Source organism: Oceanibaculum indicum P24 (assembly GCF_000299935.1).
Classification (GTDB): Bacteria; Pseudomonadota; Alphaproteobacteria; order Oceanibaculales; family Oceanibaculaceae; genus Oceanibaculum; species Oceanibaculum indicum.
This window is the reverse complement of record NZ_AMRL01000009.1, coordinates 57,672-113,201: the sequence shown is the minus strand read 5'-3', so window position 1 is coordinate 113,201 and position 55,530 is coordinate 57,672. Positions and strand designations below refer to the sequence as shown.

General features: G+C 66.6%; 56 protein-coding genes (2 of these 56 running past the window's edge). 33 read left to right on the top strand and 23 right to left on the bottom strand.

What is annotated here, in order from left to right:
- Positions 1 to 706: the 5' portion of a DNA polymerase IV gene (locus P24_RS09355; RefSeq protein WP_008944469.1), read on the bottom strand. Its footprint begins 563 nt before the window's first position; 706 of the gene's 1,269 nt are visible here — the first part of the coding sequence; it begins with the start codon at positions 704 to 706; the stop codon falls past the left edge of the window.
- Positions 703 to 1,620 carry an ROK family protein gene (locus tag P24_RS09350; protein ID WP_008944468.1) on the bottom strand — a complete coding sequence of 306 codons (918 nt, stop codon included), beginning with the start codon at positions 1,618 to 1,620 and terminating at the stop codon, positions 703 to 705. The genes P24_RS09355 and P24_RS09350 overlap by 4 nt, the downstream gene beginning before the upstream one ends.
- A 153-nt stretch (positions 1,621 to 1,773) precedes the next feature.
- On the opposite strand from P24_RS09350, the gene P24_RS09345 reads away from it, so the two are divergent.
- Together P24_RS09345 and P24_RS09340 are read left to right on the top strand one after the other, a co-directional pair.
- Entirely contained in the window at positions 1,774 to 2,139 is a 366-nt protein-coding gene (locus P24_RS09345; RefSeq protein WP_008944467.1) for a response regulator, read from the top strand.
- 6 nt (positions 2,140 to 2,145) lie between these two features.
- Entirely contained in the window at positions 2,146 to 3,576 is a 1,431-nt protein-coding gene (locus P24_RS09340; protein WP_008944466.1) for a PleD family two-component system response regulator, read from the top strand.
- A 10-nt stretch (positions 3,577 to 3,586) separates the two neighbouring features.
- On the opposite strand, the gene P24_RS09335 is transcribed toward P24_RS09340, so the two are convergent.
- Positions 3,587 to 5,488 carry a propionyl-CoA synthetase gene (locus P24_RS09335; protein ID WP_008944465.1) on the bottom strand — a complete coding sequence of 634 codons (1,902 nt, stop codon included), beginning with the start codon at positions 5,486 to 5,488 and terminating at the stop codon, positions 3,587 to 3,589.
- 174 nt (positions 5,489 to 5,662) lie between these two features.
- Here P24_RS09335 and P24_RS09330 point away from each other — a divergent pair, with 174 nt between their 5' ends.
- Positions 5,663 to 6,676: a metal-dependent hydrolase gene (locus P24_RS09330; protein WP_008944464.1), complete on the top strand. Its 1,014-nt coding sequence runs from the start codon at positions 5,663 to 5,665 to the stop codon at positions 6,674 to 6,676.
- Positions 6,677 to 6,870: 194 nt separating this feature from the next.
- Here P24_RS09330 and P24_RS09325 read toward each other — a convergent pair whose 3' ends face one another.
- A complete protein-coding gene (locus tag P24_RS09325) occupies positions 6,871 to 8,007 on the bottom strand; it encodes a PQQ-dependent sugar dehydrogenase (RefSeq protein ID WP_008944463.1) in 1,137 nt (378 codons plus the stop codon).
- 166 nt (positions 8,008 to 8,173) lie between these two features.
- On the opposite strand from P24_RS09325, the gene P24_RS09320 reads away from it, so the two are divergent.
- Positions 8,174 to 9,229 (top strand): TauD/TfdA family dioxygenase, encoded by a 1,056-nt coding sequence (locus P24_RS09320; RefSeq protein ID WP_008944462.1) that lies wholly within the window; start codon positions 8,174 to 8,176, stop codon positions 9,227 to 9,229.
- Complete coding sequence (locus tag P24_RS09315; protein ID WP_008944461.1) at positions 9,229 to 10,179, top strand: glucokinase; 951 nt, start codon at positions 9,229 to 9,231, stop codon at positions 10,177 to 10,179. Before P24_RS09320 ends, P24_RS09315 begins: the two co-directional genes overlap by 1 nt.
- Here P24_RS09315 and pstB read toward each other — a convergent pair.
- The 4 genes from pstB to P24_RS09295 all read right to left on the bottom strand — a co-directional run bounded on the left by pstB (position 10,155) and on the right by P24_RS09295 (position 16,525).
- Complete coding sequence (gene pstB / locus P24_RS09310; protein ID WP_008944460.1) at positions 10,155 to 10,991, bottom strand: phosphate ABC transporter ATP-binding protein PstB; 837 nt, start codon at positions 10,989 to 10,991, stop codon at positions 10,155 to 10,157. The genes P24_RS09315 and pstB overlap by 25 nt on opposite strands.
- A 31-nt stretch (positions 10,992 to 11,022) precedes the next feature.
- A complete protein-coding gene (pstA, locus tag P24_RS09305; RefSeq protein ID WP_008944459.1) occupies positions 11,023 to 12,759 on the bottom strand; it encodes a phosphate ABC transporter permease PstA in 1,737 nt (578 codons plus the stop codon).
- A 25-nt stretch (positions 12,760 to 12,784) separates the two neighbouring features.
- Positions 12,785 to 15,418, bottom strand: a complete 2,634-nt coding sequence (locus P24_RS09300) for an ABC transporter permease subunit (RefSeq protein ID WP_008944458.1) — start codon at positions 15,416 to 15,418, stop codon at positions 12,785 to 12,787.
- Positions 15,419 to 15,556: 138 nt separating this feature from the next.
- Positions 15,557 to 16,525, bottom strand: a complete 969-nt coding sequence (locus P24_RS09295; protein ID WP_008944457.1) for a PstS family phosphate ABC transporter substrate-binding protein — start codon at positions 16,523 to 16,525, stop codon at positions 15,557 to 15,559.
- Between the two features lie 238 nt (positions 16,526 to 16,763).
- On the opposite strand from P24_RS09295, the gene queE reads away from it, so the two are divergent.
- The 5 genes from queE (at position 16,764) to P24_RS09270 (ending at position 19,866) form a co-directional block, all read left to right on the top strand.
- Positions 16,764 to 17,396: a 7-carboxy-7-deazaguanine synthase gene (queE, locus tag P24_RS09290; protein ID WP_008944456.1), complete on the top strand. Its 633-nt coding sequence runs from the start codon at positions 16,764 to 16,766 to the stop codon at positions 17,394 to 17,396.
- Positions 17,396 to 17,764: a 6-pyruvoyl trahydropterin synthase family protein gene (locus tag P24_RS09285; protein ID WP_008944455.1), complete on the top strand. Its 369-nt coding sequence runs from the start codon at positions 17,396 to 17,398 to the stop codon at positions 17,762 to 17,764. Before queE ends, P24_RS09285 begins: the two co-directional genes overlap by 1 nt.
- Positions 17,761 to 18,459 (top strand): 7-cyano-7-deazaguanine synthase QueC, encoded by a 699-nt coding sequence (gene queC / locus P24_RS09280; protein WP_008944454.1) that lies wholly within the window; start codon positions 17,761 to 17,763, stop codon positions 18,457 to 18,459. The genes P24_RS09285 and queC overlap by 4 nt, the downstream gene beginning before the upstream one ends.
- A 72-nt stretch (positions 18,460 to 18,531) precedes the next feature.
- Positions 18,532 to 19,158: a TetR/AcrR family transcriptional regulator gene (locus P24_RS09275; protein WP_008944453.1), complete on the top strand. Its 627-nt coding sequence runs from the start codon at positions 18,532 to 18,534 to the stop codon at positions 19,156 to 19,158.
- A 66-nt stretch (positions 19,159 to 19,224) separates the two neighbouring features.
- Complete coding sequence (locus tag P24_RS09270; RefSeq protein ID WP_008944452.1) at positions 19,225 to 19,866, top strand: LysE family translocator; 642 nt, start codon at positions 19,225 to 19,227, stop codon at positions 19,864 to 19,866.
- A 9-nt stretch (positions 19,867 to 19,875) separates the two neighbouring features.
- Here P24_RS09270 and P24_RS09265 read toward each other — a convergent pair whose 3' ends face one another.
- Positions 19,876 to 20,958 (bottom strand): TauD/TfdA family dioxygenase, encoded by a 1,083-nt coding sequence (locus P24_RS09265; protein WP_008944451.1) that lies wholly within the window; start codon positions 20,956 to 20,958, stop codon positions 19,876 to 19,878.
- Between the two features lie 122 nt (positions 20,959 to 21,080).
- Between P24_RS09265 and P24_RS09260 the strand changes: the two genes are divergently transcribed.
- Positions 21,081 to 21,977, top strand: a complete 897-nt coding sequence (locus P24_RS09260) for a LysR family transcriptional regulator (RefSeq protein ID WP_156816242.1) — start codon at positions 21,081 to 21,083, stop codon at positions 21,975 to 21,977.
- Positions 21,978 to 21,998: 21 nt separating this feature from the next.
- Here the strand turns inward: P24_RS09260 and P24_RS09255 are convergent, their stop codons facing one another.
- A complete protein-coding gene (locus P24_RS09255) occupies positions 21,999 to 23,720 on the bottom strand; it encodes a cation:proton antiporter (RefSeq protein ID WP_008944449.1) in 1,722 nt (573 codons plus the stop codon).
- Between the two features lie 128 nt (positions 23,721 to 23,848).
- Between P24_RS09255 and P24_RS09250 the strand changes: the two genes are divergently transcribed.
- Positions 23,849 to 24,709: a universal stress protein gene (locus P24_RS09250; RefSeq protein ID WP_008944448.1), complete on the top strand. Its 861-nt coding sequence runs from the start codon at positions 23,849 to 23,851 to the stop codon at positions 24,707 to 24,709.
- Positions 24,710 to 24,781: 72 nt separating this feature from the next.
- On the opposite strand, the gene P24_RS09245 is transcribed toward P24_RS09250, so the two are convergent.
- Positions 24,782 to 25,204, bottom strand: coding sequence for an organic hydroperoxide resistance protein (locus P24_RS09245; protein WP_008944447.1), 423 nt, complete (start codon positions 25,202 to 25,204; stop codon positions 24,782 to 24,784).
- 198 nt (positions 25,205 to 25,402) lie between these two features.
- On the opposite strand from P24_RS09245, the gene P24_RS09240 reads away from it, so the two are divergent.
- The 9 genes from P24_RS09240 to P24_RS20015 all read left to right on the top strand — a co-directional run bounded on the left by P24_RS09240 (position 25,403) and on the right by P24_RS20015 (position 33,675).
- On the top strand, positions 25,403 to 25,882 hold the full coding sequence (locus tag P24_RS09240) for a MarR family winged helix-turn-helix transcriptional regulator (RefSeq protein WP_192813241.1): 480 nt from the start codon (positions 25,403 to 25,405) through the stop codon (positions 25,880 to 25,882).
- On the top strand, positions 25,879 to 26,265 hold the full coding sequence (locus P24_RS09235; RefSeq protein ID WP_008944445.1) for a DUF488 domain-containing protein: 387 nt from the start codon (positions 25,879 to 25,881) through the stop codon (positions 26,263 to 26,265). Before P24_RS09240 ends, P24_RS09235 begins: the two co-directional genes overlap by 4 nt.
- A 113-nt stretch (positions 26,266 to 26,378) precedes the next feature.
- Positions 26,379 to 26,966 carry a nitroreductase family protein gene (locus P24_RS09230; RefSeq protein WP_008944444.1) on the top strand — a complete coding sequence of 196 codons (588 nt, stop codon included), beginning with the start codon at positions 26,379 to 26,381 and terminating at the stop codon, positions 26,964 to 26,966.
- A 146-nt stretch (positions 26,967 to 27,112) separates the two neighbouring features.
- Positions 27,113 to 28,150: a magnesium chelatase ATPase subunit I gene (gene bchI / locus P24_RS09225; protein ID WP_008944443.1), complete on the top strand. Its 1,038-nt coding sequence runs from the start codon at positions 27,113 to 27,115 to the stop codon at positions 28,148 to 28,150.
- Positions 28,143 to 29,936, top strand: a complete 1,794-nt coding sequence (locus P24_RS20485; protein ID WP_008944442.1) for a VWA domain-containing protein — start codon at positions 28,143 to 28,145, stop codon at positions 29,934 to 29,936. Before bchI ends, P24_RS20485 begins: the two co-directional genes overlap by 8 nt.
- Complete coding sequence (gene bchO, locus P24_RS09215; RefSeq protein WP_008944441.1) at positions 29,933 to 30,838, top strand: alpha/beta fold hydrolase BchO; 906 nt, start codon at positions 29,933 to 29,935, stop codon at positions 30,836 to 30,838. Before P24_RS20485 ends, bchO begins: the two co-directional genes overlap by 4 nt.
- Positions 30,835 to 32,370: a phytoene desaturase gene (locus P24_RS09210; RefSeq protein WP_008944440.1), complete on the top strand. Its 1,536-nt coding sequence runs from the start codon at positions 30,835 to 30,837 to the stop codon at positions 32,368 to 32,370. The genes bchO and P24_RS09210 overlap by 4 nt, the downstream gene beginning before the upstream one ends.
- Entirely contained in the window at positions 32,367 to 33,533 is a 1,167-nt protein-coding gene (locus P24_RS09205; protein ID WP_008944439.1) for a phytoene/squalene synthase family protein, read from the top strand. Before P24_RS09210 ends, P24_RS09205 begins: the two co-directional genes overlap by 4 nt.
- Complete coding sequence (locus tag P24_RS20015) at positions 33,526 to 33,675, top strand: hypothetical protein (protein WP_156816240.1); 150 nt, start codon at positions 33,526 to 33,528, stop codon at positions 33,673 to 33,675. Before P24_RS09205 ends, P24_RS20015 begins: the two co-directional genes overlap by 8 nt.
- On the opposite strand, the gene P24_RS09200 is transcribed toward P24_RS20015, so the two are convergent.
- Both P24_RS09200 and crtD read right to left on the bottom strand, forming a co-directional pair.
- Positions 33,672 to 34,556 carry a carotenoid 1,2-hydratase gene (locus P24_RS09200; RefSeq protein WP_008944438.1) on the bottom strand — a complete coding sequence of 295 codons (885 nt, stop codon included), beginning with the start codon at positions 34,554 to 34,556 and terminating at the stop codon, positions 33,672 to 33,674. The two genes, P24_RS20015 and P24_RS09200, sit on opposite strands and share 4 nt — an antisense overlap.
- A complete protein-coding gene (crtD, locus tag P24_RS09195; protein WP_008944437.1) occupies positions 34,553 to 36,103 on the bottom strand; it encodes a 1-hydroxycarotenoid 3,4-desaturase CrtD in 1,551 nt (516 codons plus the stop codon). Before crtD ends, P24_RS09200 begins: the two co-directional genes overlap by 4 nt.
- A 99-nt stretch (positions 36,104 to 36,202) precedes the next feature.
- Between crtD and P24_RS09190 the strand changes: the two genes are divergently transcribed.
- The 12 genes from P24_RS09190 (at position 36,203) to pufC (ending at position 47,248) form a co-directional block, all read left to right on the top strand.
- A complete protein-coding gene (locus P24_RS09190; protein WP_008944436.1) occupies positions 36,203 to 37,072 on the top strand; it encodes a polyprenyl synthetase family protein in 870 nt (289 codons plus the stop codon).
- Positions 37,073 to 37,079: 7 nt separating this feature from the next.
- Positions 37,080 to 38,246: a methyltransferase gene (locus P24_RS09185; protein WP_008944435.1), complete on the top strand. Its 1,167-nt coding sequence runs from the start codon at positions 37,080 to 37,082 to the stop codon at positions 38,244 to 38,246.
- 105 nt (positions 38,247 to 38,351) lie between these two features.
- Positions 38,352 to 39,290 (top strand): chlorophyll synthesis pathway protein BchC, encoded by a 939-nt coding sequence (gene bchC / locus P24_RS09180; RefSeq protein ID WP_008944434.1) that lies wholly within the window; start codon positions 38,352 to 38,354, stop codon positions 39,288 to 39,290.
- On the top strand, positions 39,287 to 40,294 hold the full coding sequence (locus tag P24_RS09175; protein ID WP_008944433.1) for a chlorophyllide a reductase iron protein subunit X: 1,008 nt from the start codon (positions 39,287 to 39,289) through the stop codon (positions 40,292 to 40,294). The genes bchC and P24_RS09175 overlap by 4 nt, the downstream gene beginning before the upstream one ends.
- A 15-nt stretch (positions 40,295 to 40,309) precedes the next feature.
- Positions 40,310 to 41,860 carry a chlorophyllide a reductase subunit Y gene (bchY, locus tag P24_RS09170; RefSeq protein WP_008944432.1) on the top strand — a complete coding sequence of 517 codons (1,551 nt, stop codon included), beginning with the start codon at positions 40,310 to 40,312 and terminating at the stop codon, positions 41,858 to 41,860.
- Entirely contained in the window at positions 41,854 to 43,305 is a 1,452-nt protein-coding gene (bchZ, locus tag P24_RS09165) for a chlorophyllide a reductase subunit Z (protein WP_008944431.1), read from the top strand. Before bchY ends, bchZ begins: the two co-directional genes overlap by 7 nt.
- 76 nt (positions 43,306 to 43,381) lie before the next feature.
- Positions 43,382 to 43,588 (top strand): hypothetical protein, encoded by a 207-nt coding sequence (locus P24_RS20010; RefSeq protein ID WP_156816239.1) that lies wholly within the window; start codon positions 43,382 to 43,384, stop codon positions 43,586 to 43,588.
- 118 nt (positions 43,589 to 43,706) lie between these two features.
- On the top strand, positions 43,707 to 43,928 hold the full coding sequence (gene pufB / locus P24_RS09160; RefSeq protein WP_008944430.1) for a light-harvesting antenna LH1, beta subunit: 222 nt from the start codon (positions 43,707 to 43,709) through the stop codon (positions 43,926 to 43,928).
- 11 nt (positions 43,929 to 43,939) lie between these two features.
- Positions 43,940 to 44,137: a light-harvesting antenna LH1, alpha subunit gene (gene pufA / locus P24_RS09155; RefSeq protein WP_040707164.1), complete on the top strand. Its 198-nt coding sequence runs from the start codon at positions 43,940 to 43,942 to the stop codon at positions 44,135 to 44,137.
- A 111-nt stretch (positions 44,138 to 44,248) separates the two neighbouring features.
- Positions 44,249 to 45,094 (top strand): photosynthetic reaction center subunit L, encoded by an 846-nt coding sequence (gene pufL, locus P24_RS09150; RefSeq protein ID WP_008944428.1) that lies wholly within the window; start codon positions 44,249 to 44,251, stop codon positions 45,092 to 45,094.
- Positions 45,095 to 45,113: 19 nt separating this feature from the next.
- Positions 45,114 to 46,076 (top strand): photosynthetic reaction center subunit M, encoded by a 963-nt coding sequence (gene pufM, locus P24_RS09145; protein WP_040707193.1) that lies wholly within the window; start codon positions 45,114 to 45,116, stop codon positions 46,074 to 46,076.
- 11 nt (positions 46,077 to 46,087) lie between these two features.
- Positions 46,088 to 47,248 carry a photosynthetic reaction center cytochrome PufC gene (gene pufC, locus P24_RS09140; protein ID WP_008944426.1) on the top strand — a complete coding sequence of 387 codons (1,161 nt, stop codon included), beginning with the start codon at positions 46,088 to 46,090 and terminating at the stop codon, positions 47,246 to 47,248.
- Between the two features lie 94 nt (positions 47,249 to 47,342).
- Here pufC and idi read toward each other — a convergent pair whose 3' ends face one another.
- The 10 genes in view from idi to bchM are tightly spaced (at most 35 nt apart) and all read right to left on the bottom strand, a layout consistent with a single transcriptional unit that may run on beyond the window.
- Positions 47,343 to 47,891: an isopentenyl-diphosphate delta-isomerase gene (gene idi / locus P24_RS09135; RefSeq protein ID WP_008944425.1), complete on the bottom strand. Its 549-nt coding sequence runs from the start codon at positions 47,889 to 47,891 to the stop codon at positions 47,343 to 47,345.
- 31 nt (positions 47,892 to 47,922) lie between these two features.
- Positions 47,923 to 49,140 (bottom strand): 5-aminolevulinate synthase, encoded by a 1,218-nt coding sequence (gene hemA / locus P24_RS09130; protein ID WP_008944424.1) that lies wholly within the window; start codon positions 49,138 to 49,140, stop codon positions 47,923 to 47,925.
- A 13-nt stretch (positions 49,141 to 49,153) separates the two neighbouring features.
- Positions 49,154 to 50,038, bottom strand: coding sequence for a putative photosynthetic complex assembly protein PuhE (gene puhE / locus P24_RS09125; RefSeq protein WP_008944423.1), 885 nt, complete (start codon positions 50,036 to 50,038; stop codon positions 49,154 to 49,156).
- Positions 50,039 to 50,047: 9 nt separating this feature from the next.
- A complete protein-coding gene (gene acsF / locus P24_RS09120) occupies positions 50,048 to 51,157 on the bottom strand; it encodes a magnesium-protoporphyrin IX monomethyl ester (oxidative) cyclase (RefSeq protein WP_202802377.1) in 1,110 nt (369 codons plus the stop codon).
- A complete protein-coding gene (locus tag P24_RS09115) occupies positions 51,154 to 51,450 on the bottom strand; it encodes a hypothetical protein (protein WP_008944421.1) in 297 nt (98 codons plus the stop codon). Before P24_RS09115 ends, acsF begins: the two co-directional genes overlap by 4 nt.
- A complete protein-coding gene (gene puhC, locus P24_RS09110) occupies positions 51,447 to 51,941 on the bottom strand; it encodes a photosynthetic complex assembly protein PuhC (RefSeq protein WP_008944420.1) in 495 nt (164 codons plus the stop codon). The genes P24_RS09115 and puhC overlap by 4 nt, the downstream gene beginning before the upstream one ends.
- 9 nt (positions 51,942 to 51,950) lie before the next feature.
- Positions 51,951 to 52,625: a photosynthetic complex putative assembly protein PuhB gene (gene puhB / locus P24_RS09105; protein ID WP_008944419.1), complete on the bottom strand. Its 675-nt coding sequence runs from the start codon at positions 52,623 to 52,625 to the stop codon at positions 51,951 to 51,953.
- Complete coding sequence (gene puhA / locus P24_RS09100) at positions 52,622 to 53,398, bottom strand: photosynthetic reaction center subunit H (protein ID WP_008944418.1); 777 nt, start codon at positions 53,396 to 53,398, stop codon at positions 52,622 to 52,624. The genes puhB and puhA overlap by 4 nt, the downstream gene beginning before the upstream one ends.
- A gap of 35 nt (positions 53,399 to 53,433) precedes the next feature.
- Positions 53,434 to 54,873 carry a BCD family MFS transporter gene (locus tag P24_RS09095; RefSeq protein ID WP_008944417.1) on the bottom strand — a complete coding sequence of 480 codons (1,440 nt, stop codon included), beginning with the start codon at positions 54,871 to 54,873 and terminating at the stop codon, positions 53,434 to 53,436.
- Positions 54,873 to 55,530, bottom strand: the 3' portion of a protein-coding gene (gene bchM, locus P24_RS09090; protein ID WP_008944416.1) for a magnesium protoporphyrin IX methyltransferase. It continues 65 nt past the right edge of the window; only the last 658 of its 723 coding nucleotides appear in the window; the start codon falls outside the window, past its right edge — the gene reads right to left on this strand; the stop codon is at positions 54,873 to 54,875. Before bchM ends, P24_RS09095 begins: the two co-directional genes overlap by 1 nt.

Genomic DNA, 55,530 nt, shown 5'->3' with positions numbered 1-55,530 from the left:
CGATATGGGTGATGCCATCCTTCACCAGCCGCGCCTGCAGGCTCTGCCCGACACCCCAGATCAGCGAGACCGGCTGGCGGGCCAGGAAGTCCCGCGCCTCGGTCTTGCCGACGATGGCGAAGCCGCGCGGCTTGTCGAGGTCGGAGGCGATCTTCGCCAGGAACTTGTTATAGCTGAGGCCGATGGAGACGGTGATGCCGATCTCCCGCTCGATGCGCCGCACCAGCAGGACCAGCGTGTGCGCCGGGCTGCCCTTGTGCAGCTTCTCCGTCCCCGACAAATCGAGGAATGCCTCGTCGATTGACAGCGGCTGCACCAGCGGCGTGGTGTCCAGCATCAGCGCGCGGACCTGCCGCCCGACGGCGCTGTACTTCTCCATGTTCGGCTTGATGACCACGGCGTCGGGGCACAGTTTCAGCGCCTTGAACATCGGCATGGCCGAGCGACAGCCATAGATGCGGGCGATGTAGCAGGCCGCCGAGACGACGCCGCGCTTGCCGCCGCCGATCAGCACCGGCCGGTCCCGCAAGCTGGGATCGTCGCGCTTTTCCACGCTGGCATAGAAGGCGTCACAATCCAGATGCGCGATGGACAGCGTGTCCAGTTCGGCATGGCGGATCAGCCGCGGCGAGCCGCAGGCGGGGCAGCGCGGCGCCGCCCAACTCTCCGGCAGTACATGGCCGCACTCCCGGCACAGCCCTGTCATCTGCGGTCGTTCCGTTCCGGGGGCCACAGCCAGGCCGCGCCGCGCACGCCGCCGGCATCGCCATGCACCGGCGACAGCAGGCGGGTCGCCACATGGTCGGAGAAGATGTACCGCCCCCACAGGCGCGGCACCGCCTCATAGAGGCGCGGCAGGCCCGACAGGCCGCCACCCAGCACGATCACCTCAGGGTCCAGGATATTGACCAGATGCGCCAGCGCGCGGGCCAGCCGGTCCTCATAGCGGCGCATGGTCGCTTCCGCCGCTGCATCGCCCCCCGCTGCCGCCGCCACGACATCCTCCGCGCTCATCGCGGTGCCGGTGGCGCGCTGGTGATCGGCGGCGAGGCCCGGCCCGGACAGGAAGGTCTCGATACAGCCATGACGACCGCAATAGCAGGCTGGCCCCGGCCTTTCGGTATCTTCGGGCCAGGGCAGCGGATTATGCCCCCATTCGCCGGAGATCGCGTTCGCCCCGGTCAGCACCCGGCCATTCACGACGATGCCGCCGCCGACCCCGGTGCCAAGGATAACGCCGAACATGATCGCGGCACCGGCGGCGGACCCGTCCACCGCCTCCGACAGGGCAAAGCAGTTGGCATCGTTGGCCAACCGCACCGGGCGGCCCAGTGCCACCTCCAGATCGCGGTCGAAGGGCCGGCCGATCAGCCAGGTCGAGTTGGCGTTCTTCACCAGCCCGCTGGCCGGGGAGATCGCGCCCGGAACGCCGATGCCGACGGTGCCACCCCGGCCCAGCCTGGCCTCCATGCCGGCCACCAGATCGCGGATGGCGGCGATGGTCGCGTCATAATCGCCGCGCGGTGTCGCGATACGCTCGCGCGCCAGCACCGCGCCATCCGCCTCGTCCAGGGCCGCGATCTCGATTTTCGTGCCGCCCAGATCGATCCCGATCCGCATCGCCCTATTTCCCTATCCACCGCATAGCGTCTTTTTTCGTCAGAAAAGCTTGATGGTCTTACGTAAAATCTACTGTAAGCTGACCTTCGCGTTCATAAATATCCGTCTCTTCGAAGGGGACAGGGCGTCGGGTCGCGCATGACTGGGGGGACAATGGCGAAGACCGTGCTGATCGTCGAGGACAACGAGCTGAACATGAAACTGTTTCATGATCTGCTCGAGGCACACGGCTATAATATCCTGCAGACCAGGGACGGCATGGAAGCGCTGAAAATCGCCCGTGACAAGCGCCCCGACCTGATCCTGATGGATATCCAGCTGCCGGAGGTATCCGGGCTGGAAGTCACAAAATGGATCAAGGAGGATGACCGGCTGAAGGCGATCCCGGTGATCGCGGTCACCGCCTTCGCCATGAAGGGCGATGAGGAAAAGATTCGCGAGGGCGGCTGCGAGGCCTACATCGCCAAGCCTATTTCGGTGCAGAACTTTCTTGAGACCGTCCAGAAATTCTTGAACTGACGTGCTATGCCCGGCCGTGTCCTAGTTGTCGATGATGTCGCACCGAATATCCGCCTGCTGGAAGCCAAGCTGTCGGCGGAATATTTCGACGTCATCAGTGCGACCAACGGCAGCGACGCGCTGCGCCTCGCCGCGGGCGATTCCCCTGACCTGATCCTGCTGGACGTGATGATGCCGGGCATGGACGGGTTCGAGACCTGCCGCCGGCTGAAGGCGGAAGCCACCACCCACCACATCCCGGTCGTCATGGTGACCGCCCTGTCCGATGCCAGCGACCGCGTGCGCGGGCTGGAGGCGGGCGCCGACGATTTCCTGACCAAGCCGGTGAACGACATCGCGCTGTTCGCGCGCGTGCGCTCGCTGATCCGGCTGAAGACGATGACCGACGAGCTGCGCCTGCGCGAGGAAACCTCGCACCAGCTGGGTCTGATGCTGGGCGCAGGCTCCGAAGCCGTCGATGTGCGGCGCGCCTCGGTGCTGATCGTGGAGGACAACTCCATCGACATCGCCAACATCAAGGAAGTGCTGCAGATCGATTCCGACAATATCGAGACGGCGGCCACCGCCGCCGCCGGTCTGGAAGCGGTGCGCAATGGCTGCCACGATCTGGTCATCACCAGCCTCGCCCTGAATGGCGACGATGCCTTGCGGTTCTGCTCGCAGCTGCGCGCGCAGGAGAAGAGCCGCCAGCTGCCCATCCTGCTGGTCGCCGAGGAAGACGAGATGCAGCGCATCGCCAAGGCGATGGATATCGGCGTGAACGATTATCTGCTGAAGCCGATCGACCGTAACGAGCTGCTGGCGCGCGTGCGCACGCAGATCCGCCGGCGGCGCTATCAGGACCGGCTGCGCGAGAACTACCAGCAGAGCCTGTCGCTGGCGCTGACCGACAGTCTGACCGGCCTCTATAACCGGCGCTATCTCTACAGCCATCTGAAGGGGCTGACCGCACGCAGCGGCGACAGCCACAAGGACATGTCGATCCTGCTGATGGATATCGACTATTTCAAGCAGGTGAACGACCAGCATGGCCACAGCGCGGGCGATGCCGTGCTGCGCGAACTGGCCGACCGGATCATGAAGAATGTGCGCAATTTCGACCTTGTCGCCCGGCTGGGCGGCGAGGAGTTCGTCATCGTCATGCCGGACGCCGACCGCGCGATTGCCGAACGCGTTGCCGAACGGCTGCGCAGCCGCATCGCCGGCGAGACCTTCCACGCGCCGGAAGGCAATGTGGACATCCCGATCACCGTCAGCATCGGCATCGCCAGCAAGCAGGATGACGAGGAATGGGCGCAGGTCGATCCGACCGAACTGCTGCGCCGGGCCGATATGGCGCTCTATGCCGCGAAGAATTCCGGGCGCAATGCCGTGCGGCTCTACGACCCGTCGATGACGATGCCCGGCGGGCAGGAACGGCCGCTCAGCGCGGAGTGAGCGCCGCCACTCATTCCTTCTGCGGATAGCCGGCATCGTTCAGCCGGCCGCCGATTTCCGACAGGATCGCCGGATCGTCGATGGTCGCCGGCATGCGATAGCTCTCGCCATCGGCGATCTTCTGCATGGTGCCGCGCAATATCTTGCCGGACCGGGTCTTGGGAAGGCGGTCCACCACCAGCGCGGTCTTGAAGGCGGCGACCGGGCCGATAGCCTCGCGCACCATCTGCACCACCTCGCGCGCGATCTCCTCATGCGGGCGGCTGACACCGGCCTTCAGAACCATCATGCCCAGCGGCAGCTGACCCTTCAGCGCGTCGGCGACGCCGATCACAGCGCATTCCGCCACGTCGGGATGGCGCGCCAGCACCTCCTCCATCGCGCCGGTGGACAGGCGATGGCCGGCGACATTGATGATGTCGTCGGTGCGGCTCATCACGAAGACATAGCCATCCTCGTCGATATAGCCGGCATCGCCGGTCTTGTAGTGGCCGGGATAGTCCGACATGTAGGATTTCTCGAACCCGGCATCATTGTGCCAGAGCGTCTGCAGGCTACCCGGCGGCAGCGGCAGCTTCATCACCAGCGCGCCGATCTCGCCGCGTTTCACCGGCTGCGCATGGGCATCCACCACCTGCACGTTCCAGCCAGGCACCGGCTTGGTGGCGCTGCCCGGCTTCACCGGAAACCGCTCGATACCCATGCAGTTCGCACAGATCGGCCAGCCGGTCTCGGTCTGCCACCAATGGTCGATGACCGGCACCCCCAGCTTCTCCTCCGCCCATTCCAGCGTGTTCGGGTCGCAGCGCTCCCCGGCCAGGAACAGGGTGCGGAACTCCGACAGATCGTGCTGGCCGATCAGACTGCCCTCCGGGTCTTCCTTTCGGATCGCGCGGAAGGCGGTGGGGGCGGTGAACAGCGCCACCGCGCCATGCTTGGCGATTACCCGCCAGAACGCCGCCGCGTCGGGCGTGCCGACCGGCTTGCCCTCGTACAGGATGGTGGTGAGGCCATGCAGCAGCGGCGCATAGACGATGTAGGAATGACCAACCACCCAGCCGACATCGGAGGCGGTCCACCACACCTCGCCCGGTTTCATGGCGTAGATATTCTCCATCGACCAGCGCAGCGCCACCATGTGGCCGCCAGTGTCGCGCACCACGCCCTTGGGGATGCCGGTGGTGCCGGAAGTGTAGAGGATGTAGGACGGGTCGGTCGCCTTCACCGGCACGCAATCGGCGGGCTTGGCGGCGGCGACAGCTTCCTGCCAGTCAGTGTCCCGGCCGGGCTTCAGTGCCGCTTTCTCCATCGACCGCTGCAGGATGATGCAGGCGTCGGGCTTGTGGCTCGCCTTGTCGATGGCGGCGTCCAGCAACGGCTTGTAGGGGATGACCTTCTGCCCTTCGATGCCGCAGGAGGCTGAGACGATCAGCTTCGGCCTGGCATCGTCGATGCGGGTCGCCAGCTCGTTCGCCGCGAAGCCGCCGAACACCACGGAATGAATGGCCCCCAGCCGCACGCAGGCCAGCATGGCGACCACCGCCTCCGGCACCATCGGCATGTAGATGACCACCCGATCGCCCTTGACTACACCTTTCGCGGCCAGCGCACCGGCGAACAGCGCCACCCGGTCGCGCAGCTGCCGGTAGGTCAGCCGCAATTCCGTGTTGGTGACCGGGCTTTCATAGAGCAGGGCGGCCTGGTCGCCCCGGCCCGCCGCGACATGGCGGTCCAGCGCATTATAGGCGATGTTTGTCTCGCCCCCGACGAACCAGCGGGTGAAAGGCGGCCGGTCATGGTCCAGCACGCGGTCCCACCGCCGGAACCAGTGAATATGCTCCGCCGCCTCGCCCCAGAATGCGTCAGGGTCCGCGAGGGACCGGCGATGGATATCGTCATAGCGCCCAGACATGTCGTCCGCCTTTTTTTGTGGCGTTTTCCTCCCGCCCGCATCAGCAGGCCCGGATATATTGCGTAACGCGGCGGAGACAGGCAAGGCGGCTGCTTGTCCAAGAGTGGCCCGCCCTTGCCATTCGGGGTGCGCCGCACATTTATGGCAAGTCGTCTCCTTCATCCCGGATACAGCATGGACAGCGTCACCCAGTTCGCCCTTGGCGCCACCATCGGCGCGGTTGCCCTCGCCCCCCGCATCGGCGCGCGCCGGGCGATCCTTGTCGGCGGCCTGTTGGGCACCCTGCCCGACCTCGATGTCCTCCTGCCCTCGGCCGACCCGATCGACGCCTTCGTGACGCATCGCGGCTTCAGCCATTCGCTGTTCGTGCTGACCGCGCTGTCGCCACTGCTGGCGGAAGGGCTGCGCCGCCTGGATTCCCGGCTGAAGGACTCGCGTCTGGCCTGTTATCTGGGGGTCTGGCTGATCCTGGTGACACATGCGCTGCTGGATGCCTTCACCACCTATGGTACGCGCATCTTCTGGCCGGTCTCCGACGTGCCGGTCAGTATCTCCTCCATCTTCATCATCGACCCGCTCTATACGCTGCCGCTGCTGGTGGCGATGATCGCCGGGCTGATTGCCGGCGGCTGGGGGGCAAGGTTGCGCCGCACCGCCACCACAGCGCTGATCCTCAGCACTGCCTATCTGGGCTGGACCCTTGCCGCCCAGGGCATCGCCGAGACCAAGGTGAAGCAGGCGCTGGCCGAAGCCGGACAGGGCTATGAGCGGCTGACGATGATCCCGATGCCCTTCAACAGCCTGCTGTGGCGCGGGCTGGCCATCGATGGCGACCGCTATGTGAATGTCTATCGCTCGATCTTCGATGAGCAAGCGGCGGCACCGCTGCATGTCCACCCGCGCGGCATGGCGCTGGAAGCAGACCTGCCGGACCGCACGCCGGTCGAGAAGGTCGCCGCCTTCAGCCGCGGCTATTACGCGCTCAGCGCCAAAGGCCACGACGTGCTGCTGACCGATCTGCGCATGGGGGTGGAGCCAAACTACGTCTTCACCTTCAAGATCGCGGAGCGCAACAGCCCGGTCACCGGCATGGTGCCGGCAAAGCAGCTGGAACGGGTGAACGACGCCTCGCAGCTTTCCTGGCTGTGGCGGCGTATCCTCGACGAAAGCGCGGTACGGACGGAGTAGAGGAACCCTCTCCCCTTGCGGGAGAGGGTGGTGAGCGTCAGCGAACCGGGTGAGGGGTAGCTTACTCTGTGGGATTCCCCCTCACCCAGCTTCGCCTAATCTCGGCTGATGCCCCGATAAGGCTGCGCAACCCTCTCCCGCAGGGGGGAGAGGGAAATACAGGGGCATCGGGGGTACAAAGAAAAGCGGCGCTGCTACCGCGCCGGCCTGATCCTCAGCAACCGGCCCTCGTCGGAATCGGTCAGCGCATAGAGATGGCCGTCCGGCCCCATGCGGACATCGCGGAAGCGCGCGCCAAGCGCGCCCAGCAGCTTTTCCTGGCTGGTCACGCGCTCGCCCTCGATCTCCAGCCGGGCGAGATGCTGCCCGGCCAGCGCGCCGACGAACAGATTGCCCTCCCAGGCTGGTATCGCACCCTGATGATAGAAGGCCATGCCGCTGGGGGCGATGGACGGGTCCCAGTAATGGATAGGCTGTTCCATGCCGGGCTTCGTCGTTCCCTCGCCGATCTTCGCGCCGGAATAGTGCACGCCATAGCTGATGACCGGCCAGCCGTAATTCTTGCCGGCTTCCGGCAGGTTGATCTCGTCGCCGCCGCGCGCGCCATGCTCGTGCAGCCACAGCCGGCCGGTCACCGGATGCACGGTCATGCCCTGCGGGTTGCGGTGGCCGTAGGAGAAGATTTCCGGCAGGGCGCCCGCCTGGCCAACGAAAGGATTATCCGCCGGCACGCTGCCATCCGGATTGATGCGGATGACCTTGCCCAGATGATTGTCGAGCCCCTGCGCCATGTCGCGGTTGCCGAAACGCTCGCCCGTCGTGGCATAGAGCGTACCATCCGTCCCGAAGGCGAGGCGGGAGCCGAAATGCAGCCGGCTGCTGATCTTCGGCTTCTGGCTGAAGATGACCTCCAGCCCCTCAATACGCCGCCCGTCGGGTGACAGCCGGCCGCGCGCCACTGCCGTACCGTTGGCGCCGCCCTCCCCCGGTTCGGCAAAGCTCATATAGATCAGCCGGCTGGTCTCGAAATCCGGCCCCAGGATCACGTCGAGCAGCCCGCCCTGCCCGCTGGCAAAGACTTCCGGCGTGCCTTCCAGCGGTGCGGAGACCGCCCCGCCGCGCCCGATCAGGCGCAGCCGGCCCGGCCGTTCCGTCACCAGCATGCGCCCGTCCGGCAGGAAGGCCAGCGACCATGGATTCTCCAGCCCGCGCGCCACGGTCTCGACGAGGATATCCGCCTTCTGCGTGGAGAAACGCTGCGCCTGCTGGGCATCGGCGGGGAGTGCCAGCAACAGGACGGCGCAGAAAACGGCGTATTGGGGCAGGCGCATCGTCTCTCCTTGAACCATGTCCCCGTCTCTGGGGTGCCTTTCTGAGGTGGGGGCACATTCCCACCGGTCAACCCGCCGGCCTGACGCTGTCCTATGCGTTGACCCCTGCCAAGCGGCGGGGAATACTGCGCGAAAATCAGAACACGCGACCGAGGACGCCTTCCCGATGACAGCCCCCCTGCCGCCTGAAATGACCGGCCCCTCCGCCTGGTACGGACCCGACATGCTGGCCCGCGAGCAGGAGTGGATTCTGCCGCTGTCCCCCGCCCATGTCGCCGAGGTGGAGCAGGCCGCCAGGGCCGCCCTCGCGCAAGGCATCGATATTGCGCGGATAGGCAAGGCGGACTTCCCGCTGCCGACACTGGGGCCGGTGCTGGCGGAAGCGCTGGAGGAATTGCTGACCGGACGCGGCTTCGTGCTGTTCCGCGGCCTGCCGGTCGATGACTGGCCCATCGAGCTGTCCGCCGCCGCCTTCGTCGGCATCGGCCGGCATCTGGGCAATCCCAAGTCGCAGAACGGCAAGGGCCATATCCTGGGCCATGTGCGCGATCTGGGCCTCGCCTCCAACGATCCGAATGTGCGCATCTACCAGACCCGCGAGCGCCAGACCTTCCATACCGATTCCTGCGATGTGGTCGGGCTGCTCTGCCTCAAGGCGGCAAAGTCCGGCGGCCATTCGGCGCTGGTCAGCTCGATGACGATCTATAACGAGATCCACCGTCGCCGGCCCGACCTGCTGCCGCACCTGCTGCGCCCCGTCGCCACCGACCGGCGCGGCGAGGTCTCCCCCGGCCAGAAACCCTTTTTCGAGATTCCGGTGTTCAGCGTGCATGACGGGCTGATCTCCGTCATCTATCAGCGGCAATACATCAATTCGGCGCAGCGCTTCGAGGATGCGCCCCGCCTGTCACCGGAGACGGTGGAGGCGCTGGACCTGTTCGACGCGCTGGCCGACGATCCCGCCCTCAACTTCACCATGGTGCTTCGCCCCGGCGACCTGCAGTTCGTGCACAACCACACCATCCTGCATGACCGCACCGGCTTCGAGGATTGGGAGGAGGACACCAAAAAGCGCCACCTGCTGCGGCTGTGGCTGGCGCCGGAAAGTGCGCGCGCCCTGCCCCCGGCCTATGCCCAGCGCTACGGCAGCGTGACGCCGGGCGAGCGCGGCGGCATCATCCTGCCCGAAACACGGCTGCACGCGCCGCTGACTCCGATCTGATGCGGAGCGGAACCGCGCTGCTGGCCGATATCGGCGGCACCAACACGCGCTTTGCCCTGCTGGATCAGGATGGCCGAATCGGCACGCCTGACGTGTTCCCGACTGCCGCCCACGACACGCTGGAAGCGGCGATCCAGCACTGGATGGACCGCACCGGCCATCGCCCGGACGCGCTGGCGCTGGCTGTCGCCGGGCCGGTGACCGGCGACGAGGTGGCGCTGACCAACCATCCCTGGCGCTTCTCCGCCTCCGGCCTTGCCGCACGTTTCGGCTTCGCGCCGGTGTGCGTGATGAATGACGTGGCCGCCATCGCCCGCGCCCTGCCCGACCTGCCGGAGAGCGCGTTCCTGCCGCTGAAGCCAGGTACCGCCAACCCCGCTGCTGCGCGGCTGGTGGTTGCTCCCGGAACAGGGTTAGGGGTCGCGGCGCTGATCCCCGCTGGCAGCAGCTTCCATGTCGCCTCCAGCGAAGGCGGCCATGTGACGCTGGCCGCCCGCGACGTGGCGGAGGCGGCGCTGCTGGAAAAGCTGCGCCCGGACAGCGGGCATCTGTCGGCGGAGGATGTGTTGGCGGCCCCTGGCCTCGCCCGGCTGTATCGGGCTCTCTCGGGGCGGGAGGCGACGCCGGAGGAGGTCACGGCGGCGGCACTGGGCTGCGGAGATCCGCAGGCGAAGGCCGCAGCGTCCGCCCATTCGGCGATGCTGGGCGGCATCGCCGGCGACCTTGCCATGAGCTTCGATGCGCGTGGCGGCGTGGTGATCGCGGGCGATTTACCGGGCCGCATGGGCCCGGCCTTCGACCGCGATGCCTTCATCCGGCGCTTCACCGACAAGGGCCCGTTCGCCGCCTATCTGGAGGCGATCCCGGTCAGCCTGCTGGACGCCGCCTACCCGGCCTTCACCGGGCTGGCGGCGGCCCTGCGCGATCAGCCGAACCGGCCGGTCACATAGTCGCGGGTCTGCGGCACCTTCGGCGCGGTGAAAATGGTCTCGGTCTTGCCGTACTCGATCAGCCGGCCGAGATACATGAAGGCGGTGTTGTCGGAGACGCGGCCGGCCTGCTGCATATTGTGGGTCACGATGATGATCGTATAGTGGCCGCGCAGCTCGTCGATCAGCTCCTCGATCTTCGCCGTGGCGATGGGATCAAGCGCCGAACAGGGCTCGTCCATCAGCAGCACTTCCGGGTCGGAGGCGATGGCGCGCGCGATGCACAGGCGTTGCTGCTGGCCGCCGGACATGCCAAGCGCCGATTCCTTCAGCCGGTCCTTCACCTCGTCCCAAAGGGCGGAGCCGCGCAGCGCGCGCTCACAGGTCTCGTCCAGGATGCGGCGGTCGGTGATGCCGTCCACGCGCAGCGGATAGACCACATTGTCGTAAATCGACATGGCGAAGGGGTTCGGCTTCTGGAACACCATGCCCATGCGCTTGCGCAACGCGATGACATCGACGCCCGGCCCGTAGATATCCTGCCCGTTGATGGTGATCTGGCCGTCGATCGACAAGCCGTCGATCAGGTCGTTCATCCGGTTCAGCGAGCGCAGCAGGGTGGACTTGCCGCAGCCGGACGGGCCGATCAGCGCCGTCACCAGCCCGCGCTGGAAGGTCAGGTTGATGTCGTACAGGGCCTGGGAAGAGCCGTACCACAGTTTGAAATCACTCACGTCGATCACCGAGCCTTCCGGCGAGGTGACGAAGTGATAGGTCGTCTCCTGCGGCGGGGCCGGGCGGGCGGACGGTTCGAGCATGGCGCTGTCGGTCATGGGATCTAGACTCCGGGGCGGCGGTTAGCGATCAGAACTGGCTGCCGACAAACTTCTTCTTCAGCCGGTTGCGGATATAGATCGCCGAGGAATTCATCAGGACGATCAGGGCCAGCAGCAGCAGCGTGGTGACGAACACCATCGGCTTGCCGGCTTCGGAATTGCGCGACTGGAAACCCACGTCGAAGATGTGGAAGCCCAGATGCATGAAGCTGCGTTCCAGATGGATATAGGGGAAGAACCCGTCAACCGGCAGCTCCGGCGCAAGCTTCACCACACCCACCAGCATCAGCGGCGCCACCTCGCCGGCGCCGCGCGCCATGGCCAGGATCAGGCCGGTCATCACACCTGGCATCGCGCGGGGCAGGACGATCCACTTGATGGTCTGCCACTTCGAGGCACCGCAAGCCAGCGAGCCTTCCCGCATCGAACGCGGCACGGCGGCCAGCGCCTCCTCCGAGGCGACGATGACCACCGGCACGGTCAGCAGCGCCAGCGTCAGCGCCGACCACAGGATGCCGCCGGTGCCGAAGGTCGGGCTGGGCAGCCGCTCCGGGAAGAACAGCGCATCGATGCCGCCGCCCACCGTGTAGGCGAAGAAGCCGACGCCGAACACGCCATAGACGATGGAAGGCACGCCGGCCAGGTTGTTCACCGAGATGCGGACGATGGCGACCAGACGGCCCTGCTTGGCGTATTCGCGCAGGTAGAGCGCGGTGATGACACCGAACGGGGCGACCACGATGACCATCATCAGCGTCATCACGACCGTACCGAAGATTGCCGGCAGGATGCCGCCCTCGGTATTGGCCTCGCGCGGGTCTTCGCTCAGGAACTCGCCCCAGCGCGACAGGTACACGCCCCATTTCTCAAAATAGGACAGGTCGTTGGCAGCATAGAAGCGCACGATCTGCGACAGCTGCATCTCCTTGGTCTGGCCATCGACTGCGGCCAGGGTGATGCGGTACTGCGCATCCTCCGCCTTGATGGCAGAAGCGGTTTCGGCCAGTGCCCGGTATTCGACCTGCAGTTCGGCGGCGCGTGCCTCGGCTTCCGCCTTCGCCTCGCGCACTTCCGGGCTGTCCGGGCCATAGCGCAGCTCCGCCCGGCGGACATCGAGCCGAAGCTCGTTCAGGTAATGATTGATGGCGCCGATCTCGTCGCGCTCGATCTCGCGGATACGTTCGAAGCGGTCGCGCGCCGCCTCCTGTTCGTCATGCAGCAGCGAAAGATCGATCCCCGGCCCTTCCAGCTTGCGGCCGGCCAGATCGACCGCCGCGATGGTGCCGACGAAAGCGCCCCATTCCTGGCGCTCGAAGAAGAAGAAATTCTCCGGATAGGAGACATCGGCCTTCTGGGTTTCCGGCACCCAGCGGAAATCCTCGCCGAACAGGTCGTAATTGCCGATCCGGTACATGGTGCGGCTGACGAAGCCGTCATCGGCGGCAACCTCGGCACGCTGAGCGGGGGTAAGCGCCTGCAGGAAGGCGGCATCGGGGCGGAACACCTCCGACCGGAAGGGCTCGCCCGCAACCTTGGCGCCATCATTCAGCGTAACCACGGCCACCGGCTTCGGCCAGAAGGTAGTGACACCATTCCAGAAGATCAGCGTGAGGAACCCGGCAATCAGGATGATACCCAGCGCCAGCGCGCCGCCAAGCCCCCACAGGAAGGGCTCGCCGACGGCCGAGATATCGGCCGAGTATTTGCGCACCGAACGCGGCTTCGCGGCAGTCCGGCTCATGTCTTTTTCGGCGGTCGCGGTCATTCCCGGTTCCCCTGATATATCCGGATCAAAGCTGGAAGGCGCGCTTGCGGAAGCGCTGGCGGATCACTTCCGCCACGGTATTGATGACGAAGGTCATGGCGAACAGCGTCAGCGCCGCCAGGAACAGCATGCGGTAGAGCGTGCTGCCCTGCACCGCCTCGGGCAGTTCCACCGCGATGTTGGCGGACAGCGTGCGCAGGCCGTTGAAGACGTTCCAGTCCAGGATCGGCGTGTTGCCCGCCGCCATGACCACGATCATGGTCTCGCCGACGGCGCGCCCCATGCCGATCATTACCGCCGCGAACACGCCGGACATGGCGGTCGGCAGCACCACCCACATCGCCGTCTGCCAAGGTGTGGCACCGGCGGCCAGACTGGCCGCGCGCAGCGAGGACGGCACCGCGTTCAGCGCATCTTCCGCCAGGGTGTAGATGTTCGGGATGACCGCGAAACCCATCACGAAGCCGACCACCAGCGCATTGCGCTGCACGTAAGTATCGACCACACCGCCGCGCGGGTCATAGCCGATGGCGGTCAGCGACGCTGCCAGGATGTAGCTGACGATGCCGGCGGCAACCAGCATGGCGAGCCAGCGGCCGAGATCGACCAGCGAGGCCCGGTTCTGCGGCATGTCGCGCAGCGCAAGCCGGTAGGTCGTGCCCACCGTGCGGCCGAAGACATAGCTGACGCCCAGGAAGGACAGCGGCAGCAGCACCAGGAACAGGAAGGGCAGGCCGGTGCCGATATCGCCGTTGGTCCAGGCTTTCAGGTCGCCATAGAAGAACACATTCTCGAACAGCGGGCCGGCGGCATAGGCGATGTAGCAGCCAAGGCCGATGACCACGAACATCATCGCGAACTTCGGGATACCATCCAGCCGCAGCTTCATCTGCGACGGCAGTGCCTGCCACAAATAGGCCGCCAGCATCAGCGACAGCGGCAGCGCGCCGAAGGCCAGCAGCACCGCCGCGATCCAGGTCTCGACGATGGGCGCCAGCAGCAGTGCGGCGATGAAGCCCAGCACCACGGTCGGCAGCGATTCCATCATCTCCATCACCGGCTTCACGGTTCCGCGGATGCGGCTATGCACGAATTCCGAGGTGTAGATGGCACCCAGCAGCGCGATCGGGATGGCGAACAGCAGCGAATAGACGGTGGCCTTGATGGTGCCGAAGATCAGCGGCGTCAGCGAGAATTTCGGCTCGAACACGTCAGTGCCGGAGGAGGACTGCCAGGTGTAGCTCGGCCCGTCATAACCCTCGTACCAGACCTTGCCGAAGATGGTGCGCGAGGTCACTTCCGGGTGCGGCACCTGGAAGGTCCAGTAATTTATCTGCCCCGTGCGGTCGGCGATCAGGATGGCGTCGTTGCGCGGCGCCAGCAGCATCTGCGTGTCTTCGTCCGTTAGCGCATCACGCTCCAGCTTCAGCAGGGTCTGCTCGCTGGTGTTGTGGCGCAGCCAGACGTTGCCGTCGAGGTCCATGGTCACCAGCGACTTGTTGCGCTGGCTGGCGGCGAAGTTGACCACGGGCGCGGTGTGCGGCTCCAGCTCGCGGATCAGGGTCAGCCTGTACCCGTCCTTGGTACCGGCATTCTCCGGCTGCAGCCGGTAGAAGATGCGCACGGAACCCTCCGAACCGCCGGCGACCAGCCCCTGTTCGCCATTCAGGAAGCCCAGCACCGTAAGGCGCTCGGCGCCCGGGAACGCCTTCATCGTCTCGGCCAGGATCGGCGCAGCGAAATCGCGCGTGTCGTAGCGGTAGATAGTGCCGTTCTCGTCGGCGACATAGACCTGGTCGGCACGGCTGGTCATCAGCAGCTCGGTCACCCGGATGCCGCCCGGCAGGTCCGGCAGGGTGGAGGTCAGGACACGCGTCCTGGCCTGCCGGGTGAGCAGGTTCACCGTGGTTTCCGTGCGGCTGACGCGGGCCACGCCGTCGCCATCCACAGTCACGAAGGACCGGGTCGGCCGTTCCGCCGTGCCGCCGATGCGATAATCGATGGCGCGGATCGGACGCCCGGCCTCCGAAATCGCCTGCGGTTCGTCCAGCTTCGTTTCCAGCGAGACGCGGCGGAGCTGGTTGCCCGGAATGCGGGAATAGACGGCAGTGCCGTCTGTCAGGTCGCGGTCGTTCAGCTTGTTTGCCGCCGTCGGCAGCGCATCGCCCGGCAGGATCTCGATCTTCGGCTGGATCACACCGAACTGCACCGTGCCATCCTCGAAACCGAATGCCAAATTGTAACCGTCCGCGGTGGAGCCCATCGCGGTGATCTGCCGGCCGCCGAAATCCAGCTCGACGCTGTCCAGCGGCGTGCCGGTATCGAGATGGAAGCTGGAAATCCGCCCGTCATCGGCAATGCGGATGCCGATGGTCTGGTACTCGTCGGTGCTGATCCAGGCGACAGGCTTTGCCGGCGTGATCTGGTAGGTGCGCGTGTCGCGCACATCGCCGCCAAGGAACAGCGGCACCACCACCTGGGCCAGGAACACCATGATGCCGAACACGGCAACAATCACCATCAGGCCACCGATAGTGATGCCCCAATCGGCGATCTTGTCGGTGATGAGGACGGAAGCGCTGGTCGCCTTGCGGCGCCGGACCGTGCCGATGGCAGTCTTGCCGGTTCCGGTGGAAGCGTCGTTGGCGTCGCTGGCCATGATAACCCTCAGCCCGATTTCAGAACGACGCCCGCCAGAGCAGCGCGACGCCGGAGCGTAGGAAGAAAGGGATAAAAGAATACAGGATCAAGCAAAAGAGATGCGGGCGGCGCCGAACGCCGCCCGCACCGTAGCCGATTACATCAGGCCGAAGCTCTTCAGGTCCTCGGCGGCGAGGCCCTGGTTAACCGGGAAGAAGCCGTCCTTCACGACCGCTTCCTGACCCTGCTTGGAGTAGATGTAGCGGATGAACTCGCCACGGACCGGGTCAAGCGCCTGGTTCGGGTTCTTGTTCACGTAGATGTAGAGGAAACGCGCGATCGGGAAGTTACCCGAATAGGCGTTCTCGGCGGTCGGGCCGTAGCACTTGCCGTCGGCACCCTTGATCTCGATGAACTTCACGTCGGCGGTCTTGTAGCCGACGCCGGAGTAGCCGATGCCGCCCTTGTCGGAGGCAACGCCCTGCACCACGGTGGAGGAACCCGGCTGCTCCTTCACGCTGTCCTTGTAGTCGCCGTCGAACAGCGCGACTTCCTTGAAGTAGCCATAGGTGCCCGAAGCCGAGTTACGGCCATAGAGCGAGATCGGCATGCTGGCCCACTCACCGGTGGCGCCAACCTGGCCCCAGGTGGTGATGTCGGCGCTCTCGCCGCCCTTGCGGGTCTTGGAGAAGATCGCATCGATCTGCTGCATGGACAGGCAGTTGACCGGATTGTCCTTGTGCGCATAGACGGCCAGCGCATCGACCGCCGAGCGGATCGGGGTCGGCTTGTAGCCGTACTTCTTCTCGAAATCGTCGATTTCCTTCGACTTCATCGGGCGCGACATCGGGCCGAACTGCGCGGTGCCGGCGATCAGCGCAGGCGGCGCGGTCGAGGAGCCCTTGCCCTCGATCTCGATCTTCACGTTCGGGTACTGCGCCAGGAAGCCTTCGGCCCACAGCGTCATCAGGTTGTTCAGCGTGTCGGAACCGATCGACTTCAGGCTGCCCGAAACGCCGCTGGTCGGCTTGTAGGACGGCAGGTTCGGATCGACCCCCTGCGCAATGGCGCTGGTCGAAACCAGCAGGCCGGCGGCAACGGCCAGCGCGGCAGAAAACTTCTTCATGTTATAGGCTCCATCTTCCTGAGTGGCATCGCGGCTTCGGGCAAAAACGTAGGGCGCCGCATTGACCCCCTGCGCGCCAAAACCCAAGCCCGAAACCGTTCTGGTCGCCCCCGTGTCTTAGCCTATTTGCGTTGCGGTTTTGTGACACGGCGGTGACATTGCGCGGACTCTCTCCCAACAAATCGGTAGAATCATCTAGCCTTGCCGGAAACGCCGCCACACGGCAGAAAGTGGCTCCATGACCTATTCGGTGAAAGAGCTGTTCAAGACCCTGCAGGGCGAAGGCGCACAGGCCGGCCGCGCCGCCGTGTTCTGCCGCTTTGCCGGCTGCAATCTATGGACCGGGCGCGAGGAGGATCGCGCCGGCGCGGTGTGCCGGTTCTGCGACACCGATTTCGTCGGCACCGATGGCGAAGGCGGCGGCAAATTCCGCGATGCCGATGCCCTGGCCGAGGCCATCGCCGCCTGCTGGGGCACTGGGACAGCACGCCGCTATGTCGTGTTCACCGGCGGCGAGCCGCTGCTGCAGCTTGACAAAGCGCTGGTGGATGCGGTTCATGCGCGCGGTTTCGAGATCGCCATCGAGACCAACGGCACGCTGGAACCGCCGCCCGGCATCGACTGGATCTGCGTCAGCCCGAAGGAAGGCGCCGACTGGGTGCTGCGTCGGGGCGACGAGCTGAAGCTGGTCTATCCGCAGCCTGGGCTTGGCCCGGACGGCATGACCGCCCTGTCCTTCCGGCATTTCTGGCTGCAGCCGATGGACGGGCCGGCGCGGGCGGAGAATACGGCGGCGGCGGTGGCCTATTGCCTCGACCACCCGGACTGGCGGCTGAGCGTGCAGACCCACAAGATGATCGGTATCCCGTGATGTTCGAGTTGAGCAAGGAATTCAGGTTCGATGCGGCGCACACGCTGAACCGCGCCATCGAGGCCGAGTCCAGCCGGCGCATCCACGGCCATTCCTACCGCGCCCAGGTGACGGTGCGCGGCACGCCCGATCCGGAAACCGGCATGATCGTCGATCTGGGCATGCTGTCGCGCCTGATGGAGGATGCACGGCAGGCGCTCGACCATCATTTCCTCGACGAGGTGGAGGGGCTGGGCCCGGCCACGATGGAGAATCTCAGCGCCTGGATCTGGCGGCGGCTCGACGGCCAGGTACCGGGCCTCGCCTGCGTGACCGTGCTGCGCGACAGCAGCGGCGAAACCTGCCGCTATTTCGGTCCTGCTGCATGAAGGACAACGCCGCCCTCGTGCTGTTCTCCGGCGGGCAGGATTCGACCGCCTGCCTGGCCTGGGCGCTGGACCGGTTCGAGCGGGTCGCGACCGTGGGCTTCGATTACGGCCAGCGCCACCGGGTGGAGCTGGAGTGCCGCCAGACCGTGCGTGACGCCATCGCCGCCACTTTCCCGACCTGGGCCACAAAGCTGGGCGAGGATCATCTGCTGCCGCTGGACGTGCTGAAGGGCATCAGCGACACCGCGCTGACCGGCGAGGGAGAGATCGCCTTCCAGGAGAATGGCCTGCCCAATACCTTCGTGCCCGGCCGCAACCTGCTGTTCTTCACCTTCGCCGCCGCCATCGCCTACCGGCGCGGCATGAAGCATCTGGTCGGCGGCATGTGCGAGACCGACTATTCCGGCTATCCGGACTGCCGTGACGACACGCTGAAGGCGCTGCAGGTCGCGCTGACGCTGGGCATGGACACGCGGCTGGTCATCCATACGCCGCTGATGTGGATCGACAAGGCAGAGACCTGGCGGCTGACCGAGCGGCTAGGCGGCGCGCCGCTGGTGGAAATCACGCGCGACCTCACCCACAGCTGCTATCTGGGCGACCGCACAAAGGTCCATGACTGGGGTCATGGCTGCGGCAGCTGCCCGGCCTGCGAGTTGCGCGCCGAGGGCTGGCGGCGCTACCGGGCCGGCTGAATCAGATATGAAAATCTGCTAGGCTGCCGGCCACTGAGATATTTGCCTGAACAGCACGGAACGGAACCGCGCATGCGCGATCGCATCAAGGAAGTCGCCACGGAGCTGCTGATCACCCATGGCTACCGCGGCCTGCGCTTCAAGGATATCGCGGACCGGCTGGGCACGACGCGCGCCAATATCCACTACCATTTCGGCACCAAGAAGAACCTGATCGAGGAAGTGATCCAGGACTATGTCGAGGGTACGGCGGTGGAGCTGAAGGCGATCTGGACCGCCGAGAACCTGGCCTATGTCGAGCGCGTGCGGCGGATGATGGAGTTCAACCGGCAGCGTTACCGCCGCTTCAACCCGGCGGGCAAGGACGGACGGCCGTGGAGCATCATCTCGCGCATGCGCCTCGAATCCGACGTACTGAGCCGGAAATCCAAGGACACGCTGCGCGGCTTTTCGGAAACCGCCGAGGCCTATGTGAACGACGCCCTCGCCCAGGCCATCGCCAGGGGCGAGATCGCAGCCGACGCACCGGCCCGCGACATCGTGGTGCAGATCGTGGCCATCATCGACAGTGCCGGCTCCATCACCTCCGATGCCGGCTCCTTCGACCGGCTGGAACATCTCTACACCGCCTATCTGCGCGTGCTGACCCATGCCTATGGCGGGGAGAAGGCGCCGCGCCTGGCCGCCGTCGCGGAATAGCGGATAGAAGTTGCATGGCCCCGCCGGCCATGGATTAGTCTCCCCTTTACAGGCAGGAGACTTCCAATGGACCTCACACTCTTCTCCGTCGAACACTGGCTGGCCTTCGTTGCCGCCGCCGCCGTACTGCTGGCGATTCCCGGCCCGACCATTCTGCTGGTGATCTCCTATGCGCTGGGCCATGGACGGCAGGCGACCGGCGCGACGGTGGCCGGCGTGGCGCTGGGCGACTTCACCGCGATGACTGCCTCGATGCTGGGGCTGGGCGTGCTGCTGGCGACATCGGCGGCGCTGTTCACCGTGCTGAAATGGGTGGGCGCGGCCTACCTGATCTATCTCGGTGTGAAGCTGTGGCGCGCCCCCGTCTCCGCCGGCCGGCCAGTGGAGATCAGCGACGGCGTGAAGCCCTGGCGCATCTTCGCGCACACCTATGCGGTGACCGCGCTGAACCCGAAAGGCATCGTGTTCTTCGTCGCCTTCCTGCCGCAGTTCCTGGTCGCCAGCCTGCCGGTGGTGCCGCAGATGCTGGTGTTCGGGGCGACCTTCCTGACCCTGGCGACGCTGAACGCGCTGGCCTATGCGCTGCTGGCGCAGGCCGCCCGGCGCACCATCCGCAAGCCGGCGGTGCAGCGCGGCGTGAACCGGGTCGGCGGCTCGCTGCTGATCGGCGCGGGCATCATGACCGTGGCCTGGCGCAAGGCGGGCTGAGCGCCCGCTTTATCCATAAGCACGCGCCATCGGATCGAGCGGAATGACCGGCGGCGTCATCGTCGGCACGCCGCCGCGCCGTGTGCCGCGCTCGATATTGATCCATTTCTCGGCATAGGAATCCGGCAGCAGCCGGCCATCGGGCAGCGACAGCCACAGCCGTATCAGATGGCGCTTCTTCTCCGCCTCGTCCCAGTCGGTGAAGCCGGTGCGGGAATGGAACACGACATGGTTCTGCAGGAACTGGATGTCGCCCGGCTCGAACTGCAGGCGCAGGCAGAACTCCTCCTCCTCGCATATCTCGTAGAACAGGTCGAGCGCGGCCATCTGCGCGTTGGAGATGCGCGGCGCGTCAGGGAAGCGCGCCAGCGATTCGACATATTGCCGGATCGGGGCATAGCCGTTGATCTGGCCGCGATGCCAGGTGAACAGCGGCATACCGAACCAGGGCAGCTTACCGTCCGGCACCTCGCCGCGCCGGTCCATATAGACCGGCTTGTAGAGTTCCGGCAGCAAATCCGGGCGGCGGCGCATCATCTCGTCATGCACGGCGACCGCGCTGACGATCATGCTCTCGCCGCCTTCCCGTGCGCGGTTGATGCACAACAGCGCCACGACATCGCAGGAATCGGCGTGGAAGCACAGTTCGGCATTGCTCTGGGTCAACCGCTTATTGTCGCCCGCCCGGTCGCCGACATCGATGACATGGGCGATCAGATGGCCATTGCGGTTCTGCGTCACCGGGTCGCCGATATGCCGGCCCAGCCCCCAATAGATGCGCAGCAGCGTCTCGCGGTCATAGCGCCAGACCGGCAGCCCCTTGATATAGCCGAAACCGAGCCCGGAGCGGATCTGCGCGCGCAAGGCTCCCAGCCGCGCCGTCAGCCGGTCGAGCGGGAAATCGTCGCGCTCGATCTCGGTGATGGCGAGGCCGCGCGCGCGGCTGTCAGCCACCGCCGCATCGATCTCCGCCACGTCGCTGTCGCTCAGCCGGCAAATCCAGTCGTCGCGCATTATCACCTGCGGCACTGTCCAGGCGGCGCTGCCGCCAACCGGCCCGGCCGGCATGGCGGGCTCCCTGCGCTGTTCCATCGCTCACTCCCCTTCGTCGCGGATGCGGTATCGAGGCCCCTATGATCCGATGGAGTTCAGTATTTTAAAAATTTTGAATTTTGATATTTTTGATCAACTATTTTTATCCATTGGAGCAGAACATGGCCCGGCACCTGCCGACGCTGGAGCGGCTGCGCACCCTGGCCGAGGTTGCGCGGACCGGCAGTTTCTCGCTGGCCGCCGACCGGCTGGCCCTGACCCAGCCGGCGGTCAGCAACCATATCCGCCTGCTGGAGCAGCAGGTCGGCGTGGCATTGCTCGACCGCAGCGGCAGGACCAGCCGCCCCACGCCGGAGGGCGAGATGCTGATCGCCGCCGCCGCCCGCGCCGCCGGGGAGATCGAGGCCGCGCTCGACGCCATCGCCCGGCAGCGGGCGGAAATCGTCGGCCAGCTGGTGCTGGCCACCGGCGCCACGGCGACTCGCCATCTGCTGCCCCCGGTGGTCGCCGGCCTGCGTGACCGGCATCCCGGCATCGATCTGCGCATCCTGACCGGCAACACGGTCGATCTGCTGCCCGGCCTGCTGGAGGGCAGCGTCGATATCGGCCTGCTGACCGCCACGCCCGTCCAGCCCGCGCTGGAAAGCCGGCTGTTCTTCCGCGACCGGATGGTCTGCGTGACCCCGGCGTCGGAAGCGCCGGGCATGGCCAGCATCACGCCGCGCGACCTCGAAGGCCGGCAGCTCGTGCTGTTCGACCGCGCCGGCTCCATCCGCGGCGGGATCGATGGCTGGCTGACGGAGGCCGATCCGGCGCGGCTCAGGATCACCGATATCGGCAGCGCCGACGCGCTGATCGGCTTCGTGCGCGCCGGCTATGGCTGGACGATCATCTCGGAGATCGTGGCGCGCGGCGATGCGGAGGCCGGCCATGTCGCCATCCGGCCACTCGATCCGCCGCTATGGCGGGAAATGGTGCTGGTGTGGCGCGCCGACCGGGCCAGCCGGCCGGTGGTGGCGGCGGCGCTGGCTATTTTCCTTGCCCACGCCACGCCCTGATGACCCTGGCGGAGGCGCGCCTCAGGGAACCGCCTTTTCCTCAGATTCGATCTCGGGAATTTCCGTGCGTTCCTCGGGCTCGCTGCCGGTCAGCAGCTCGACCGCGCGGTCAGCAGCATCCTGAAACGGCTCCAGCACGATATCGGCGCCGGAGGTCAACAGCGCTTCCGTGTCGGCGCCATGGTGCGAGGTCACCACGATCTTGCCGGTGAAACCGGCCGAGCGGCAGACCTGCAACAACGTCGCCTGGGTATCTTCGTAGCTGACGCCCTTGATGTGCATCGGGATGGTCGCAACGATCCATTGCGCGCCGGCCAGCGGCAGATGGCCGATGAACTCCGGATCGCTGGCGTCGCCATATTCGCCTTCCATCCCCAGCATACGCCAGCGCCGGACGGCTACCGGGTTGAAATCCACGCCCAGCACCTTGATGTCGCGCTTGTTCAGCCGCATGCCGATGGCCGTGCCGAAGCGCCCCAGGCCAAAGATCACGACCTTGTAAGGGTCCTTCTGGCTGTGCGTCGCATCGGTTGGCTCGCTCGGCGTGCCCTTGCGTTCGAACATGCCGAGAAACGGCTCGAACACGGCATAGAGCTGATGGGAGTAGGTGATCATGTAGGTGGAGGCGGCGATGGTCACGAGGCCGACCATGGTGACCAGCCCCAGCGCATCGGCTTCGACATGGCCCAGCGTCACGCCCATGGCGATGAAGATGAGCGAGAACTCGCTGATCTGCGCCACCGTGAGCCCGGCCAGGAAGCCGGTCCGCTTGCGGTAGCCCATCGCCCCCATGATCGCCAATACGATCAGCGGATTGCCGAGCAGCACGAACAGCGAGAACACGATGGCGCCGGTCACATGGCTACCGAGCAGCGACAGGTCCAGCGTGGCACCCAGCGCAATGAAGAAGAACAGCAGCAGGAAATCGCGCAACGGCGCAAGCCGCGCCGCGATGGTTTCCCGGTAGGGGGTGGAGGCCAGCGAGATGCCGGCCAGCAGGCCGCCCACCTCCTTGCCCAGACCGACGAAATCCCCGATGGCCGCGAACAGTGCCGCCTGCGCGATGGCGAAAATGACCAGCAGTTCCGGTGCACGCGCCAGCTTTTCTGTCAGGGGCGTTGCGACATAGCGCACGAACAACGCCACAAAACCCACCAGCGCAACCCCGGACAGCAGAACAAGCATGATATTGCCATCGCCATGGCCGCCGCCTGCGCCAATCCCGATGGCCGACAGCACGATCATCGCGAGGACGACCACGAGGTCCTGCACGATCAGGAAACCCAGCGCGATCTGGCCATGCAGCGAATCGATCTCGCGCTTGTCGGACAGCAGCTTCACGATGATGATCGTGCTGGAAAAGGTCAGCGCCACAGCGACATAGAGGCTGGTCAGCGCGTCCAGCCCAAGCGCCAGTCCGATCAGGAAGCCGAAGATCGAGGTGAAGGCGACCTGACCCAGGCCGGTCATCAGCGAGACCACGCCCAGCGAGCGGATCAGCTTCACATCCAGCTTGATGCCGACCAGGAACAGCAAGACGGCAATGCCCAGTTCCGAGAGAAGATCGATCTGCTCGTCCGAATGCACCACATCCAGGGCGGACGGCCCGGCAATCAGTCCGACGGCGATGAAACTGACGATCAGCGGCTGGCGCAGAATGATCCCGATGAAGCCGATGACGGCAGCCATGACCAGAAGTGCCGCCACCTCGCCGAAAACGGATTGCCCGAAAATCTCGATCAAGGCTGTTTCCCCTGCGGCCGATTCACATTCCTGTCTGCCCTTTCACGGCCAGCGCCAAACCATTAGCATTGATTGCTTTTCGTCGCATCCGGCTTCGATGCGATCTTGGACGAATGGGAAACAGGCGCATGAAGCGGATTCTGGCAGCCACCGACTTCTCCAACCGCTCGGAGCAGGCGGTGCGGCGCGCGGCGCTTCTGGCTAAACAGCATGGAGCCGGTCTTGCGCTGATCCATGTGGTCGACGACGACCGCCCTGCCCGTCTTGTCGAGATCGAGCATCAGGCTGCCGCGCTGCTGGTTGATGAGCGCGCGCGCACACTGCGCGATGACGGGATTGAGACATCGACCATGATAAGCGACGGCGCCCCGCCCCAGGCGCTACTGGCCGCCGCAGCCGAAACCGGCACTGATCTCATCGCCATTGGCGCGCATCGTCGCCACCTTCTTAAGGATGTCTTCCTCGGCACCACCGCCGAGCGGATCATCCGCCAATCGACTGTTCCCGTGCTCATGGTCAATAGGGAGCCTGCGCTCCCCTATCGTCATATGCTGATCGCTGTCGATCTGTCCGATGCTTCCGAACTGGCTGTCAAAGCCGCCATCAGGCTTGGCTTCGACCGCCATATGGCGGTTTCCGTACTTTACCTGTTCGAAGCGCATGCCGCCGGCCTGATGATTCGCAGCGCAACGCCGATGACGGAAATCCGCAAGTATATGAACCAGGAAGCGGAAGCAGCGGGCGCTGCGCTGCGCGCTTTCCTGAAGAAAACCGGCGTCGCGTCAATCCATCCGGTTGCGCAGCCGGCCGCCGGACCAGTCGCCGAATCGATCTGCACGACAGCCAGGGAATTGGACGCTGACCTGATCGTCGTCGGAACGCAGGGAAAAACCGGCATGTCCCGTGTGATGCTGGGCAGCGTCGCGGAGGGGGTACTGCGCCAGGCCGACCGCGATGTGCTGGCCGTGCCGTCGCCCCTGCCGGGCTGAGCCGCCGCTCACCGCAACGAAAAAGGCCCGCGCCATGAAACGCGGGCCTGTCGTTATTGCAGCCGAAGATGTTTACGCCACCGTCAGCGACACTTCGATATTGCCCTTGGTCGCGTGCGAGTAAGGGCACACGACATGCGCCTTCTGCACGAGGTCCTCGGCGGTCTTCCGGTCGATGCCCGGAATGGCGATGGTGAGGTCGGCCTTGATGCCGAAGCCCTGCCCGTCATCGCGCGGGCCGATGCCGATCGCGGCGGTGACGCTGGTGTCTTCCGGCACCTTCACCTTCTCCTTGCCGGCGACGAATTTCAGCGCCCCCAGGAAGCAGGCCGAATAGCCGGCGGCGAACAACTGCTCCGGGTTGGTGCCGTCGCCACCGGCGCCGCCCATCTCCTTCGGGGTGTTCAGCTTGACGGCAAGGGTACCGTCCTTGGTGGCCGACTTGCCATCACGGCCGCCGGTGGAAGTCGCTTCCGTCGTGTAGAGGATTTTCATGATGTCTCTCCTTTTTGCCTATGGGCCTGTTGCTTGATGAACTGGCTGAATGGGGTTGGATGCCCGTCTGATGAACAGAACATAGGGCGCCATTTATATTGTGTCAAATTTAATTTTGTAAAATTTATTTGCCGGCAATCCTTGCCATTCCCGCCCGCCATCCCTAATGAAGGAGGCGTGACGACAGGAGCAAAGAGCATGAGCGCGAAACCGGACGGAAAAGAGGCAGGTCCACAGCAGGATATGCTGCGGCTGGACACGCAGCTGTGCTTTGCCGCCTATTCCACGGCACATGCCTTCAACCGGCTGTACCGCCCGCTGCTGGAAAAGCTGGACCTGACCTACCCGCAATATCTGGTCATGCTGGTGCTGTGGGAACGCGACGGGCTGACCGTCACCCAGCTCGGCGAGCGGCTGTTCCTCGATTCCGGCACGCTGACGCCGCTGCTGAAGCGGCTGGAGAGCGCCGGCCGCATCGCCCGCACTCGCGACCCCGCCGACGAGCGCCGCGTGCTCATCACTCTGACCGAGGCCGGAAAGGCACTGCGCAGCGAGGCGCAATGCATCCCGCCGCAAATCGGCGTGGCCCTCGGTCTGAGTCCAGCGGAACTGGCGGCGCTGAAGACCGGCCTCGACAAGCTGCGCGCCGCGCTGAACGCCGATGGAGATTCCGCATGACCATCCGCATCGTCCGCCTCGGCTCGCCCCGCCTGCCCGGTGAAGGAACGCGCATCGGCGCGGTGCGCCGCCTGCCGCGCGGCGTGCGCAAGGAACGCTACGCCGCCGATGACTGGTTCGATGTCTGGTATCCGGAACTCTCACCCAGCGCCGATCTGGTGGCCAAGGCGCGTGGCGCGGAGACGGACAGGGAATGGGCCGATTTCGTGCGCGCCTTCCGCAAGGAGATGGAGGAGCCTGCCGCCCGCCGCACGCTCGACCTTCTGGCCGCCCTGTCGAGGGGCGCCCACTTTTCGCTGGGCTGCTATTGCGAGACGGAGGCACACTGCCACCGCTCCGTCCTGCGCGCGCTGCTAAACGAACGCGGCGCGGACATCGCCTGAAACCGCCGAATCGCTATTCCCTCGGCGCGCCCAATATCGTATTTGGCTACCCATGCAATGGCGGCTGCCGGACACCCTCTGGAGCCGCCTTCAAAAAATCCATAGGAGCCAACATGTCGAACCGCAAAGCGCCTGTCGACCATCCGATCCTGCCCCTCATGCAGGAGCGCTGGAGCCCGCGTGCCCTGACCAACACCGCCATTCCGGCAAACAAGCTGCTGACCCTGCTGGAAGCCGCGCGCTGGACTCCGTCGGCCAGCAATATCCAGCCCTGGGGCTTCATCATCGACGAGGCCGGCAGCGCCAGCTTCGAGCAGACGCTGACCTATCTGAAGCCGGGCAACCTGCCCTGGGCGCGTAACGCCGCCCTGCTGGGCATCGCGCTGGTGAACGAGAACCGCCCGGACGGCACCCGCAACCCGCATGCCGAATATGATGTCGGCCAGGCCGTCGCCTTCCTGACCCTGCAGGCGCAGCAGGAAGGCCTCTATGTGCACCAGATGGCCGGCTTCCTGCCGGAGAAGGTGCATGAGCATGTCGGCCTGCCGGAAGGCTGGCGCGCGCTGACCATGTTCGCCATCGGCGGGCTGGGCGACGCAGCAAGCCTGCCTGAGGAGATGGCCCAGCGCGAGACCGCGCCGCGCGTGCGCAAGCCGCTGGCCGAGTTCTGCTTCCGCGCGGCATGGGGCAAGGCGCTCTGACCTGATGCCCAGCCGGGTTCCCCCTCCCGTGACGGGCTTCCGCGCGGGAGGGAAAACCTGCCTTCACCGCTGACTGTCAACTAACCCTTCAAACCGCCCCGGAAAGATGTCAATATTAATTGACACTCACTGGTCTGGCGGTTGTCATGTCGAAGCCTTTCCCATTCTCGGCCATCGTCGCCCAGCAGGCGATGAAGCAGGCATTGCTGATGGCCGCCGTGGAGCCGCTGCTGGGCGGCGTACTGATTTTCGGCGACCGTGGCACCGGCAAATCGACGGCGGTGCGCGCCCTTGCCGAACTGTTGCCGAAGATCGAAACCCGCCAGGGCTGCCGTTATAACTGCCTGCCGAACGAGCCGCAGGAAGCCTGCCCGGTCTGCACCCCGTCCAAGGGGGCCAAACCGCCGCCGGTGGTGAAAACCCGCGCGCCGATGGTCGATCTGCCGCTGGGCGCCACGGAGGACCGGGTGTGCGGCGCGCTCGACCTGGAGCGTGCGCTGGTCGCCGGCGAAAAGCATTTCGAGCCCGGCCTGCTGGCCGCCGCCAATCGCGGCTTCCTCTACATCGATGAGGTGAACCTGCTGGAGGATCATCTGGTCGATCTGCTGCTCGATGCCGCCGCGTCGGGCGTAAACATGGTCGAGCGCGAGGGGCTGAGCATCCGCCACGCCGCGCGCTTCATCCTGGTCGGCAGCGGCAATCCGGAGGAAGGCGACCTCCGGCCGCAGCTGCTCGACCGGTTCGGCCTCGCCGTCGATGTGAAGAGCATCGACGACCTCGATGCCCGCATCGAGGTGATCCGCCGGCGCGACGCCTACGAGACCGACCCGGACGCCTTCCGCGCCAGCTGGGAGAAGCGCGACGCCGCGATCGGCACGAAGGTCGTGAAGGCCCGGAAGATCCTGCGCCAGGTGCAGATCCCCGACAGTGTGATGATCCGCATGTCGCAGCTCTGCCTGCGGCTTGGCATCGATGGCATGCGCGGCGAGCTGACCCTGATGCGGGCCTGCCGCGCGGCGGCGGCGCTGGATGGCCGGACCGAGGTGAGCTGGGACGACGCCGCCGAGATCGCACCGATGGTGCTGTGCCACCGGCTGCGCCGCGACCCGCTGGACGATGCCGGCAGCGCGCCGCGCATCGAACGCGCGCTCGCCAGCTTCCACAGTGGAAACGGCCATGCCTGACGGCGGCGCCGCCCTGACCGCTGCGATTTCGACACATCCGGGTGTGGCCTACTGGCGCGACGCGCTGCTGGCCATCCGGATCGCGGCGCTGGGCGGGAATGCCATCGGCGGCATCTGGGTGAAAGCCCGGGCCGGCGGCGCGCGCGAGGCCTTTCTGGAACGGCTGCGCGCGGCATACCCGGCCACCTGCCCGTGGGTCCGGCTGCCTGCCACCGCGACGCCGGACACGCTGCGCGGCGGCATCGATCTGTCCGCCTCGGCGGCCGCCGGCAGGCTGATCCCGCAGCGCGGCCTGCTGGCCAAGGCACAGGGCGGCGTGCTGCTGATCCCCATGTCGGAACGGCTGGAGCCGGCGGCGGCGGCGATCATCGCCGACGCCATGGACCGGGGACAGGATCGTTTCACGGTCATCGCCCTCGACGAATCGGCGGAGCCGGAGGAGAGCCTGCCGCCTGCGCTGGCCAACCGGCTGGGCCTGCATGTCGATCTCGGCCCGGTCAGCTGGCGCGAGACAGAGGCAACTGACGATGTGCCGGAGGCCGCAGGCACGCCTGACTGGCGACGCTGTATCCTTGAAGATTCGCTGCTGCGGCTGCTCGCCAAAACCGCCGAGTCCGCCGGGCACCGCTCCCTGCCCGTCCTGCGGCACCTGGCCCTTGTAGCACGCCTGCATGCCGCGCTGATGCGGCGGGAGCGCGCCACGACAGAGGACGTGCTGGCGGCGCTGCGCCTGTGTCTGGGGCTACGGCCCGACCCGCAGCAGGAACAAGCGCAGCAGGAACAATCCCCACAGACATCCCCAGCGGAGCAGACACAGCAGGCACAACAGCCAGCAGACTGTCCGCCGCCATCGGAAGATGGGACCGAAACCGAGCCCACCGGCCCGTCCGACATCGACCCGACCAGCGAGTGGCTGAGCGAGTCTGAAGCCGGCTCCATCGACGGGCTGCCGGCCTTCGGCGTGGCGGAGCGATCCGCAGCGCCCCGGTCCCGTGCCGGCAAGGCCGGGGCGCTGCAGAAGAACGCGCGGCGCGGCCGGCCCTTCGGCGTCTCGTCCTCCCCCCCCTATCCCGACGCAAGGCCGGACCTGATGGCGACGCTGCGCACCGCCGCGCCCTGGCAGCGCTTGCGGCGGCTGCACCGGGACGCCAGCCTGGCCACCCCGCGCCTGCTGATCCGGCCCGAGGATTTCCGCTACCGGCGGTTGCGCCATGCCGCGCCCTCGACAGCGATTTTCCTGGTGGATGCCTCGGGATCGACGGCGCTGGAACGGCTGGGCGAGACCAAGGGCGCCATCGAGCAACTTCTTGCGCGCTGCTATGTGCGCCGCGACGAGGTGGCGCTGGTCGCCTTTCGCGGCACCGGGGCCAGCATCATCCTGCCGCCGACCCGCTCGCTGACGCTGGCCAAGCGCACCCTGTCGGGCCTGCCCGGCGGCGGGCCGACGCCGCTGGTCTCCGGCCTCGATACAGGCTTCGGCCTCGCCCAGTCGGTGCGAAGGCAGGGCGGTACGCCGATCCTCGTCCTGCTGACCGATGGCAGCGGCAACATCGCGCGCGACGGCAGCCCCAACCGCGCCCTGGCCCGCGAGCAGCTGGGACAGGCGGCAGCGCTGTATCGCGGGCACCGGCTGAAGACAATCTGCATCGACATTGCCCGCCGCCCGCGCGAGCAGGTGGCCGCACTGGCCGCCGATCTCGGCGCCGACCATCATGTGCTGCGCCATGCCAGTGCTGCGGCCCTGTCCGACGTGGTCTATGCCTCAATGAGCGAGAGCCAGCCATGAGCGCCGCCAGCTGCCGGCTCGACTGGGAAACGGAGGGCCACAGCTGGCCCTACCGGCAGCACAGCCAGTTTGTCACGTCGGGCAGGCTGACCTGGCACCTTCAGTTCCATGGACCCGCAGATGCGCCGCTGATCCTGCTGCTGCACGGCACCGGGGCGAGCGGCCATTCCTGGCAGCGTCTGGTGCCGCTGCTGGCAGAGCGTTACCGGCTGATGATCCCCGATCTTCCAGGCCACGGTTTCACCACGGCGCGCGGGCGGACCGACCTGTCGCTGGACGGCATGGCCATGGCGCTACGCGCGCTGCTGGACCAGCTGGGCCTTGTGCCTGACACGGTGATCGGCCATTCGGCGGGCGGTCCCATCGCCATCGTGCTGTCCGGCATGCTCGACCCACCGCCGCGCCGGGTGATCGGCATCAATGGCGCCTATCTGCCGATTCGCGGCAACCGCATCTTCTCGCCGCTGGCCAAGGCGCTGTTCGCCAACCCGCTGTCGGCGGCAGCCTTCGCCCTGCTGACCAGGGCCACCCCACTGGCCGGCAATCTGCTGGCCTCCACCGGATCGCGCATCAACCGCGAGAGTTCGGATATCTACCGCCGGCTAATGCGGATGCCGGGCCATGTCCAGGGCGCACTGGGCATGATGGCCGCCTGGGATCTGGGCACGCTGGACGACCGGATGCGAAAACTCGACATGCCGCTGATCCTGATCGCGGCGCGCGACGACCCGATGGTGCCGGACAACAATTCCCGCCACGTCGCCAAACTCACGCCGCATGCAAGGCTGATCCTGACCGGGCATGGCGGGCATCTGCTGCATGAGAGCGAACCGGCGCAGGTCTGCGGCTGGATCGAGCAGGCGATGGCGGAGCCTGCCCCCAATCCGGAGGCCGGACCATGAACCTCGCCCCGCCCGAACGCGACAGCCGCCCGCATGCGGCGATCATCGGTGCCGGTGTGGGCGGGCTGGCGACCGGTGCGCTGCTGGCGGCGCGCGGCTACCGGGTCAGCCTCTTCGATCCGCTGGACGCGCCGGGTGGCCGCGCCTACGCCCACCGTCAGGACGGCTTCGTGTTCGATGCCGGCCCGACCATCATCACGGCACCCTGGCTGTTCGAGAAGCTGTGGGAGGATTGCGGCGGCCGGATGCAGGACGATCTGGAGCTCCGCGCCTGCGATCCCTTCTACACGATCCGCTTCGATGACGGCACACTCTTCAACTATTCCGGCGATGCCAAGCGGATGGAGGCGGAAGTCGCCCGCATCGAACCCGCCGATGTCGAAGGATATCGCGGCTTCATGGAAGAAAGCCGGGCGATCTACGATGTCGCCTTCACCCAGCTGGCCGACAAGCCATTCCACAGCTTCGCCTTCACGCTGGGGGTGCTGGCACGGATGGTGCGGCTGGGCGGCTACCGCTCGGTCCATGACGTGGTCGCCCGGCATTTCCGCAACGAGAAGCTGCGCACCCTGTTCTCCTTCCATCCGCTGCTGATCGGCGGCAACCCGTTCACCGCCACCTCCTTCTACTGCCTGATCGCGCATCTGGAATCGAAACATGGCGTGCATTACGCGATGGGCGGCACCAACGCGCTGGTGCGCGGCATCGCCAGCCTCGTGGAACGCCAGGGCGGCAGCATCCGGCTGGGCGAGACGGTCGAGGCCATCCTGACCGAGAGCAACCGGGCGAGCGGCCTGCGCCTGGCGTCGGGCGAGGAGGTCGCCGCCGATATCGTGGTCTCGAACGCGGACCCCGCCAGCACCTATGGCAGGCTGCTGAAGCACCATCCGCGCCGGCGCTGGACGGACCGCAAGCTGGCCCGTGCGGATTATTCGATGAGCCTGTTCGTCTGGTATTTCGGCACCGACCGCCGCTATGAGCAGGTGCCGCACCATCTGATGCTGTTCGGCCCGCGCTACCGGGGGCTGCTGGACGACATCTTCCGCCGCAAGAAGCTGGCGGAGGATTTCAGCCTCTATCTGCACCGGCCCACGGCCAGCGATCCGTCGCTGGCGCCCGAGGGCTGCGACAGCTTCTATGTGCTGAGCCCGGTGCCAAATCTGGCCGGCGACACGGATTGGGAGGCAATGGCCGAGACCTACCGCGCCCGCATCCAGCAGCGGCTGGAGGAAACGGTACTGCCCGGCCTCGGGCAGCATATAGTCAGCCAGCGCATTGCCACGCCGCTGGATTTCCGCGACCGGCTGCTGTCCTGGCAGGGGGCCGCCTTCGCGCTGGAACCGCGCCTGCTGCAAAGCGCCTGGTTCCGGCCGCACAACCGCAGCGAAGAGCTGGACAATCTCTATCTCTGCGGGGCCGGCACCCACCCCGGCGCCGGGTTGCCGGGCGTGCTATGCTCGGCGCGGATCGTGGCCGGCCTCGTGCCCGATCCGATGCGACTCCGGGCGGCGGCGGAAGGAACACGGCCATGACAGGAGATAGCGCCGCACCACCCCTGCTGGCGCTGGCACCGCAGCCGCGCCCGGCCTCGGTGAATTACGGATTCACTGGCGACCGGACGGATTTGCGCGCCTGCAGTGCCGCGATCCGGCGGGGCTCCAAATCCTTCCATCTGGCCTCGCTGCTGCTGCCGGTGCGGGTGCGCCAGGCGACCCACGCGCTCTATGGCTTCTGCCGCCATTCCGACGATCTGGTGGACGATCCGCGCGCCGGCCCGGAGGCGCTTGCCCGGCTGCATGACCGGCTGGAGGCGATCTATGCCGGGTCGCCTGCCGCCCACCCCATTGACCGCGCCTTCGCCCGCGTGGTGCGCGACCATGCCATCCCGAAGAGCGTGCCGCTCGCCCTTCTCGGCGGCTTCGCCATGGATATGGAAGGGCGCCGCTACGACAACATCGAGCAGGTCAAGAGCTACGCGACCGGCGTGGCGGCCAGCGTCGGCATCATGATGGCGATGGTGATGGGTGCCGGCGATGTACGGGCGCTGGCCCGCGCCGCCGACCTCGGCATTGCCATGCAGCTGACCAACATCGCCCGCGATGTGGGAGAGGATGCCCGCAACGGGCGGCTCTACCTGCCGCGCGACTGGCTCACCGAGGCCGGCATCGACGCGGATGCCTTCCTGCCCCGGCCGGGCTTTTCCCCGGCGCTGGCCAGTGTGATCCGACGGCTGCTGGAGGAGGCAGACCATCACTACCGGCTGGGCCATGCCGGCATCGAGAGGCTGCCGCCCGACTGCCGGCTGGCGATCCGCACCGCCGCCCTGGTCTATCGCGAGATCGGCAGCCGCATCGCCGCGCACGGCCATGACAGTGTGAGCCACCGCGCGCATACGCCGCTGACGCGCAAGCTGGCGCTGATGCTGAGCGCCCGTCACGCCGATGCAGGGGGGCTTCCTGGCCCCGGCAAGATCGACCTCGACGTACCGCCCGATCCCGCTGCGGCCGCGCTGGTATCGGAGGCGGCAGCCACCTTCGCACTGACCCGCAAACCCGCCACGGGTCCGGCACGGCCGTCCGGCGCCTCGGCCATCGAGCGCGTGACCCTGATCATGATGCGCGTGGAGATGAGCGACCGGGAGGAAAGCCGCGCCCGGCGCCTCGCCGCACGGCGCAAGGCAGCAGCACTTGCCTGAGACTTATTTCGGGCTCATCGAGGCCGGGCTCGTCTTCGGGCTGGCGATTGCCTTCTATGTCTGGCAGCGCCACGATTTGAAAAAGGCAAAGCGAGAGGCCCGTGAGCGCGAGGCCCGCCCCCCGTCCGAGGAGCAAGGCTAGGAACCGGCCCGGCGCGGCATGCGGAAGGGCAGCATCAGCCGCACCATCGGGCTGGCGAGACGGCGGCAATCCAGGCTTTCCTGCATCATCCCGACCTGCTCACCGCCCAGCACTGTTTGCACGAGGCTGCGCCGGTAGAACGGGCTGTCCTCCAGCGTGCATACCATCTCTGGCGTGGCATCGCTGTCGCAGGATATTCCGGCCCGCACACCCCAGAAACCGCGTGGCAGTTCCTGACGCGCAAGGACCGGAACAGGCGTGAGCGCGCCATCGCGAAGCCGCAGGGCCAGATGCCGGCCCGTGCCATCGCGCAGCCGTGCATCGTAGAGGATGAGGGTATCGCCTGCCGCCGTCCGCCCGCGCGCCCAGTCCCAACCGGCGAAGTCGCTTTCCAGCGGCCGGTCGCCCCAGTTGGAATCGTGATAGCCGTGCCCGCGCCAGCCGCCGGCGGGAACGGCATCGGCCTCGACAGTTACGCGTCCGGCGGGCAGGCGCGGCGCCCAATGGTGATGGCCTGCAGGATCGAGCGCGAAACTGTCGTTCGTCACCGTATCCGGCACCAGTCGGATGCTGCCGGCGATGCGGCGCGGCAGCAGGCGCTGGCCGGGCCAGGGCAGGGACATTTCATCAAAGACGATATGCAGCGCCGAACCGTCCATGTGCAGGCTGCTGCCGCCGATCCGAATCCCGTCCGGGCCGCGCGACAGGCTGCCGCGCCCGCGCTCGGTCATTGCCCAGCAGGCGCCGCCCGGCCCATAGAGGGCCACGTTGAAGGCGACATGATTTTCCGGCTCGCGCCGGCCCGCCCAATGGTAATAGGGCGAGAAGACGGAGCCGATAAAGGCGATGACCACCAGCGCGTGCTGGCCGCAATCGCTCACCGCATCGACATACCACCAGCGGTAGCCGCCAGCCGGGACCGGCCGGTCGAACCCATATCCGCCATCAGCCGGTCCGCCGCCAGCTTGCCCGACAGCGCCGCCATCGGCACGCCCGGCCCCGGATGCACGCTGCCCCCGGCCAGATAGAGACCCTGCAGCGGCCCGCGCGATCCCGGCCGGCTGAACGAGGCCATCCAGCCGTGCGAGGCCCGGCCGTACAGCGCCCCACCGCTGCCCGGATAGAGGGCCGCGAACCGGTCCGGCGTGGTAACGATCTGTGCCTCCCGGAGGCGCCCGGCCGTCAGGCCGTTCGCCGCCAGCCGGCGGTCCATTGCGGTAAGGCATCGTTCGATATCGCTTTCCTGATAGAGGCGCCGGTCGCCATCCGCCGGCATGTTCATGAGGGCATAGAGCCGCTCGGCCTCGCCCGCCACCCGTCCTGCTTTCAGCCGGCCGGAGGCGTCGCGGTCCTGGGCGCAGAGATAGATCGTGGGGTCCTCGGGCGGGCGGCCATGGCGGAAGATCGCCTCGAACTCGCCACGGTAATCCTCCGAGAAGAACACCGTATGGTGCGCCAGAGGCACGCCGCGCGGCTTGGCCGGCCCGCACACCACCAGCGCCGACAGGGACCGCCCGGCTGGCTGCGGCTGCGCCGGCTGGCCGAGCAGGGCTCCCAGCGCGGCGGCATCGCCATTATAGATGACCTGGCTGGCCGGGATGAATTGCCCGCTTTCCAGCTCGACGCCCGTCACGGCCCGCCCGGCACTATCGCCACGGATCGTCCGCACCGACGCGCCATAGCGGAAGGTAACACCCAGCCCCTCGGCAATGGCGGCAAGCCGGCGCGCCAGCGCATGCATGCCGCCCTCCACCAGCCATAACCCGTCCTGCTCGACATGGGCGACCAGCATCAGCGTTGCCGGCGACAGGAAAGGCGAGGAACCGCAATAGGTGGCATAGCGCCCGAACAGCTGGCGCAGCCGGGGATCGGGGAAATAGCGGCCCAGCGCCGACCACAGGGTGGTGAAGGGTTGCAGGGCGAACAGCGCGCCCGGCCGGTGCAGGCCGATGCGGTTCGACAGCGACACCGGGTTGGGCCGCGCCGCATCGATGAAGCTGTCGCGCAGCAGCGCGAAGACGCGCGCGCTATCCTCGGCAAAGCGCCGGAAGCCCTCCGCATTGCGCGCGCCGGCGAAATCACCGATGGCGCGGCGGCTCTCTTCGGGGTCGGCGACCAGGTCGAGGCAGGCCCCGCCCTTCCAGTAATGCCGGGCGATCACATCCGCGCGGGTGAGACCTAGCCCGTCTTCCAGCCGCAGCCCGCAGCGCGCGAGCAGTGCGTCGAACACCCATTTCATGGTCAGCACCGTCGGCCCGGCATCATAGGCTTGTCCGGCCGTCGTGACCTGCCTGAGCTTGCCGCCCGGCCCGTCCGCCGCCTCCAGCACCAGCACGCGATAGCCGGCAGCCCCCAGCGCGATGGCCGCGGCCAGCCCGCCGGCCCCGGCGCCGACAATCACGATTTTCGGAGTATCCGCCTTCACCATGGGCCGCTCCGGACGAGGCATTTTGAGTCTAGGTGTCAATTATTTTTTACAGTACACTATGTATAAGTAAATTTACAAACGTGCGCAGGGAGACCGCCCATGGATATCGCTGAGCGCATCGAGACCGGCCTTCACATGGCCTTGCATCATTCCACATCGGGCCGCTGCCCGGCGAAGCTGGCCGGCGCGCTGCGCCACGCGGTCTTCCCAGGCGGCGCTCGCATCCGGCCCCGACTGTGCCTTGCGGTGGCGCTGGCCTGCGGCGACCGGCACGCCCGCGCGGCGACGGCGGCGGCGGTGGCCATCGAGCTGCTGCATTGCGCCTCGCTGGTGCATGACGACATGCCCTGCTTCGACGATGCGGCGGTGCGCCGTGACAAGCCGACCGTTCATGTCGCCTTCGGCGAGGAGATCGCGCTGCTGACCGGTGACGGGCTGATCGTGGCCGCCTTCGAGACGCTGGCGCGGGAGACCATGCTGACACCCGCGCTGACCGCGCCGCTGGTCGCCACCATCGCCACGGCGGTTGGATCACCGCACGGGCTTGTCGCCGGTCAAGCCTGGGAGAGCGAGCCGGACATGCATCTCGGCAGTTATCACCAGGCCAAGACGGCCTCCCTGTTTGTGGGCGCGGTCTCGGCCGGTGCCATTGCCGCCTCCGGCAATCCGCGTGACTGGATCGCCCTCGCCAAGGCGCTGGGCGCGGCCTATCAGGTGGCCGACGATCTCTACGACACGGTTGGCGAAACCGGCAGCATGGGCAAGCCGGCCGGGCAGGATCAGCGTAACGGCAAGCCGAACATCGTCGCCCAGCTGGGTGTCGAGGATACGCTGCGACATCTGCGCAAGCTGGTCGAGACGGCGGCGGACAATGTGCCGGACTGCCCCGGCGCGGAGAGCATGAAGGCAATGATCCGCAAGGAGGCGACGCGTCTGATGCCGGCCAAGCTGCCCGCCAGCGCCGCCTAGGCCCGCCATGGCAGGCGGCGCCGGCATAGCGGAACCCGCGCGGGAGACGCAACCGGCCCCGCCACCGTCGCTGGCGATCCGCCTGCGGCACTGGCGCAATCGCCAGATCGGCTCGCCCGGCTTCCGGCGGCTGATGGCCCGCCTGCCAGTTGCCCGATGGATCGCCAACCGCAAGGCCAACCATCTGTTCCGGCTGACCGCCGGTTTCGTCCACAGCCAGATCCTCGGCAGCTGCGTGCGGCTGGACCTGTTCGGCCTGCTTGCAGATGGCGGCCAGACGACCGGCGCGCTGGCACAGGCCTGCGGCCTCGATCCCGCGCGGCTGCGGCTGCTGCTGGAGCAGGCCGAACGGCTGGCGCTGGTCCGCGAGATGGCGCCGGATTTCTGGATGCTGGACGATGCCGGCGCGGTGATCGCGGGCGATGCCGGGCTGGCCGCGATGATCCGCCACCATGACATTTTCTACCGTGACCTCGGCGATCTCGACGGGCTGCTGCGCGGCACGGCAGGCGACACCGAGCTTGCCCGCTTCTGGGCCTATGCGCGCGGCGGGGATGCCGCCGGGCTGGATACGGCAGCGGTGGCCCCCTATTCATCCCTCATGCGGCTCAGCCAGGCGATGATCGCCGATTGCGTGCTGGGCGCGCATGATTTCAGCCGGTATCGCTGCCTGCTGGATATCGGCGGCGGCGATGGCGCCTTCCTGGCCGAGGCCGGCGGGGCGCATCCTGCGCTCGAATTACGGCTGTTCGACCTGCCCGCCGTCGCGGAACGGGCGCAACAGCATCTGGCTGAACAGGGCTTGGCGGGCCGCAGCCGCGTGCAGGGCGGCGACTTCGTCCAAACTCCCCTCCCCAATGATTCCGACTGCGTCACCCTGATCCGCATCCTGTGCGACCATGATGATGACCGGGCCCGCCGCATCCTCGGTAACCTGCACCGCTCCCTGAAGCCCGGCACGCATCTGGTGGTGGCGGAAGCGATGGCCGGCCCGTCAGAGGGCGCACGCCTCGCGGCCAGCTATTTCTCGCTCTACTTCCTCGCCATGGGGTCCGGTCGCTGCCGCGGCACGGGCGACATCATGGCCCTGCTGACAGAGGCCGGATTCCAGGCGCCCCGCATCGTACAGACCGCCAATCCGCTACTCGCAACGCTGATTGTTGCGCGCCGTTGACGGCAGATTCCATCCTTAATGTGTAAATATTAATTGACACTCTTAAATGTAAATTTACTATGACAGTACGCATTTGGGTTTCTGCTGTCCGAAAGGACACAAGTCATGCAAACCGACGCTATCGTTTTCGAGAGGCCTGGGACGCTCGACGTCCGGCGCGTGTCGCTCAGCCGGCCCGGTGAAGGCGATGTCGTTGCTGAAACCCTGTTCAGCGGCATTTCCACCGGCACCGAAAAACTCCTCTATGAAGGCGCCATGCCCAGCTTCCCTGGCATGGGCTACCCGCTGGTTCCCGGCTATGAGTCGGTAGCGCGGGTGATCGAGGCCGGCCCCGCTTCCGGGCGGCGTGTAGGCGAGACGATCTTCGTACCCGGCGCCAGCTGCTATACCGACGCGGCTGGCCTGTTCGGCGCCAACGCGGCGCGGCTGGTCGTTGCCGGCGCGCGCACCGTGCCGGTCGATCCGCAGATCGCCGAGGAGGCCACCCTGCTGGCCCTGGCCGCTACGGCGCACAATGCCGTCAGCAGGGCCCGCCAGGCACCGGGGCTGGTGATCGGCCATGGCGTCGTCGGGCGGCTAGCAGCACGCATCATCACCGCGCAGGGCCACGAGCCGCCGACCGTCTGGGAGACCGCCTCCGAGCGCCGCGACAGCGGCGGGCTCTATCCGGTTATCGATCCGTCGGAGGATGTGTCTGGCCGCTATGCCGCCGCCATCGAGGCCAGCGGCAATATGGCCGCCCTCGATGCCGCCATCGCCCGCCTCGGTAAGGGTGGCGAGGTGGTGCTGGCCGGCTTCTATGGCGAGCGCGTGTCCTTCGGCTTCGTGCCGGCTTTCATGCGCGAGATTTCCGTTTCCATCGCCGCCGAGTTCCGGCCCGCCGACATCCAGGCCGTGCTGAGCCTCATCGAGGCGCAGCGCCTGTCGCTGGCCGGCCTCATCACCCATCACGCAGCGCCACAACAGGCGCAGACCGCCTATCGGACAGCCTTCACCGACCGAAGCTGCCTGAAAATGGTGATCGACTGGAGGAATGCCGCATGAAACTCGACACAGGCGCCGCTGCCCGCCGTGACATGCACCAGGATCTGCGCGCGGAAGCCGCCATCGAGCCCGATGCCCCGGCAACCGGCCCGGTGACCAAGGAAACCCAGATCATCGCGATCTACGGCAAGGGCGGCATCGGCAAGAGCTTCACGCTGGCCAACCTGTCCTACATGCTGGCGCGGCTGGGCAAGAAGGTGCTGCTGATCGGCTGCGACCCGAAGAGCGACACCACCTCGCTGCTGTTCGGCGGGCGCGCCTGCCCGACCATCATCCAGACCGCCTCGCAGCGCAAGGAAGCCGGGCTGGAGGTCAGCATCTCCGATGTCTGCTTCAAGCGCGACGGCGTGTTCGCCATGGAGCTGGGCGGCCCGGAAGTCGGGCGCGGCTGCGGCGGGCGCGGCATCATCCACGGCTTCGAGACGCTGGAGAAGCTGGGCTTCCACGACTGGGACTTCGACTATGTCCTGCTCGACTTCCTGGGCGACGTGGTGTGCGGCGGCTTCGGCCTGCCGATCGCCCGCGACATGTGCCAGAAGGTCGTCGTCGTCGGCTCGAACGACCTGCAATCACTCTATGTCGCCAACAATGTCTGCTCGGCGGTGAAGTATTTCCGCAATCTGGGCGGCAATGTCGGCGTCGCCGGGCTGGTCATCAACAAGGATGACGGCACCGGCGAGGCGCAGGCCTTCGCAGAGGCGGTCGGCATCCCGGTCCTGGCGGCGATTCCGCAGGACGAGGATATCCGCCGCAAGAGCGCCAATTACCAGATCATCGGCTCGCCCGATTCGCAATGGGGCCCGCTGTTCGAGGCATTATCGATCAACCTCGCGGAAGCCCCGCCGGTTCTGCCGACGCCACTCGACCAGGACGGGCTGCTGGGGCTGTTCGACTCCAGCCAGACCGGTGCCGATTACAGGCTCATTCCGGCCACGGCGGAAGACATGTGCCCGGCCGGCGCGCTGAACAAGCCGTCCCTCGAAGTCATCTACGACACCGTCTGAGCCGAGGCACATCTTATGGACGACCTCACCCTCCAGCTTGACCGCGACACGCTCCGCGATACCGCTTCACCGGTCGCGGACAGCAGCGCTGCCGGCTGTCATGGCGGGGCGGAACTGTCCAGGGCGGCCGCCCGCGCCGCCGGCAACGACGCGCTGATGGACCGGTTCGAGACCGACTATCCGAAAGGCCCGCACGACCAGCCGCAATCCATGTGCCCGGCCTTCGGCTCGCTGCGCGTCGGGCTGCGCATGCGCCGCGTCGGCACTATCCTGTCGGGATCGGCCTGCTGCGTGTATGGCCTGACCTTCACCTCGCACTTCTATGGCGCGAAGCGGTCGGTCGGCTATGTGCCCTTCAGCTCGGAGACGCTGGTCACCGGCAAGCTGTACGAGGACATCGTGGATGCCGTCCATCTGATGGCCGATCCGGCGAAGTTCGACGCGCTGATCGTCACCAATCTGTGTGTGCCCACCGCCTCGGGCGTGCCGCTGCAGATGCTGCCGAAGGATATCAACGGCGTGCGCATCGTCGGGATCGACGTGCCGGGCTTCGGCGTGCCGACCCATGCCGAGGCGAAGGATGTGCTATCCGGCGCCATGCTGGCCTATGCGCGGCAGGAAGCCGCGTCCGGGCCGGTGCAGCGCCCGCGCGGCAACCGGCAGGACAAGCCGACCGTGACGCTGGTGGGCGAGGTGTTCCCGGCCGATCCGGTGGTCATCGGCGCGATGCTGGACCCGATGGGGCTGGCCGCCGGACCGACCGTGCCAGTGCGGGAATGGCGCGATCTCTATGGTGCTTTGGACTGCGCGGTGGTGGCCGGCATCCATCCCTTCTACACCGCCAGCTTCCGCGAATTCACGGCGGCGGGCCGCGATATCGTCGGCTCCGCCCCGGTCGGGCTGGAGGGGACGGATGCCTGGCTGTCGGCCATCGGCGCTGCCTGCGGCGTTGCCCAAGCGAAGATCGATGCCAGCCGCAACGCTATGCGCGGCGCCATCGGGGCCGCATTGGCCGGCAACCGCATCAAGGGCCGGATCACCCTGTCGGGCTATGAAGGTTCCGAGCTGCTGGTCGGCCGGCTACTGGTCGAGCTGGGCGCCGATCTGCGCTATGTCGGCACCGCCTGCCCGAAGACGAAATACAATGCTGCCGATGCCGAATGGCTGGCGGCAAAGGGTGTGGAGCTGCGGTTCCGCGCCTCGCTGGAGCAGGACATCGCCGCCTTCGAGGAATTCCGCCCCGACCTCGCCATCGGTACCACCCCGGTGGTTCAGAAGGCGAAGGAAGCGGCGATCCCGGCGCTGTACTTCACCAACCTGATCTCGGCCCGGCCACTGATGGGCCCGGCGGGCGTCGCCTCCCTGCCGGCGGTCATCAACGCCGCCATCGCCAACAAGTCCCGGTTCGACGCCATGAACGCCTTCTTCGAGGGGGTGGGCAGCGGCGACACGGCGGGCATCTGGCAGGACGTACCGGAGGATCGCAGCGCCTACCGCAAGAAATACGCCGCGCGCACCAGACAGTCGCGCAACGCCGTGGACAGTGGGGAGAGCGTCGGATGCTGATCCTCGACCATGACAGGGCCGGCGGCTACTGGGGCAGCGTCTATGCCTTCACCGCGATCAAGGGGCTGCAGGTCATCATCGACGGGCCGGTAGGCTGCGAGAATCTGCCGGTCACCTCGGTGCTGCACTACACCGATGCGCTGCCGCCGCATGAACTGCCCATCGTGGTCAGCGGCCTGTCCGAGGACGAGCTGGGCCAGCACGGCACCGAGGGCGCCATGAAGCGCGCCCGCCAGGCGCTGGACCCCGACCTGCCGGCGGTGGTCGTCACCGGCTCCATCGCCGAGATGATCGGCGGCGGCGTGACGCCCGAGGGCTCCAACATCGTGCGCTTCCTGCCGCGCACCATCGACGAGGACCAGTGGCAGAGCGCCGACCGCGCGATGAAATGGCTGTGGACCGAGTTCGGACCCAAGGGCGGCAAGGTGCCGGCGGCGCGCAAGCGCGCGGAAGGGGCAAAGCCCAGGGTCAACATCATCGGGCCGATCTACGGAACCTACAACATGCCCTCCGACCTGGCGGAAATCCGCCGGCTGGTGGAAGGCATCGGCGCGGAGATCAACATGATCTTCCCGCTCGGCAGCCATGTGGACGATGTGCGCCGGCTGGCCGATGCCGAGGTGAATATCTGCCTCTACCGCGAATTCGGCCGGCTGCTGTGCGAGACGCTGGACCGGCCCTATCTGCAGGCGCCCATCGGCATCCAGTCCACCACATCCTTCCTGCGCCAGCTGGGCGAACTGCTGGGCCTCGACCCGGAGCCCTTCATCACGCGCGAGAAGCACACCACGCTGAAGCCGCTGTGGGATTTGTGGCGCTCCGTCACCCAGGATTTCTTCGCCACCGCCAGCTTCGCCATCGTCGCCAACGAGACCTATACGCGCGGCGTGCGGTTCTTCCTGGAAGAGGAAATGGGCCTGCCCTGCAGCTTCGCGGTGCCGCGCAAGCCAGGCGCGAAGACCGACAATGTGTCGGTCCGCGACCTCACCCTGTCGAAGACGCCGATGATCCTGTTCGGCTCCTTCAACGAGCGCATGTACCTGGCCGAGACCAGGGGGCGCGGGCGGTTCATCCAGTTGTCCTACCCCGGTGCCATCGTGCGGCGCCACACCGGCACGCCGGTCATGGGCTATTCCGGGGCGTCCTGGATGATCCAGGAAGTCTGCAATTCCCTGTTCGACGTGCTGTTCGACATCCTGCCGCACGCCAATGAGCTAGACGCCATCGAGGCGACCGCCGCCCGTCCGCAGGGCGAGCTGCCCTGGACCGACGAGGCCCATGCGGCACTGGCCGACCGCATCAACAGGGAACCGGTTCTGGCGCGGATTTCCGCCGCCAAACGTCTGCGCGACGCCGCCGAGCGCGAGGCACGTCGCCTCGATGCGGCGGAAGTCGCCAAGCGGCATGTCGATCATGCCGCGCAATCCATCGGAGCCTACGCATGAGCAACGCCCCGATGACAGAAGGCCTGATCCGAAGGGAGGCAACATCATGATCTCTGCGACAGAAAACGGACAATCCGTGCGGAGTTACCACCGTGACCGCGAATCGGATCGCGTCACGATGGGCAGGCTGCTGCTGCTGGTCTATCCGCTGTGCCTCCTGGTCGCCATGGCGGCCCGGATCGGCCGCGTGTTCCGGCACGGGGACGATGCCCCCGGCCAATCCGTTTTCGCCGAGGCCCGCGCCTCGGCCCACGCCGTTGTCGGCTACGCGTTCCACGCATAGCCCGCACATTCGCCGGTGTCCTCGACGCCGGTGAAGCCTCGGGGCGGCCTTCCCTGGAGGACCATCCCGAACCCGGCCGCGGGGGTGCCGCGGCATTCGAGGCAAGGAGGTGAATTTGATGGCGGACTCATCAAACGTTTCGCTTTCGGGTCTGACCGAAAGTGAAGCACGCGAGGTCCACGGCTTCTTCATCCAAGGCTTCATGATATTCACGGCGATTGCGATCGTCGCGCATATCCTGGTCTGGATGTGGCGCCCCTGGATCCCGGGGCCGAACGGCTACGCGTCTCTTGAAGGCGCTACCGAGACGGCCCGGACGCTGCTGTCGATGATCGCATAGGAGGACGGGACATGTGGAGAATCTGGCTCATGTTCGATCCGCGCAAGGCGCTGGTCGCACTGTCCGCATTTCTTTTCACCCTCGCGATCCTGATCCACTTCATCCTGTTGAGCACGGACCGCTTCAACTGGCTGGAAGGCAAGCCCCTTCAGTCCAGCATGTCGGAGCAGACCCTCTCTCAGGACGTGGATCTGCGGCGCATCGGCTGAAAACCGCGATGGTGGCGGGCGCGGTCGCGCAATCGGCCCCGCCCGCCATCAGCCCTCAATAAGAACGACTGGTATCGCCAGCCGGCTGAACAGCTCCGGAGGAGACGCACCATGGCGCTGCTGAGTTTTGAACGCAAATATCGCGTGCGCGGCGGAACGCTGCTCGGAGGAGATCTGTTCGATTTCTGGGTGGGCCCGTTCTACGTCGGCTTCTTTGGCGTGACCACGGCCTTCTTCGCGGCCCTGGGCACCGCCCTCATCATCTATGGCGCGGCACTGGGGCCGACCTGGAACATCTGGCAGATTTCCATCGCCCCGCCCGACATTTCCTATGGCCTGGCTCTGGCCCCACTGAAGGAAGGCGGGCTGTGGCAGATCATCACCATCTGCGCGCTGGGCGCCTTCATTTCCTGGGCGCTGCGCGAAGTCGAGATCTGCCGGAAGCTGGGCATCGGCTATCACGTGCCCTTCGCCTTTTCCTTCGCAATCTTCGCCTACGCCACCCTGGTCGTCTTCCGGCCGCTGCTGCTGGGCGCCTGGGGGCATGGCTTCCCCTACGGCATCTTCAGTCATCTCGATTGGGTGTCGAACGTCGGCTACCAGTATCTGCACTTCCATTACAACCCGGCGCACATGATCGCGGTGTCGTTCTTCTTCACCACGACGCTGGCGCTGGCACTGCATGGCGGGCTGATCCTGTCGGCCGCCAATCCGGGCGAGTCGCGCGACGAGCCGGGTACCCGCGCCGAGGTGAAGACGCCGGAGCATGAGGACACCTTCTTCCGCGACATCATTGGCTATTCGATCGGCACGCTGGGCATTCACCGGCTGGGTCTGATCCTGGCCCTGAATGCCGGCTTCTGGAGCGCGGTCTGCATCGTCATCAGCGGGCCGTTCTGGAACCAGGGCTGGCCGCAATGGTGGAACTGGTGGCTGAACCTGCCGGTCTGGTTCTGAGGAGGGCCGTACCATGTTCATGAGCCAATATCAGAATATCATCACCGCCGTGCAGGTCAGCGGCCCCGCCGAGGAGGGCATGCCCCTGCCGCGTGGCGACAGCCCGCGCACCGGCAAACCCTTCTTCGTCCGCTGGATCGGCAAGATCGGCAATGCCCAGATCGGCCCGATCTATCTGGGCTATCTCGGCACCCTGTCGCTGGTGTTCGGCCTGATCGGCTTCGAGATCATCGGTCTCAACATGCTGGCCTCGGTCGGCTGGGACCCGATCGAGTTCGTGCGCCAGCTGTTCTGGCTGGGCCTTGAGCCACCGGCAGCCGAATACGGGCTGAAGGTACTGCCGCCGCTGGCGGAAGGCGGCTGGTGGCTGATCGCCGGCTTCTTCCTGACGCTGTCGGTCATCCTGTGGTGGGTCCGGGTCTATCGCCGCGCCCGCCAGCTGGAGATGGGCACCCATATCGCCTGGGCCTTCGCCTCGGCCATCTGGCTGTTCCTGGTGCTGGGCTTCATCCGGCCGCTGCTGATGGGCAATTTCTCGGAAGCCGTGCCGTTCGGCATCTTCCCCCATCTCGACTGGACGGCGGCCTTCTCGATCCGCTACGGCAACCTCTACTACAACCCGTTCCATTGCCTGTCGATCGTGTTCCTGTACGGCTCGGTCCTGCTGTTCGCCATGCATGGCGCCACCATCCTGGCCGTCGGCAAATATGGCGGCGAGCGCGAGCTGGAGCAGATCACCGACCGCGGCACGGCCTCGGAGCGGGCAGCGCTGTTCTGGCGCTGGACCATGGGCTTCAACGCCACCATGGAATCGGTCCATCGCTGGGCCTGGTGGTTCGCCATCCTGACGCCGCTGACCGGCGGCATCGGCATCCTGCTCACCGGTACCGTCGTGGATAACTGGTACCTGTGGGGCATCAATCACGGCCTCGTCTCGCCGCTTCCGGATATCTATCCGGGCGTCGTCGATCCGGCCCGGTAAGGAGACAGGCGATGAATCTGTGGATCCCCTTTGCGGCTTCCGCCGGAACCCTCCTCGCCATTGCCAGCTTCGTCGGCGCCGGCTGGGACGCCCCGCCGGTGCAGACCGAGCAGGTCGGCTATCGCGGCACGGGCATGTTCGTCCACCGCGATGTCGAGAAGCAGGAGGCGCTGAAGGCGGCCAATGTCGCCCCGCCCGCCCCCTGGGAAGCCAGCCCGGACGGCGACAAGGCCGGCACCATCTATGAAAATGTCCAGGTGCTGGGTGACCTGTCGGACGATCAGTTCAACCAGTTCATGGCCTCGATCACCGAATGGGTGGCGCCGGAAGCCGGCTGCAACTACTGCCACAACCCGGAGAACCTAGCCTCCGACGAGGTCTATACCAAGGTGGTGGCCCGGCGCATGATCCAGATGACGCAGACCATCAACACCGACTGGAACAGCCATGTCGGCGCCACCGGGGCGACCTGCTACACCTGCCATCGCGGGCAGGCAGTGCCGGTGTCCTACTGGTACAAGGACATGGAGCCGAAGCCAGCGGGCAACATGACCCAGAACCGGGCCGGACAGAATGTCGTGGCGAAATTCGCCGGCAACAGCTCGCTGCCGCAGAACGCGCTGATGGACTACCTGCTGAACGACAAGCCGATCCGCGTGCATACGCTGACCGCCCTGCCGTCCGGCACCAATCCGGCCGGGGTCAAGGAGACCGAGGGCACCTGGTCGCTGATGATGCACATGTCGGAATCGCTCGGCGCCAACTGCATGACCTGCCACAATTCCCGCGCCTTCAACGACTGGGACCAGAGCCCGCCGCAGCGCGTGACCGCCTGGCATGGCATCCAGATGACCCGCGCCCTGAACCTGACTTACATGGAAGGGCTGACTCCGGTCTTCCCGGATACCCGCAAGGGGCCGGAGGGCGATGTCTTCAAGGTCGGCTGCGGCACCTGCCACAATGGCGTGCAGAAGCCGCTCTACGGCGCCTCGATGATGGATGCCTACCGCGACTCGCTGGGCAAGAAGGGGGCAACCGACGTGCCGGACTTCTCGACCTACCAGCCGGGCACGACCCAGACCCTGGCACCGGGCCGGCAGAGTGCCATCCCCGCCCCTGCGGGCACGGCCCTGGCCGCCATTCCGGGCGCACAGAAATCAGCCAGCGACTGAGGAACTCCCTCCCTCTTGTCGCCTTCTGGGGGAGCCTTCGGGCTCCCCCCTTTTTTATGCAGATTCGTTGTGACCGGGAAAAGAAAGCCGGCGCTCAGGAGGAGGCCGGCAGGGACTGCCCGAGATCCAGTGTGGGGAACAGCTCCAGATAGATCCGCAGCCAGGGCGCGAAACGCTCAGGCCGGTTCAGCACCGCGCGCCGCAGCTCGAAGCGATCGATCCAGTCCACCGCCTCGACCTCGGCCGGCGCCGGCGCGACCTCCAGCTGCCGGCGGTCGGCCTGGCCGCTGAAGAAGGTCACCCGCTCATGCTCGCGCAGCCCGCGGCCGACCGGCGCGTTGTACTCGACCGTGGCATGGCGGGTCAGCGGCAGGGTGATGCCAAGCTCCTCCCGCAGGCGCCGCGCGGCGGACATCTCCAGCGATTCGTTCCAGTTGGGATGGGTGCAGCAGCTGTTGGCCCACAGGCCGGGGCAGTGATACTTGCCGGCGGCACGGCGCTGGACCAGCAACAAATCACCGTCGAACACGAAGACGGACACGGCAAGATGCAGGACCCCGTCTATATGGGCCTGCATCTTTTCCACCGGATAGAGGGAACCATCCCCGGCAACCGCCGGAATGATGATGTCTCCCCCGTTCATGGAGATAGCGCCGCGATCAGGCCGGCTCTGCTCAGGCCACGGCCCGCGACAGCGCGCATTGCGACCACAGCGCGCTCAGCGCCTCGGCCAGATGACGGATATCCGCGTCGGTGTGCAGCGGCGTCGGCGTGATGCGCAGCCGCTCCGTGCCCACCGGCACCGTCGGATAGTTGATCGGCTGCACATAGATGGCGTAGTCGCGCATCAGCACGTCGGAGAGCCATTTGCACTTCGCCGCATTGCCGACCATCACCGGCACGATATGGCTGGGGTTGGGCATGTGCGGGATGCCCTTTCGGTCCAGCGCGGCGCGCACCTTGGCGACCGCTTCCTGGTGCTTCCGGCGCTCCAGGCCGCTGGTCTTCAGATGGCGGATCGCGGCGGTCGCCCCGGCGGCCAGGGCCGGCGGCAGGGCGGTGGTGAAAATGAAGCCCGAAGAGAAGGAACGCACGAAATCGATCAGCGTGGCGGAGCCGGTGATGTAGCCGCCCATCACGCCGAACGCCTTGCCAAGTGTGCCCTCGATGACGGTCAGCCGGTCCATCAGCCCCTCGCGCTCGGCAACGCCGCCGCCGCGCGGGCCGTACATGCCGACCGCATGCACCTCGTCCAGATAGGTGATGGCGCCGAATTCGTCGGCGACGTCGCAGATCTCCTTGATCGGCGCGATATCGCCATCCATCGAATAGACGCTCTCGAAGGCGACCATCTTCGGCGCGGCAGGATCGTCGGCGGCCATCAGCTCGCGCAGATGGCGGTAGTCATTGTGCCGGAAGACCCGCTTGGTGCAGCGCGAATGCCGGATGCCCTCGATCATGGAGGCGTGATTCAGCGCGTCTGAATAGACGATGATGCCGGGAATGTTCGACAGCAGCGTGCCCAGCGACGCCCAGTTGGAGACATAGCCGGAGGTGAAGATCAGCGCCGCCTCCTTGCCGTGCAGGTCGGCCAGCTCGCGCTCCAGCATCACGTGATAGTGGTTGGTGCCCGAGATGTTGCGCGTGCCGCCGGCGCCGGCGCCGCACTTGCGGATGATCTCCGTCATCCGCTCCGTCACCACCGGATGCTGCCCCATGCCCAGATAATCGTTGGAGCACCAGACGGTCACCTCCCGGGTGCCGCCCTCGCCCTCATGGACGGTCGCGCGCGGGAAGGCATCGCACTGGCGTTCCAGCTCCGCGAACACACGGTAATTGCCGTCTGTCCGCAAGGTGGCAAGCGCCTGCTCCATATGCCGCTGAATATCCATCGCTCCGTCCTCCCTAGGTTTCGCTCATGCCCAGCCGGCCATCCGCCCGTTCCTTGCGGGGGAGGCCAAGACGCGCCATCTCGTCCAGCGGCGGGGAACCTTGCGGGGCTTCCTTTCGGGGCTTTGCCTCTTGTGTTCTTGGCAGAGCCCAGCGCCAGAGTGCTGTATCAGAGACCGGCACGACAAGTATCAAATGCTCGATGATCGCCAGCGCCATGAAGGTCGCCAGCAGAATATGGCCAACAGTGGAATAATCCTGCACCGCCCGGCTCGCCCCCAGTACCAGCACCAGGAACAGCCCGCCGGCAATCGCCAGCAGCACAGGAAATACCGGTGTCAGCCGCCCGGTATTGAAATAACTCTTCAGATGCGAAATTCCGCGCGGCATAAGGTCGCTGACTGCGTGCGGCGCGCCCAGGAAGATCAGCAGCTTGGCTGAAATCCGCATGCCCCACAGCAGGCCGAAGGCGGTGAGGCCGAACCGGTTCGGCGCCTCGGCCAGCAGCAGCCACAGGCCAATGCCGGTCGCCAGGATGGCCAGCTCATGGTCGCGCACCGCCCGCCAGGCCGCCTGGAAGCGGGCGAGGCCCGTCAGCCCCGGCGGGCAATCGCCGCGCCGGCCGGTCAGCACGCCGGTCAGGAAGGCAACCTCATGCCAGGCCCAGACCAGCAGCGCGCCCATGAAGCCGGTGTAGGAGCCCATCGGCGTGGGATTCGCCCCGCCTTCCAGCATCAGCGCCACGCCGGCAGCCCCGGCCAGCGTCATCAGCCCCAGCACCGTCACCGGCCGCCAGCCGCCCCGCTCGGCGCGGTGGACCATCGCCAGCACCAGACCGGTCGACAGCCACCAGGTGGCGATCGCGATCAGAATGACGGTGACCGGGTGGGCGAGGTCCATGGGGCGTCCCTACCAGATCGGCTGCAGGCGCGAGGTTTCGGGCAGCGTGTTCGGCACGCTGGGGATCATATAGAGGCGCAGGAAGTTCACCCCGGCGGCCAGACCCCAGAAGGCCTTGCCGATGCGCCCGCCGATACCGCCCGAGGCAGCAGCGGCCTGGGCCCGCTGGTTGATGCGCTCCATCCGCCGCAGCCCTTCGACCAGTGCGGGATTGTCGAAATCCAGCACCAGCGGGAAGCACTGCCTCGATATCTCGCTGGTGAGCCGCAGCACCCGCATGTCGTACTCGTCGATATCGACGCCGAGGCCCCTGTGGAAGGCCGGGCGCATATGGTCGCGCACATACATGGTGGCGAACACGGCCAGCAGGAAGAACTTGATCCACAGCTTGTTGTGCCCGCGCGTCAGCTTCGGGTCGGAGCGGATGATCAGCGAGAACGCCTCGCCATGGGTGAACTCGTCGTTGCACCACTCCTTGAACCATTTGAAGATCGGATGGAAGCGCTGCTCCGGATGCTTCTCCAGATGCCGGTAGATGGTGATGTAGCGGGCATAGCCGATCTTCTCGGACAGGTAGGTCGCGTAATAGATGAATTTCGGCTTGAAGAAGGTGTACTTCTTCGCCTTGGCGAGAAAGCCCATATTCACGCCGATGCCGAAATCCTTCAGTACATCGTTGATGAAGCCGGCATGGCGGGATTCGTCGCGGCTCATATAGCCGAACAGGTCGCAGATTTCCTTGTTGGTGCCCCGGCGCTTCATCTCCTTGTAGAGCACGCAGCCGGAAAATTCCGAGGTCAGGGAGGAGATCAGGAAATCCTTGAACTCCTCGCGCAGATCGTCGGGCAGCTCATCGATATCGATATCTTCCCAGTCGGCGTTGCGCTTGAAATGCCCGCGATTGGGGTCGTCCCGGAAGCGGACCATCAGCGCGTCCCACTCCTCGCGCACCGAGGAAATGTCGATCCGGTCCATCTCCTCGAAATCGGTGGTGTAGAAGCGCGGCGACAGCATGGTGGAGACCAGCGCGCTGCGCGTCGAATCATTGACCACTGCCTTTCGTCCCCCTGCACCGGAGGGAGAGGAGAACGGATCGGCCAGCATGGCTTGATCGCTCATGACAATGTCCTTTCGGTGAAACTGAATTCACAGAGTTCCAGCATCTCCAGGTCGCCGGTCAGGCGCGCCCAGGTGCGCTCCAGCAGGCCTGCCCGCGTGATCGTGGCACGGCGCTGGAAGCTGCGACTCTCGCCATAGGGGATGGAGATCGGGGCGCCGTGGACCAGAACCTCGTCGCCGGGATGGATGATGGTGCCGTCATCGAAGCGCACATGCGCGCCGAAGGCATCGAAGGTGTTGTTGATCTCCACCGTGCAGTCATGCGTCTCGGTGCGGCGCAGCAGCTCGATCATCGCTTGCCTCCTTCCCGGCGCTCCAGCAGCACGGCGAAGGCGGCGGCATTGTCCCGGCCGAACGCCTCCAGATAGATGCGCTCCCCGGTTGCCGTGTCGGACAGGCTGACCTGTCCGCTTTCCCACCGGATCAGCCGGTAGGGGGCGTCCAGCGGCACATTCGCCACCTGGCGCATCCGGGCGAAGGCGCGCAGGGAGCCGCGCACGAAGCCGCCCTTTTCCGTTTCGTAGCGCGCAATCTCGCCACCGCCTGCCGCATCGCGGACGATCACCTCGTCCTCTGCCGTGCGCAGGATCACGATGTCGCGGATCGCCACGGGCGAGCCTGAGTCCACCCGCACGGTGCCGATGCCGGTCAGCTGGCCGAATAGCACCGCCCCGGCGGTGAAGACCAGCAGGGCGATGGCCGCGACCAGGATCTTCGCCGGGAAGATATTGGGCTTCTTCCCCGTGCGGTCGCCGAGATAGCCGAGATGCGATACCCGCGCCATGTGCCCCTCCTACTCCGCCGCCACCGCGATGCCCGCCATGCCAGAGGCTGGGCGTGCTGTGGCCAGCCGCGGATGTTCGGAATGTCGGCTGCGGTACTGTGCAATCGCCAGCGCCAGAATGTCGCCTGCCTTATCCGCGTCCGGCAGGCAGATCAGCGACGGCTCCGGCTCGGCAAAACGCCAGCCGCGCACATGCGGCCACTGGATCAGCCAGGACAGGCGATGGCCCGGCGGCAGCTGGATGGCGAGGTTTCCGGCCTTGCCGCCGAGGCGGCGGATGGAGACCGCGCTGACGCGATTGTATGGCAGGTTCAGCGTCATCGAGAGCGCCACGCCGAAGCGCATCACCACGCGCTCGCTGGTGATGGTGTAAAGCGTGGTGCGCTCGACCGCCCAGGCGAACAGCTCGAGCAGCCCCAGCAGCACCGCCGCCAGTGCGATCAGCACCGCGATGGAAAACAGGATGCCGCCCAGCGGCTGGCCGTCATACAGGCCTGCCGTGCCCGCCCAGGCCGCGAGGATGAGGAAGTAGCCACCGATCCAGCGGCTCTTCATGACCCGGCGCGCGACCAGCCTTGCGTCGGGCTTGCCCTGCCACAGCATCACCTCGCCATCGGGCAGCCGCTCGGGCAGGCCCGGAACCGGCTCGATCTCATGCTCGCGGGCGATGACTTCCTGCCTCATAGCACCGACTCCTGCCGGTTGCGCAGGGCGTAGAGCAGGCCGGCGCCGTAATAGGCGGCGATCTTGTCCTCCTCGCGCAGGGTCACGGTCTCGGGCTGCGCGGTGGCCGGCACATCGGCGAACTGTTCGGCGGTGATCGCATGCACATAGAGCTGGCGCACGCCGCCACGGCCGCGGCGGACCACCACGAAATTGTTCGGCAGCAGGACCGTCCTGCCCTCGCCCACCGCCACCTCGTAATAGCGGATCAGATGTTCGGCGCGGTCCACCCAGACATCGGCGACCGTGCCGCCCACCTTGCCGTCACAGCCGACGACCTGAAGTCCGCGCGGCTCCACCTCGCCCTCGGCGATGGCAAAGCCCTCGGCCAGCCGCATCGGCACGATGCGCGCATCGCCATGCGATGTGATGTCCGGCCGTTCCGCGCGCTCAGCCCAGGAGCCGGGGCCGACGCCCGCCAGCAGCGGGTTGCCGACCGGCTCGATGGGATAGCCCGGCGCCGGGGCGATGCGGCGCGCGGACAAGGGCCGCTCGTCGCGCTTGAAGTTCGGCGCGTCAACGGTGCCGTGCCCATGCGGCAGCACGAAGGTCTTCTTCGGCGGGATGAACAGGAACGGGTTCTTGTTGTAGCGGCCCGTCACATCCTCCTCCAGAGGATAGCCCTCGCGCCGGTCCTCCTGGCGCAGGTACCAGACCAGCCCGGCGAAAAACACCCAGAACGCGTACAGCACCATCTGTGCCACATCGATGCTGCCTACGAGTGATCCAGTCATGATCCTCTCCTCCCGTTAGGCGGTCTTGCCCGGCCTCAGCCGGGCATCTCCGCCAGTCCAAAACGCATATCGCCCTGCTGCGCCTTTACATAGCGCCGGCCAGACAGCGGCCCGATGATCGCCAGGCACACGAAAAGCAGGATGATTTCCGCCTGATAGACGACCAGATATCCGGCCGCGCCGGTGTTCATCGCCTCGCCCAGCATGCCGTTCAGCGCCAGGCTGTTGACGCCGTTCTTCAGCAGTCCGGCAACCATCAGGCCCAACCCGATGGCGGTCGCCTGAACGGCACCCCAGGCACCGACCACGATGCCGTTCTGCGCCGTGGCGGAGACCGACATGGCGGCCAGCATGGTGCTGACCGCGAACAGCCCGCCGCCCAGCCCGATGGCCGCCGCGCCGGCATAGAACAAAGCCGTCAGCTGCAAGGGCGAGGCGAGAATGACGGCCGAGAAGGCGGCAATGCCAATCAGCAGGCCGCGCGCCGCGACGCGGTGCATCTGCGCCCCCCGTTGCAGCGAGTGGCCGGCCCAGGCAAAGCCCAGCATGGTGCCCGCCGCCCACAGCCCGGTCAGCAGCGTGGTCTGGCTGACGCCGAGCCCCAGTATCTCGCCGCCATAGGGTTCCAGCAGGATGTCCTGCATGCTGAAGGCCGCCGATCCTACCGCGACCGCCAGCAGCAGCCGCATCACGCCGGGATCGCTGCGATATTCCCGCAGCGCCTCCATAAAGCTCTGGGTCACGCGGTCCAGCGCGGTGCGCCGGGGATCGCGCGCTTCCTGCTTCCAGATCGCCACCACATTGACCGCGATGACGAAGACCGCCGTGCCCTGGATCACCTGGATCAGCCGCATCGGGTTGAAATCGGCCAGCAGCAGGCTGTAGCCGCCCGACGCGCCGATCATCCCGGCCAGCATCATGAAATAGAGCAGCGCCACCACGCGCGGACGCTTTTCCGCTGGCACCAGATCGCTGGCCAGCGCCAGCCCCGCCGTCTGCGCCATGTGCAGGCCGAAACCGGTCAGGATGAAGGCCAGTGCCACCGCCACCGGCCCGGCCCAGCTCGGCCCCAGCGTCTGCGACTGCAACAGCAGCAGCGCGAAGGGCATGATCGCCAGCCCTCCGAACTGCAACAGGCTGCCGAGCCACACATAGGGCACGCGCCGCCAGCCCAGCACGGAGCGGTAGGTATCCGACCGGTGGCCGAAGAACAGCCGCATCGGCGCCACCAGCACGGGGATGGCGACCGCCGCCGAGACCAGCGCCACGGAGACGCCCAACTCGACGATCAGCACCCGGTTCAGCGTGCCGGTCAGCAGCACGAGGACGCAGCCCGCCGAAACCTGGAACAGCGCCAGCCGCAGCAGTTTGGAGAGCGGCACGTCAACCGTCGCGGCGTCGGCGAACGGCATGAAGCGCGTCCCCAGCCGCTGCCAGAATGCGATCATCCTGCGGTTGACGATGCCCACGCTCATTATCGGGTCACCTCCATCGCCTGGGAGATGTAGAACCCGACCGCGACCCGGTGGCTGCGACCGGCGGACCAGCCTTGCATGGTGGGCCGGGCAGTCAGCCGTTCGACCACCCGCTCCGGATTGACCGGATGGATGGCCGGCGAGCGGTCGCGGCGCGGGAACAGGGTGCCCGTCGCCAGCATCGCGCGCAGCAGGAAGGACCCCGGCGCCAGCGTGAAGATCAGGCTGCGGCTGGTGGGCTCCGCCAGCCGTTCCAGCACCTCTGTCGCATCGGCGGCGGCGTAGTGGATCAGCACATCCATGGAGACGACAGCGTCGAAATCACCGAAGCGCGGGTCCAGCAAATCGCCGCTCTCGAACCGCACCGATCCGCGCCGCGCCGAAAGCTCGGGAGATGCCGCCTGCCGCTCAAAGGCGCGCTTGCGGGCGAAGCTGATCATCTGCGCCGACAGATCGATGCCGACCACATCGGCGCCGCGCTCCATCAGCTCCAGCGACAGGATGCCGGCACCGCAGCCGGCATCGAGGATGCGCCAGCCGGTAAGGTCCTGCGGCAGCCAGCTGGCCAGAGTATTGCGCATCTCCTCCCGGCCCTTGCGCACGGTCGCGCGGATGCCGCTGACCGGCTGGTCGCCGGTCAGGCGCTTCCAGGCCTCC

What these genes read in the sequence shown, in the direction of transcription:
- P24_RS09350 (WP_008944468.1), bottom strand. Translation starts at nt 1,620, where the DNA reads ATGCGGATCGGGATCGATCTGGGCGGCACGAAAATCGAGATCGCGGCC.
- P24_RS09345 (WP_008944467.1), top strand. Translation starts at nt 1,774, where the DNA reads ATGGCGAAGACCGTGCTGATCGTCGAGGACAACGAGCTGAACATGAAA.
- P24_RS09340 (WP_008944466.1), top strand. Translation starts at nt 2,146, where the DNA reads ATGCCCGGCCGTGTCCTAGTTGTCGATGATGTCGCACCGAATATCCGC.
- P24_RS09335 (WP_008944465.1), bottom strand. Translation starts at nt 5,488, where the DNA reads ATGTCTGGGCGCTATGACGATATCCATCGCCGGTCCCTCGCGGACCCT.
- P24_RS09330 (WP_008944464.1), top strand. Translation starts at nt 5,663, where the DNA reads ATGGACAGCGTCACCCAGTTCGCCCTTGGCGCCACCATCGGCGCGGTT.
- P24_RS09325 (WP_008944463.1), bottom strand. Translation starts at nt 8,007, where the DNA reads ATGCGCCTGCCCCAATACGCCGTTTTCTGCGCCGTCCTGTTGCTGGCA.
- P24_RS09320 (WP_008944462.1), top strand. Translation starts at nt 8,174, where the DNA reads ATGACAGCCCCCCTGCCGCCTGAAATGACCGGCCCCTCCGCCTGGTAC.
- P24_RS09315 (WP_008944461.1), top strand. Translation starts at nt 9,229, where the DNA reads ATGCGGAGCGGAACCGCGCTGCTGGCCGATATCGGCGGCACCAACACG.
- pstB (WP_008944460.1), bottom strand. Translation starts at nt 10,991, where the DNA reads ATGACCGACAGCGCCATGCTCGAACCGTCCGCCCGCCCGGCCCCGCCG.
- pstA (WP_008944459.1), bottom strand. Translation starts at nt 12,759, where the DNA reads ATGACCGCGACCGCCGAAAAAGACATGAGCCGGACTGCCGCGAAGCCG.
- P24_RS09300 (WP_008944458.1), bottom strand. Translation starts at nt 15,418, where the DNA reads ATGGCCAGCGACGCCAACGACGCTTCCACCGGAACCGGCAAGACTGCC.
- P24_RS09295 (WP_008944457.1), bottom strand. Translation starts at nt 16,525, where the DNA reads ATGAAGAAGTTTTCTGCCGCGCTGGCCGTTGCCGCCGGCCTGCTGGTT.
- queE (WP_008944456.1), top strand. Translation starts at nt 16,764, where the DNA reads ATGACCTATTCGGTGAAAGAGCTGTTCAAGACCCTGCAGGGCGAAGGC.
- P24_RS09285 (WP_008944455.1), top strand. Translation starts at nt 17,396, where the DNA reads ATGTTCGAGTTGAGCAAGGAATTCAGGTTCGATGCGGCGCACACGCTG.
- queC (WP_008944454.1), top strand. Translation starts at nt 17,761, where the DNA reads ATGAAGGACAACGCCGCCCTCGTGCTGTTCTCCGGCGGGCAGGATTCG.
- P24_RS09275 (WP_008944453.1), top strand. Translation starts at nt 18,532, where the DNA reads ATGCGCGATCGCATCAAGGAAGTCGCCACGGAGCTGCTGATCACCCAT.
- P24_RS09270 (WP_008944452.1), top strand. Translation starts at nt 19,225, where the DNA reads ATGGACCTCACACTCTTCTCCGTCGAACACTGGCTGGCCTTCGTTGCC.
- P24_RS09265 (WP_008944451.1), bottom strand. Translation starts at nt 20,958, where the DNA reads ATGGAACAGCGCAGGGAGCCCGCCATGCCGGCCGGGCCGGTTGGCGGC.
- P24_RS09260 (WP_156816242.1), top strand. Translation starts at nt 21,081, where the DNA reads ATGGCCCGGCACCTGCCGACGCTGGAGCGGCTGCGCACCCTGGCCGAG.
- P24_RS09250 (WP_008944448.1), top strand. Translation starts at nt 23,849, where the DNA reads ATGAAGCGGATTCTGGCAGCCACCGACTTCTCCAACCGCTCGGAGCAG.
- P24_RS09245 (WP_008944447.1), bottom strand. Translation starts at nt 25,204, where the DNA reads ATGAAAATCCTCTACACGACGGAAGCGACTTCCACCGGCGGCCGTGAT.
- P24_RS09240 (WP_192813241.1), top strand. Translation starts at nt 25,403, where the DNA reads ATGAGCGCGAAACCGGACGGAAAAGAGGCAGGTCCACAGCAGGATATG.
- P24_RS09235 (WP_008944445.1), top strand. Translation starts at nt 25,879, where the DNA reads ATGACCATCCGCATCGTCCGCCTCGGCTCGCCCCGCCTGCCCGGTGAA.
- P24_RS09230 (WP_008944444.1), top strand. Translation starts at nt 26,379, where the DNA reads ATGTCGAACCGCAAAGCGCCTGTCGACCATCCGATCCTGCCCCTCATG.
- bchI (WP_008944443.1), top strand. Translation starts at nt 27,113, where the DNA reads ATGTCGAAGCCTTTCCCATTCTCGGCCATCGTCGCCCAGCAGGCGATG.
- P24_RS20485 (WP_008944442.1), top strand. Translation starts at nt 28,143, where the DNA reads ATGCCTGACGGCGGCGCCGCCCTGACCGCTGCGATTTCGACACATCCG.
- bchO (WP_008944441.1), top strand. Translation starts at nt 29,933, where the DNA reads ATGAGCGCCGCCAGCTGCCGGCTCGACTGGGAAACGGAGGGCCACAGC.
- P24_RS09210 (WP_008944440.1), top strand. Translation starts at nt 30,835, where the DNA reads ATGAACCTCGCCCCGCCCGAACGCGACAGCCGCCCGCATGCGGCGATC.
- P24_RS09205 (WP_008944439.1), top strand. Translation starts at nt 32,367, where the DNA reads ATGACAGGAGATAGCGCCGCACCACCCCTGCTGGCGCTGGCACCGCAG.
- crtD (WP_008944437.1), bottom strand. Translation starts at nt 36,103, where the DNA reads ATGGTGAAGGCGGATACTCCGAAAATCGTGATTGTCGGCGCCGGGGCC.
- P24_RS09190 (WP_008944436.1), top strand. Translation starts at nt 36,203, where the DNA reads ATGGATATCGCTGAGCGCATCGAGACCGGCCTTCACATGGCCTTGCAT.
- P24_RS09185 (WP_008944435.1), top strand. Translation starts at nt 37,080, where the DNA reads ATGGCAGGCGGCGCCGGCATAGCGGAACCCGCGCGGGAGACGCAACCG.
- bchC (WP_008944434.1), top strand. Translation starts at nt 38,352, where the DNA reads ATGCAAACCGACGCTATCGTTTTCGAGAGGCCTGGGACGCTCGACGTC.
- P24_RS09175 (WP_008944433.1), top strand. Translation starts at nt 39,287, where the DNA reads ATGAAACTCGACACAGGCGCCGCTGCCCGCCGTGACATGCACCAGGAT.
- bchY (WP_008944432.1), top strand. Translation starts at nt 40,310, where the DNA reads ATGGACGACCTCACCCTCCAGCTTGACCGCGACACGCTCCGCGATACC.
- bchZ (WP_008944431.1), top strand. Translation starts at nt 41,854, where the DNA reads ATGCTGATCCTCGACCATGACAGGGCCGGCGGCTACTGGGGCAGCGTC.
- pufB (WP_008944430.1), top strand. Translation starts at nt 43,707, where the DNA reads ATGGCGGACTCATCAAACGTTTCGCTTTCGGGTCTGACCGAAAGTGAA.
- pufA (WP_040707164.1), top strand. Translation starts at nt 43,940, where the DNA reads ATGTGGAGAATCTGGCTCATGTTCGATCCGCGCAAGGCGCTGGTCGCA.
- pufL (WP_008944428.1), top strand. Translation starts at nt 44,249, where the DNA reads ATGGCGCTGCTGAGTTTTGAACGCAAATATCGCGTGCGCGGCGGAACG.
- pufM (WP_040707193.1), top strand. Translation starts at nt 45,114, where the DNA reads ATGAGCCAATATCAGAATATCATCACCGCCGTGCAGGTCAGCGGCCCC.
- pufC (WP_008944426.1), top strand. Translation starts at nt 46,088, where the DNA reads ATGAATCTGTGGATCCCCTTTGCGGCTTCCGCCGGAACCCTCCTCGCC.
- idi (WP_008944425.1), bottom strand. Translation starts at nt 47,891, where the DNA reads ATGAACGGGGGAGACATCATCATTCCGGCGGTTGCCGGGGATGGTTCC.
- hemA (WP_008944424.1), bottom strand. Translation starts at nt 49,140, where the DNA reads ATGGATATTCAGCGGCATATGGAGCAGGCGCTTGCCACCTTGCGGACA.
- puhE (WP_008944423.1), bottom strand. Translation starts at nt 50,038, where the DNA reads ATGGACCTCGCCCACCCGGTCACCGTCATTCTGATCGCGATCGCCACC.
- acsF (WP_202802377.1), bottom strand. Translation starts at nt 51,157, where the DNA reads ATGAGCGATCAAGCCATGCTGGCCGATCCGTTCTCCTCTCCCTCCGGT.
- P24_RS09115 (WP_008944421.1), bottom strand. Translation starts at nt 51,450, where the DNA reads ATGATCGAGCTGCTGCGCCGCACCGAGACGCATGACTGCACGGTGGAG.
- puhC (WP_008944420.1), bottom strand. Translation starts at nt 51,941, where the DNA reads ATGGCGCGGGTATCGCATCTCGGCTATCTCGGCGACCGCACGGGGAAG.
- puhB (WP_008944419.1), bottom strand. Translation starts at nt 52,625, where the DNA reads ATGAGGCAGGAAGTCATCGCCCGCGAGCATGAGATCGAGCCGGTTCCG.
- puhA (WP_008944418.1), bottom strand. Translation starts at nt 53,398, where the DNA reads ATGACTGGATCACTCGTAGGCAGCATCGATGTGGCACAGATGGTGCTG.
- P24_RS09095 (WP_008944417.1), bottom strand. Translation starts at nt 54,873, where the DNA reads ATGAGCGTGGGCATCGTCAACCGCAGGATGATCGCATTCTGGCAGCGG.